Origin of the sequence: Granulicella sp. dw_53 (genome assembly GCF_018449545.1) — a bacterium.
In the GTDB taxonomy this organism is placed as follows: domain Bacteria; phylum Acidobacteriota; class Terriglobia; order Terriglobales; family Acidobacteriaceae; genus Edaphobacter.
In genome coordinates, this window is the sequence record NZ_JAAVUR010000010.1 from 57,672 (window position 1) to 115,342 (window position 57,671).

42 protein-coding genes and 1 other RNA gene (2 of these 43 cut by a window edge) are annotated in these 57,671 nt (G+C 59.2%); 22 read left to right on the forward strand and 21 right to left on the reverse strand.

What is annotated here, in order from left to right:
- The 6 genes from HB393_RS16190 to ilvC form a co-directional block, all read left to right on the forward strand.
- Positions 1-318, forward strand: partial view of a hypothetical protein gene (locus HB393_RS16190; RefSeq protein WP_213806234.1) — the 3' portion only. It extends 240 nt beyond the left edge of the window; the window shows 318 of its 558 coding nt (coding positions 241-558); the start codon falls outside the window, past its left edge; its stop codon occupies positions 316-318.
- Positions 315-2,030: a dihydroxy-acid dehydratase gene (gene ilvD / locus HB393_RS16195; RefSeq protein ID WP_213806235.1), complete on the forward strand. Its 1,716-nt coding sequence runs from the start codon at positions 315-317 to the stop codon at positions 2,028-2,030. The genes HB393_RS16190 and ilvD overlap by 4 nt, the downstream gene beginning before the upstream one ends.
- A 74-nt stretch (positions 2,031-2,104) precedes the next feature.
- Positions 2,105-2,467, forward strand: a complete 363-nt coding sequence (locus HB393_RS16200; protein WP_213806236.1) for a hypothetical protein — start codon at positions 2,105-2,107, stop codon at positions 2,465-2,467.
- Positions 2,468-2,555: 88 nt separating this feature from the next.
- The gene (locus HB393_RS16205) at positions 2,556-4,439 is read left to right on the forward strand and encodes a thiamine pyrophosphate-dependent enzyme (protein WP_213806237.1); all 1,884 of its coding nucleotides are present in this window, start codon (positions 2,556-2,558) and stop codon (positions 4,437-4,439) included.
- A gap of 279 nt (positions 4,440-4,718) precedes the next feature.
- Positions 4,719-5,342 (forward strand): acetolactate synthase small subunit, encoded by a 624-nt coding sequence (gene ilvN, locus HB393_RS16210; RefSeq protein ID WP_213806238.1) that lies wholly within the window; start codon positions 4,719-4,721, stop codon positions 5,340-5,342.
- A gap of 546 nt (positions 5,343-5,888) precedes the next feature.
- Positions 5,889-6,914, forward strand: a complete 1,026-nt coding sequence (ilvC, locus tag HB393_RS16215; RefSeq protein WP_213806239.1) for a ketol-acid reductoisomerase — start codon at positions 5,889-5,891, stop codon at positions 6,912-6,914.
- Positions 6,915-7,157: 243 nt separating this feature from the next.
- On the opposite strand, the gene HB393_RS16220 is transcribed toward ilvC, so the two are convergent.
- Entirely contained in the window at positions 7,158-8,588 is a 1,431-nt protein-coding gene (locus HB393_RS16220; protein WP_213806240.1) for an MFS transporter, read from the reverse strand.
- A 492-nt stretch (positions 8,589-9,080) separates the two neighbouring features.
- On the opposite strand from HB393_RS16220, the gene HB393_RS16225 reads away from it, so the two are divergent.
- A complete protein-coding gene (locus HB393_RS16225; protein ID WP_213806241.1) occupies positions 9,081-10,601 on the forward strand; it encodes an ATP-binding protein in 1,521 nt (506 codons plus the stop codon).
- Between the two features lie 76 nt (positions 10,602-10,677).
- Here HB393_RS16225 and HB393_RS16230 read toward each other — a convergent pair whose 3' ends face one another.
- The 4 genes from HB393_RS16230 to HB393_RS16245 all read right to left on the reverse strand — a co-directional run bounded on the left by HB393_RS16230 (position 10,678) and on the right by HB393_RS16245 (position 16,060).
- Positions 10,678-10,962, reverse strand: a complete 285-nt coding sequence (locus HB393_RS16230) for a DUF427 domain-containing protein (RefSeq protein ID WP_213806242.1) — start codon at positions 10,960-10,962, stop codon at positions 10,678-10,680.
- A gap of 221 nt (positions 10,963-11,183) precedes the next feature.
- Positions 11,184-14,099 (reverse strand): type I DNA topoisomerase, encoded by a 2,916-nt coding sequence (gene topA / locus HB393_RS16235; protein WP_213806243.1) that lies wholly within the window; start codon positions 14,097-14,099, stop codon positions 11,184-11,186.
- A gap of 305 nt (positions 14,100-14,404) precedes the next feature.
- A complete protein-coding gene (gene dprA, locus HB393_RS16240; protein ID WP_213806244.1) occupies positions 14,405-15,625 on the reverse strand; it encodes a DNA-processing protein DprA in 1,221 nt (406 codons plus the stop codon).
- Between the two features lie 234 nt (positions 15,626-15,859).
- Complete coding sequence (locus HB393_RS16245) at positions 15,860-16,060, reverse strand: DUF3565 domain-containing protein (protein ID WP_213806245.1); 201 nt, start codon at positions 16,058-16,060, stop codon at positions 15,860-15,862.
- A 36-nt stretch (positions 16,061-16,096) separates the two neighbouring features.
- Here HB393_RS16245 and HB393_RS16250 point away from each other — a divergent pair, with 36 nt between their 5' ends.
- The gene (locus HB393_RS16250; RefSeq protein ID WP_255551221.1) at positions 16,097-16,960 is read left to right on the forward strand and encodes a menaquinone biosynthesis protein; all 864 of its coding nucleotides are present in this window, start codon (positions 16,097-16,099) and stop codon (positions 16,958-16,960) included.
- Positions 16,961-17,020: 60 nt separating this feature from the next.
- On the forward strand, positions 17,021-17,740 hold the full coding sequence (locus HB393_RS16255) for a VTT domain-containing protein (RefSeq protein ID WP_213806246.1): 720 nt from the start codon (positions 17,021-17,023) through the stop codon (positions 17,738-17,740).
- A gap of 146 nt (positions 17,741-17,886) precedes the next feature.
- Here the strand turns inward: HB393_RS16255 and HB393_RS16260 are convergent, their stop codons facing one another.
- Both HB393_RS16260 and ffs read right to left on the reverse strand, forming a co-directional pair.
- Positions 17,887-18,930 (reverse strand): beta-ketoacyl-ACP synthase III, encoded by a 1,044-nt coding sequence (locus tag HB393_RS16260; RefSeq protein WP_213806247.1) that lies wholly within the window; start codon positions 18,928-18,930, stop codon positions 17,887-17,889.
- A gap of 228 nt (positions 18,931-19,158) precedes the next feature.
- Positions 19,159-19,256: signal recognition particle sRNA small type (ffs, locus tag HB393_RS16265), an RNA gene on the reverse strand.
- 74 nt (positions 19,257-19,330) lie between these two features.
- On the opposite strand from ffs, the gene HB393_RS16270 reads away from it, so the two are divergent.
- The 7 genes from HB393_RS16270 to rimO all read left to right on the forward strand — a co-directional run bounded on the left by HB393_RS16270 (position 19,331) and on the right by rimO (position 26,847).
- A complete protein-coding gene (locus HB393_RS16270) occupies positions 19,331-21,127 on the forward strand; it encodes a hypothetical protein (RefSeq protein WP_213806248.1) in 1,797 nt (598 codons plus the stop codon).
- Positions 21,128-21,179: 52 nt separating this feature from the next.
- Entirely contained in the window at positions 21,180-22,214 is a 1,035-nt protein-coding gene (locus HB393_RS16275; protein ID WP_213806249.1) for a pectinesterase family protein, read from the forward strand.
- Between the two features lie 81 nt (positions 22,215-22,295).
- Positions 22,296-23,069, forward strand: a complete 774-nt coding sequence (locus HB393_RS16280) for a hypothetical protein (protein ID WP_213806250.1) — start codon at positions 22,296-22,298, stop codon at positions 23,067-23,069.
- Positions 23,070-23,142: 73 nt separating this feature from the next.
- Positions 23,143-24,525, forward strand: coding sequence for an acetylxylan esterase (locus HB393_RS16285; RefSeq protein WP_213806251.1), 1,383 nt, complete (start codon positions 23,143-23,145; stop codon positions 24,523-24,525).
- 151 nt (positions 24,526-24,676) lie between these two features.
- Entirely contained in the window at positions 24,677-24,958 is a 282-nt protein-coding gene (locus HB393_RS16290) for a type II toxin-antitoxin system Phd/YefM family antitoxin (RefSeq protein WP_213806252.1), read from the forward strand.
- Positions 24,948-25,247 (forward strand): type II toxin-antitoxin system RelE/ParE family toxin, encoded by a 300-nt coding sequence (locus tag HB393_RS16295; protein WP_213806253.1) that lies wholly within the window; start codon positions 24,948-24,950, stop codon positions 25,245-25,247. The genes HB393_RS16290 and HB393_RS16295 overlap by 11 nt, the downstream gene beginning before the upstream one ends.
- Positions 25,248-25,278: 31 nt before the next feature.
- The gene (gene rimO, locus HB393_RS16300; RefSeq protein WP_345945245.1) at positions 25,279-26,847 is read left to right on the forward strand and encodes a 30S ribosomal protein S12 methylthiotransferase RimO; all 1,569 of its coding nucleotides are present in this window, start codon (positions 25,279-25,281) and stop codon (positions 26,845-26,847) included.
- 47 nt (positions 26,848-26,894) lie between these two features.
- Here the strand turns inward: rimO and HB393_RS16305 are convergent, their stop codons facing one another.
- From HB393_RS16305 to HB393_RS16315, 3 genes are all read right to left on the reverse strand, one after another.
- The gene (locus tag HB393_RS16305) at positions 26,895-28,256 is read right to left on the reverse strand and encodes a cytochrome P450 (RefSeq protein ID WP_213806254.1); all 1,362 of its coding nucleotides are present in this window, start codon (positions 28,254-28,256) and stop codon (positions 26,895-26,897) included.
- 173 nt (positions 28,257-28,429) lie between these two features.
- Positions 28,430-29,989: an acido-empty-quinoprotein group A gene (locus HB393_RS16310; RefSeq protein ID WP_213806255.1), complete on the reverse strand. Its 1,560-nt coding sequence runs from the start codon at positions 29,987-29,989 to the stop codon at positions 28,430-28,432.
- A 46-nt stretch (positions 29,990-30,035) separates the two neighbouring features.
- On the reverse strand, positions 30,036-30,878 hold the full coding sequence (locus HB393_RS16315) for a cytochrome c (RefSeq protein ID WP_213806256.1): 843 nt from the start codon (positions 30,876-30,878) through the stop codon (positions 30,036-30,038).
- A gap of 661 nt (positions 30,879-31,539) precedes the next feature.
- Here HB393_RS16315 and HB393_RS16320 point away from each other — a divergent pair.
- The 3 genes from HB393_RS16320 (at position 31,540) to HB393_RS16330 (ending at position 35,154) form a co-directional block, all read left to right on the forward strand.
- A complete protein-coding gene (locus tag HB393_RS16320; protein WP_213806257.1) occupies positions 31,540-32,571 on the forward strand; it encodes a ThuA domain-containing protein in 1,032 nt (343 codons plus the stop codon).
- Positions 32,572-32,697: 126 nt separating this feature from the next.
- Complete coding sequence (locus tag HB393_RS16325; RefSeq protein WP_213806258.1) at positions 32,698-33,756, forward strand: sugar phosphate isomerase/epimerase; 1,059 nt, start codon at positions 32,698-32,700, stop codon at positions 33,754-33,756.
- A gap of 15 nt (positions 33,757-33,771) precedes the next feature.
- Entirely contained in the window at positions 33,772-35,154 is a 1,383-nt protein-coding gene (locus HB393_RS16330) for an NAD(P)/FAD-dependent oxidoreductase (protein WP_213806259.1), read from the forward strand.
- 4 nt (positions 35,155-35,158) lie between these two features.
- Here HB393_RS16330 and HB393_RS16335 read toward each other — a convergent pair whose 3' ends face one another.
- On the reverse strand, positions 35,159-36,991 hold the full coding sequence (locus tag HB393_RS16335; RefSeq protein WP_213806260.1) for an amidase: 1,833 nt from the start codon (positions 36,989-36,991) through the stop codon (positions 35,159-35,161).
- Entirely contained in the window at positions 36,951-40,838 is a 3,888-nt protein-coding gene (locus tag HB393_RS16340) for an alpha-amylase family glycosyl hydrolase (RefSeq protein WP_213806261.1), read from the reverse strand. The genes HB393_RS16335 and HB393_RS16340 overlap by 41 nt, the downstream gene beginning before the upstream one ends.
- Positions 40,839-41,201: 363 nt before the next feature.
- Between HB393_RS16340 and HB393_RS16345 the strand changes: the two genes are divergently transcribed.
- Positions 41,202-42,134, forward strand: a complete 933-nt coding sequence (locus HB393_RS16345) for a universal stress protein (protein ID WP_213806262.1) — start codon at positions 41,202-41,204, stop codon at positions 42,132-42,134.
- Between the two features lie 35 nt (positions 42,135-42,169).
- On the opposite strand, the gene HB393_RS16350 is transcribed toward HB393_RS16345, so the two are convergent.
- Positions 42,170-43,054, reverse strand: coding sequence for a universal stress protein (locus tag HB393_RS16350; RefSeq protein ID WP_213806263.1), 885 nt, complete (start codon positions 43,052-43,054; stop codon positions 42,170-42,172).
- Between the two features lie 231 nt (positions 43,055-43,285).
- Between HB393_RS16350 and HB393_RS16355 the strand changes: the two genes are divergently transcribed.
- Both HB393_RS16355 and HB393_RS16360 read left to right on the forward strand, forming a co-directional pair.
- Positions 43,286-43,894, forward strand: coding sequence for a hypothetical protein (locus HB393_RS16355; RefSeq protein ID WP_213806264.1), 609 nt, complete (start codon positions 43,286-43,288; stop codon positions 43,892-43,894).
- Positions 43,895-43,970: 76 nt separating this feature from the next.
- Complete coding sequence (locus HB393_RS16360; RefSeq protein WP_213806265.1) at positions 43,971-44,963, forward strand: zinc-binding alcohol dehydrogenase family protein; 993 nt, start codon at positions 43,971-43,973, stop codon at positions 44,961-44,963.
- A gap of 6 nt (positions 44,964-44,969) precedes the next feature.
- Here the strand turns inward: HB393_RS16360 and HB393_RS16365 are convergent, their stop codons facing one another.
- The 8 genes from HB393_RS16365 to HB393_RS16400 all read right to left on the reverse strand — a co-directional run.
- Complete coding sequence (locus tag HB393_RS16365) at positions 44,970-46,574, reverse strand: oleate hydratase (RefSeq protein WP_213806266.1); 1,605 nt, start codon at positions 46,572-46,574, stop codon at positions 44,970-44,972.
- A 220-nt stretch (positions 46,575-46,794) separates the two neighbouring features.
- On the reverse strand, positions 46,795-47,718 hold the full coding sequence (locus HB393_RS16370) for a sugar phosphate isomerase/epimerase family protein (protein WP_213806267.1): 924 nt from the start codon (positions 47,716-47,718) through the stop codon (positions 46,795-46,797).
- Positions 47,719-47,784: 66 nt separating this feature from the next.
- The gene (locus HB393_RS16375; protein ID WP_213806268.1) at positions 47,785-49,047 is read right to left on the reverse strand and encodes a nucleoside permease; all 1,263 of its coding nucleotides are present in this window, start codon (positions 49,045-49,047) and stop codon (positions 47,785-47,787) included.
- 133 nt (positions 49,048-49,180) lie between these two features.
- The gene (locus tag HB393_RS16380; protein ID WP_218623999.1) at positions 49,181-50,362 is read right to left on the reverse strand and encodes a Gfo/Idh/MocA family oxidoreductase; all 1,182 of its coding nucleotides are present in this window, start codon (positions 50,360-50,362) and stop codon (positions 49,181-49,183) included.
- Between the two features lie 327 nt (positions 50,363-50,689).
- Positions 50,690-51,676 (reverse strand): TIM barrel protein, encoded by a 987-nt coding sequence (locus tag HB393_RS16385; protein ID WP_213806270.1) that lies wholly within the window; start codon positions 51,674-51,676, stop codon positions 50,690-50,692.
- 34 nt (positions 51,677-51,710) lie between these two features.
- A complete protein-coding gene (locus tag HB393_RS16390) occupies positions 51,711-53,369 on the reverse strand; it encodes an acido-empty-quinoprotein group A (protein ID WP_213806271.1) in 1,659 nt (552 codons plus the stop codon).
- Positions 53,366-54,238: a c-type cytochrome gene (locus tag HB393_RS16395; RefSeq protein ID WP_345945250.1), complete on the reverse strand. Its 873-nt coding sequence runs from the start codon at positions 54,236-54,238 to the stop codon at positions 53,366-53,368. Before HB393_RS16395 ends, HB393_RS16390 begins: the two co-directional genes overlap by 4 nt.
- Positions 54,239-54,376: 138 nt before the next feature.
- Positions 54,377-57,671, reverse strand: partial view of a carboxypeptidase regulatory-like domain-containing protein gene (locus HB393_RS16400; protein WP_213806272.1) — the 3' portion only. It continues 38 nt past the right edge of the window; the window shows 3,295 of its 3,333 coding nt (coding positions 39-3,333); its start codon lies beyond the right edge, outside the window; it ends in the stop codon at positions 54,377-54,379.

Consider the following 57,671-nt stretch of genomic DNA (forward strand, 5'->3'; position numbering starts at 1 on the left):
AACGGCAAGCATCTCCAGCTGACCGCCCGTCCCGCCGATGCGGAGCTTTCTTTGGAACTTACGACCGCTCAAGGCAGCAAGACGACTCTCACAACGCATCAAGCGGTGCTGCAACTAAATATTCGTGACATCAAGACGCAGAACTTGATCTGGTCGTTCACTGAACCTGTGGACTCCATCGCCAATCCGCTGCCGAGCGACTTTGCCGCAGCGGCCACAAAGCTCGTTGCCGACTTCAACATCCTCCAAACCGGCAAACTCCTCAACGAACCGCCCGCCCCAAAGACCCGCTTCTCACAGGAAAGCCATCAACAATGATTAACCCGAAGAAATACTCGATCCCCCTCACCGAAGGCCCCAGCCGCGCTGCTGCCCGCTCCTACCTCCGTGGCGTAGGCTTCAGCAAAGAAGACCTGCACAAGCCCATCATCGGCGTCGCCAACACCTGGACCGAGATCGGACCCTGCAACTTCCACCTCCGCGACGTAGCCGCCGCCGTCAAGCAAGGCATCCGCGACGCCGGAGGCACCCCCATGGAGTTCAACACTGTCACCATCTCCGACGGAATCACCATGGGCACCGAGGGCATGAAGGCCTCGCTCATCTCCCGCGAAGTCATCGCCGACTCCATCGAGCTCGTCGCCCGCGGCAACCTCTTCGACGGCATCGTCTGCATCGCCGGCTGCGACAAGAACATGCCCGGCACCATCATGGGCATGGCCCGCCTCGACATCCCCGGCATCATGCTCTACGGCGGCTCCATCGCCCCCGGCATCCTCAAGCAGCCCGACGGCTCCTCCAAAGAGATCACCATCCTTCAGGTCTTCGAAGGCATGGGCTCCCACTCCGCCGGCAAGATCAACGACGAGCAGCTCGAAGCCCTCGAAGCCGCCGCCTGTCCCGGCCCCGGAGCCTGCGGAGGCCAGTTCACCGCCAACACCATGGCCATGGCCGGCGAGTTCCTCGGCATCTCGCCCTTCAACCTCACCGGCGTGCCCGCCATGTCCTCAGAAAAAGCCGAGGCCAGCCGCGAAGCCGGCCGCATGATCATGGACCTCTGCAGACGCGACGTCCGCCCCTCCAAGATCCTCACCAAGCAGGCCCTCGAGAACGCCATCGTCGCCGTCTGCGCCTCCGGCGGCAGCACCAACGCCGTCCTCCACCTCATCGCCATCGCCAGCGAGCTCGGCATCAAGCTCAACCCCGACAGCCACGGCCCCGCCTCCGAGATGGACATCTTCGACCAGATCAGCAACCGCACCCCCTTCATCTGCGACCTCTCCCCCGGCGGCAAGTACGCCGCCAAGGACTACCAGGAGGCCGGCGGCTCCCGCGTCCTCGCCAAGCGCCTCATCGACGCCAACCTCATCGACGGCTCCCAGATCACCGTCTCCGGCCGCACCATCGCCGAAGAGGCCGCCCTCGCCGTCGAGACCCCCAACCAGCCCGTCATCCACACCCTCGACAAGCCCCTCAAGGCCACCGGCGGCCTCGTCATCCTCAAGGGCAACCTCGCCCCCGAGGGCTGCGTCATCAAGGTCGCCGGCCACGAGCGCCTCTTCCACCAGGGCCCCGCTCGCGTCTTCGACTCCGAAGACGCCTGCCACGCCGCCGTCGAAGCCGGCCAGATCAACCCCTCCGACGTCCTCGTCATCCGCTACGAAGGCCCCCGCGGAGGTCCCGGCATGCGCGAGATGCTCGCCGTCACCGCCGCCATCAAGGGCATCCCCGAACTCTCCGAAACCGTCGCCCTCCTAACCGACGGCCGCTTCTCCGGAGCCACCCGTGGCCTCATGGCCGGCCACGTCGCCCCCGAAGCCCAGCTCGGAGGCCCCATCGCCGCCGTCCGTGAAGGCGACACCATCACCTTCGACATCCCCAACCGCGAACTCCGCCTCGAACTCCCCGACGAAGAGATCGCCGACCGCCTCGAATCCTGGCTAGCCCCCGCCCCCCGCTACAAACGCGGAGTCTTCGCCAAATACGCCGCCACCGTAAGCAGCGCCAGCGAAGGAGCAGTAACCACCTAGCTTTCGTCACGGCACGGTTCTTGTCATGCCGCAACCGCTACCAGTACGACAGGGCTTTAGCCCTTGAGGCTCTAATGGGAATCTTCGACAAACTCTTCGGCAAAGGCGAGCCATCTGACTCTCTTCGAGTACAGCCGAAACAAGCTGTCCTCGTTCATCTCAACGGCTCTGATCTCGACCAATCCATCTACGACGAGAATGACTTGTCGACGATCGAAGATCTTCTCATTGCCAAATTAGATGGTACTGGTCTTGGTGAGTTCGACGGCAATGAGGTAGGAAATTACGAAGCAATACTTTATCTCTATGGCGATGACGCAGAAAAACTATTCGACCGGGTTGAACCCGTCCTGCGCGGTTACCCTCTTTGTCAAAAAGCAAAAGTAATCATCCGGCAAGGAGAGCCTGGAGCAGTTCAGCGCGAAGTAACCCTGTAAACAAAGCAATCCGCCTTTATCGGTCTAATCCGTTTTATCGGTGTTAAGCAGTCAGCAAGAAGCAGCAAGCGCCCCCAAGGAGCACCCTATGTCGAACCAAACCAACACGAACCCCACCCTCACCGGCGCAGAGATCCTCTGGGCCACCCTCGTAGGCGAGGGCGTAGAGACAGTCTTCGGCTACCCCGGCGGAGCCATCCTCCCCATCTACGACGCCCTGCCCAAGTTCCCCGTCCACCACATCCTCGTCCGTCACGAGCAGGGTGCCGCCCACATGGCTGACGGCTTCGCCCGCGCCTCCGGCAAGGTCGGCGTCTGCATGGCCACCTCCGGCCCCGGCGCCACCAACCTCGTCACCGGCATCGCCACCGCCATGCTCGACTCCATCCCCATGATCGCCATCACCGCCCAGGTCTCCTCCAAGGTCCTCGGCTCCGATGCCTTCCAGGAGGTCGACATCACCGGCATCACCCTGCCCATCACCAAGCACAACTTCCTCGTCACCCGCGCCGAAGACATCGCCCCCACCGTCCGCCTCGCCTTCCAGATCGCCCTCTCCGGACGCCCCGGACCCGTCCTCGTCGACATCACCAAGGATGCGCAACAAGCCTCGGCCCCCTTCAACTTCGAGGCCGCCGCTCCCCCCGCCTTCCGCCCGCACCCCATGCTGCGCGCCGAGTCCTCCTCCATCCAGCAGGCCATCGAGCTCCTCCGCCAGTCCAAAAAGCCGCTCATCCTCGCCGGCCACGGCGTCATCCAGTCCGGAGCCGAGCGCGAGGTCATCGCCTTCGCCGAGCACAACCAGATCCCCATCGCCAGCACCCTCCTCGGTCTCGGCGCCATCCCCACCCAGCACCCCCTCTCCCTCGGCATGATGGGCATGCACGGCGAGTCCTGGGTGAACCACGCCATCCAGCAGGCCGACCTCCTCCTCGCCTTCGGCATGCGCTTCGACGACCGCGTCACCGGCAACCTCGCCAGCTACGCCCAGAACGCCAAAAAGATCCACATCGAGATCGATCCCTCCGAGATCAACAAGAACGTCAAGGTCGACGTAGCCCTCATCGGCGACCTCAAAGAGGTCCTCACCCTCCTCCTGCCCTCCCTGCAGGAAAAAGCCTCAGAACGCTTGCAGCCTCTCGTCCCTGTGTCGCAGCCCTTCGATTCCTCCTCGCAGCCAGGAAATCTCTCATCGCAATCATTTGATCTGTCATCTCGCAGCGAAGCCGAGAGATCCGCTTTACCCACCTCCACCCCCTGGCTCCGCGAGATCAGCGCCATGAAGGGCGACGCCACCGTCCACGACATCATCAACCTCCCCGACAACGGCCACCTCTACGCCGCCCACGTCATCCACGACATCTGGCGCGAAGCCGTCGCCGCCGGTCGCGAAAAAGAGACCATCATCGTTACAGATGTAGGCCAGCACCAGATGTGGGAGGCTCAGTACTACAAGCACGACGTCTCCCGCTCCCTCGTCACCTCCGGCGGCCTCGGCACCATGGGCTTCGCCCTGCCCGCCGCCATCGGAGCGCAGGTCGCGTGCCCCGACAAAGACGTCTGGGTCATCGCCGGCGACGGCGGCTTCCAGATGACCGCCGCTGAACTCTCTACCATCGTCCAGGAGAAGCTCCCCATCAACATCGCCGTCATCAACAACGGCTACCTCGGGATGGTCCGCCAATGGCAGGAGAACCTCTACGACAAGAACTACTCCGCCTCCCCCATCCTCTCTCCCAACTTCGTCAAACTAGCCGACGCTCATGACATCAACGGAGCCCACGTCAACCTCCGCTCCGAGGTCACCCCCACCGTCACCCGCGCCCGCACCAGCCGTCAACCCTTCCTCATCGAGTTCCACGTCGAAAAGGAAGACTTCGTCTACCCCATGATCCCCCCAGGAGCCGGCCTCCACGAAATGATCCGCCGCCCCACCAAAGACCCCCTCCTCGAAACCGCAGAGGACGAGTAAACATGCTCACATCGGCCACTTAACAGAAAAGCAAAGGAAAAAGCAAAAAGAACGGACAGAGAGAACGCAGAAGAGCAAAAAAACGGACAAAGAAAAAATTGTCATCCTGAGCGATGGCGCAAAGCGCCGAGTCGAAGGACCTGCGGTTGCTTTTGTCGTTGCAGTAGCTTTTGCCTTTGTCGTTGCGTTTGCACTACCGGATTAGCCTGGGGCTTTAGCCCCACGAACAACAACGGCACGCTAATCCCTAACCCCTAATCCCTAACCCCTGAGGCACTCATGCTCCACACCTTCGTAGCCCTGGTCCAAGACAAGCCCGGCGTCCTCACCAGAGTCGCCTCCCTCTTCCGCCGTCTCAGCATCAACATCGTCTCCCTCACCGTAGGCGAGTCCGAGCGCGCCGACACCTCCCGCATGACCATCGTCTGCGAGGCCCCCGAGCACTCCGCCCACCGCATCCGCGCCTCCCTCTACAAACTCGAGATCACCGTAGACGTAGACGAAGTAGGCCGCAGCGAAGCCGTCATCCGCGAGCTCTGCCTCATCAAGGTCTCCGCCGGCCCCCAGGAGCCCAACGGCCTCAGCTCCCGCTCCCAGATCTTCGAGCTCGCCAACGTCTTCCGCGCCCGCGTCGTCGACCTCGCCCCCGAGTCCATCATGCTCGAGATGACCGGCAGCTCCAGCAAGATCGAAGGCCTCATCCAGGTCCTCCGCGAGTCCAACTACACCATCCTCGAAGTCTCCCGCACCGGCCGCATGGCCATGCGCCGCGGCCACCACACCAGCCGAGTCCTGAAAGCCCTCGGCAACCCAAACGCCACCCCAACCCCCTCCAACCTCGCCAAACCCACCACCGACCTCATCCCCAACGAATTCGAAGACGTCCACGAAGAAGAGGAATAACCCTACCGATTCATCTCCCCGCTCGATGTTGCTTTTGCTTTACGCCATTGCTTTTGCAGTTGCAGTTGTTTTTGCTGTTGTCGCTGTTTGTTTTACGCCGTCATCCTGAGTGAAGCGAAGGACCCCTGTATTTGCCGTTGTTTGTTTTTAAGTTTTTGTCCTTTCCTTACGCCGTCATCTCACCTAACCAAAAGGATCAATTAAGCCAAAAATAAAACACCTCAAATTCCCCAACAAAAACGCATGTCAAGCCCCAAAAAGCCTCTGACATAGCCAAACCCCAACAACCACGCCACAATTTCACTCTTTCGCAACTGGCACTTTAGTTTTGATCGACAACGTAGAATTTAACCAGACAGGAAAAAGAAGCTCCGGACAAAACACCGCCCGCTAACTCCAGCTCCTGCACGAATTTGGAAGCAACCCATTTAGAATGAGCGGCTTGAGGGAGCAAGCTCCACCCAACCCACTCATTCCAAACGGGATACACGCAGGCAAGGGGGGGTACCCCCCTCACATAACCGATAGAAAAGGATCAACCGAACCATGGCAAAGACCTACCACGACGCAGATGCAGATCTCTCCCTCATCCAGGCAAAGAAAGTCGCCATCATCGGATACGGCTCTCAAGGCCACGCCCACGCCCTCAACCTCAAGGACTCCGGCGTTGACGTCCGCGTAGGCCTCCGCGAGAACTCTCCCTCTGCCGCCAAAGCCAAGCTCGCCGGACTCGAGGTCCTCACCGTCGCCGAAGCCACCAAATGGGCCGACGTCATCATGAATCTCACCCCCGACCAGACCGCCGCCAAGGTCTACCACGCCGACATCGAGCCCAACCTCGCCCCCGGCAAGACCCTCATGTTCGCCCACGGCTTCAACATCCGCTTCCGCACCATCACCCCGCCCGCCGGCGTCGACGTCTCCCTCGTCGCCCCCAAGGCCCCCGGCCACCGCGTCCGTGAGGTCTTCACCGAAGGCGGCGGCGTACCCGCCCTCGTAGCCGTCGAGCAGGACGCCTCCGGCACCGCCCTCGCTCTCGCCCTCAGCTACGCCAAGGGCATCGGCACCACGCGCGCCGGAGTTCTTCAGACCACCTTCACCGAAGAGACTGAAACTGACCTCTTCGGCGAGCAGGCCGTCCTCTGCGGCGGAACCTCCGCTCTGGTCAAGGCAGGCTTCGAAGTCCTCACTGAAGCCGGTTACCAGCCCGAACTCGCCTACTTCGAGGTCCTCCACGAGCTCAAGCTCATCGTCGACCTCATGTACCGCGGCGGCCTCGAGTACATGCGTCACTCCATCTCCGACACCGCCGAGTGGGGCGACTACGTCGCTGGCCCCCGCATCGTCACCCCCGACGTCAAGAAGGCCATGCAGAATCTCCTCAAGGAGATCCAGGACGGCAGCTTCGCCAAGAAGTTCATCGAGGAGAACGAGACCGGCCGCCACGAGTTCGCCCGCATCCGCAAAGCCGAAGCCGCTCACCCCATCGAAAAGGTCGGCGCCGAGCTCCGCAAGGCAATGCCCTTCCTCGATCCCGTCAAGGTAGAGAACGGCAACGTAGTCAAAGCCTAGAACGTAGTCAAAGCCAGAAGAGACGAGGCCCTTCGCACAACGAAGGGCCTCACTCTTTGCCAGCAGATTCGTCTCCTGCCTCTAGAGTCAAAAGAGTCTTAGGGTCACAAGAGTCGTTCTGTCTTTCTGTCTTGTTAAGGGCACGGCTTCAGCCGTGCCATAACCGCCCCACCTGCCTCCAGGCTTTAGCCGCTGAGGTACATTTTCAAGCTGCCTCAGAATCCGAGCCAAGCCCCAACCGACTCAAGCCGGATTCACCTCAGGAGCAGGCTGAGGCTGATGTCCACTCGTAGCCGCACCGGCATCATGCGCCAAACCAAGCGCATCGATCACCGGAGCCAAAGCGAGCACAGCCATACACAGGATAGCGATGTGAAAATCCTGCAATAACGGCGCTGAAGAAGCATGCCCGTTAGCATGAGCGACCATGCGCAGCGTACCCGCTCCAATCGCGACGCCCATGCCCATACTGAGCTGCATAACCGCGGACAGGAAACCGTTAGCCCGCGACATGCGCTCCGCCGGAATCTCCGTGTAGGCCAGGGTGGTCATGCAGGTGAACTCCAGCGAACGGCAGCCGCCGTGAAAGAACAGCACGGCCGCAATCAGCGCAGGCGGAGTCGCCGGGCTCAGCAGCGCACAAACCGCCATCGAACCGGCAGTCACCACGCCGTTGACGATAAGAATGCGCCGGAAGCCGAACCGCCGCAGCACCGGAATGACGATGGACTTCATCGAGAGATCGCCGCCAAACAGGGCAAGCAGATAAAGCCCCGAGGTGAAGGCGTTAAGCCCAAAGGCCTCCTGGAACATCAGCGGCAGCAGAAAGGGCAGAACCGAGACAGCGATCCGGAAGCCGCTCGCTCCGTAGACCGAAAGCGAGAAGCTCCGCAGCCGCAGCGATTCCAGGTCGATGAAGGACGTCCCAGGAGAACGGCGGGCCGCCGCAATGGCCAGCGCTCCGCTCAAAAGGCTCAGCGCGAGGATGGTAACCGGCGGACGCCAGTGTTCAGCTCCGGAGCCAAGCTTCTCCATCGCCACGACGATTCCGGTCGAAGCGAGACCAGCCAGAATGAAGGTCGTCCAATCGAAGGGATGATGGCCTTCGGGACGCGTGTTCTCGATCCACAGCAGCGTCAGGATCAGGGCAATGATCCCGATGGGCAGATTCAGGAAGAAGATCCAATGCCAACTGGCATAGGTCGTAATGAAGCCACCGATCGGTGGACCGACCACCAGCGCGGTCAATCCTGGCCAGGTAATGTAAGCGATCGCCTTGGTAAGGTCTTCCTTAGGTGTGCTGCGCAGCACGATAAGACGCCCTACAGGCACCATCATGGCTCCGCCGATGCCCTGCAGGATACGCATGAAGGTAAACTGCTCCAGCGTCTGGGAGAAGCCGCAGAGCAGCGAGGCGACGGTAAAGGCGGCAATAGCCGACGCAAAGACCGATCGAGCCCCGAAACGGTCTGCAAACCATCCGCTGATCGGAATAAAGACGGCCAGGGTGATCAGGTAGGCAGTCATGCCCAGGTTGAGGTTGACGGCTCCGACGTGGAAGCTCTTCGCCATCTGCGGAAGCGCAGTGGCAATAATTGTGCCGTCGAGGTTTTCCATGAAGAACGCACCAGCGATCAGAGAGGTGACGTAGATCGAGGAACGAGTTTTCTGCATAGTCTTATTTTATGAGACAGCGACACACGAGGGAATAAACTCTTGTGTCGAAGGAATGATCTAACCTCAGTTGGTGGAAGGCCTTACAGTCAAGATTCCATGTAAGCCGCTTCAAATGAGCACTTTGAATCAGGGATTGCAGGGATGGAAGCGCAATGCGTCGCTGGGTACCAGCCGAATTACATGGAATCCTGACGGCGAATCAGGCATCCAAAGAAAACTAATTAAAATCTAATTTCTTTTCCGCGCCATGAACGTCGATACCATGGGCATGGAACAAAATTAGGTCCGAATTCGTAAACAGAATTCCATAACCTCATTTCACCGCAACCCTCCCTGCCCCTCGTGCGGTGAAATACTCCTTCATTGCTCTCCTTCTAAGGGAAGAGCTGAAGTATCCTTTAGATTCGACTTCTTGCCGAACCACGGCAACAGCAAGTCCTTGGACGTCACAGAACTAGTGACCTGTAAAGCTCCACCCGAGGGAAACGCATGGCCACCACACCTCAAGCCGACCTCCAGAACGATATCGAACAAAACACACTCGATACATCTCCTTATCTCGCCTCCACGGTTCCCGCGACGCCGACTCCGCTTCCCGAGATCATCAACTCCCTTCGCGCCATCTCCACCCTCGAAGGACTCACCGAAGACGAATACGTCTGGATCGCGACCAACGGAACCGAACGCGTAGCCGAAGACAGCGCCCTGCTCTTCCGCGAAGGGGAACCTTCCACCCACATGGTCTTCATCCTCCGCGGAGAGATCCACGTTCGCCGCCGCCACACTGGCCCAATGGCCTACTTCATCGGCCGCGCCGGCCAGATCACCGGCAAGCTTCCCTTCTCCCGCATGAAGGGCTACGGAGGCGATGGATACACCATCGGCCCAAGCTGGGTTCTGGATATCCACGAGAACCTCTTTCCCGCGATGCTTCAGGCGATCCCTTCGATGGGACAGCGCTGCGTCGGCATCCTGCTGGATCGCGTCCGCGAGGTCACACGCATGGAGCAGCAGGCCGAGAAGCTCTCCGCCCTCGGCAAGCTTGCGGCCAATCTCGCCCACGAGCTCAACAACCCTGCGTCTGCGGCTCAGCGCTCCGCAGCCAGCCTCTTCGGCGAGCTTGGCGAGTACGGTGAGCAGAAGTACCGCCTCGGCAACCTCAACCTCTCCGAGCAGGAGTCCATGGACTACCGCTGTTGGGTCAAACGCGCCCGCGAACGCATGGCCGCTTACTCCAGCCGCAACCATGCTCCGCAGAGTCCCCTCGCCGGGAACGACCGCGAAGACGCCGTCCTGAACTGGCTCGAGGAGCATAAGGTCCCGAAAGCCTGGAACATCGCCCCGGCTCTGGCCGAGACTCGCCTACCCCTGGACCAGCTCGACGAGCTCGCCTCAATCCTGCGTCCGGAGATCGTCGCCGTCGCCGTCGCGACCATCGCCAGCGCCCTGCGCGTCGAGCGTATGGCCGAGACCGTCGTCGACTCCACCGTGCGCATCTTCGACCTCATCAGCGCCATCAAGGACTACTCCTACATGGATCAGGCGCCGGTCCAGGACATCGAGCTTGCCCAGTCCCTCGAGAGCACCCTCTCCATGTTCTCCTCGCGCCTCCAGGGCTACACCGTCGAGCGGGACTTCGATCCCGCGCTTCCGCCCATCAGCGCCTACGGCAGCGAGCTCAACCAAGTCTGGACCGCGCTCATCGAAAACGCCATCGACGCCATGGATCGCGGCACCATCCCCGGAGTCCTTCGCCTCTCGGCCCACGTCGTAGGCGATATGGCCTCTATCGAAGTCTGGGACAACGGACCTGGCGTGGACCACGCCATCACGTCCCGCATCTTCGAACCGTTTTTCACCACCAAGGCAGTCGGAAGCGGGCTAGGCCTGGGCCTGGATGTAGCCCAGCGAATCGTCTCCCGCCACTCCGGCTTCCTGACGGTCGATTCCAGCGCCGGCGCAACCTGTTTCCAGGTCCGTCTGCCCTTCGATCAGGCGGAGGCGTACTAAGGCTTGCCGCAAAAGGGCTCGGTTGGTTCAGCGATATTTTGGTGTTTGAGATTACGGGCGAACGGAGGTCGCGAAGTTACTTCGTGACTTCCACGCCGCGCCAGAACGCCACATGATGTTTGACATTCCGCGCCGCAGGCTTCGGATCGGGGTAGTACCACGCCGCATCCGGGTTTTCCTGGCCATCGACCACGATCGTGTAGTACCGGGCCTGTCCCTTCCACGGACAACTGGACGTCGTCGAACTGGCCTTCAAAAATTCGCGCTTTACCGATTCGTCGGGAAAGTAAATATTCCCCTCAACTGTCTCAAACTGTTCGCTCTCGGCCAGGGTCTGGCCGTTCCACACTGCCTTCGCCATAGATACGATTCGCAATCTTTTCAATAAGTTACGGCACTAAAACCCCTTAAATGGGTCGTCACCGGAGACTCTGGATGCCTAGAGCCTACAGGCATTTGTAACAGAGACGTACTAGAATGCAAAACCTCTCTGAGGCTGAATTGAAGCAAAGCCCATTCTCTGACGGCTATCGACGCCGTCGAGAATGGGCTTTGCTCCGGTTTACCTATCCAAGCGTGGTACTACGCAACGCTCACAATCGGTCGAGTCGCCTCTGGGTCAGGCAGTCCAGGCAGCGCAATCACCTCCGCTGGTTTCGCATCTCCGATGCGCCGTTCGTACGTGCACAAAGGAGTTGTCGGCTCCTCCACAGGAGCGCCCTTCTTCGGCCGGCGCTTCGGCAGGAACTCCCGGTTGTTGGGGCATACAAGATACGTCCCTTCCTTATTGCCGTACTCGAGCAGATACGCACTGTCGCACTTCGGGCATGTCTCGTTCACCAGCTTCAGGTTCGACGCAAAGTCGCACTTCGGATAGTTCACGCAGCCATAGAATGTATCCCCACGCTTGGTCTTCCGTACGGCGATATCGCCGCCATCCTTCGGGCACGGGACGTCCAATATCTCCTGTTTGACGTACTTGCACTTCGGATATCCGCTGCACGCGATGAACTCGCCATACTGTCCATCCCGCTGCAGGAGCGGCTTGCCGCACTTCGGGCAAGGCTCTTCGAGGACCACAGGAGGCTTCGACTGCACCTTCTGGGTCAGCTTCCGAATGGTCTTGCACGGCGGATCCTCGCTATACCCTGGGCAGCTCATGAACGGCCCCCACGGCCCATTCTTCAGCACCATCCCCCGTCCGCAGTTATCGCAGAACTCTTCCTCAGGGACCTCATCTGCGCCAGGCGCACTCAGGTCTGGCTTGGCTGCAAAGTTCTCCTTCGTGAAGTCGCAGCTGTACTGCTCCACGGTAATCTTCTTGCCTTTGCCCGCAGCCTCTCCGATGGCTACTGCGAGTTCCTTGGTGCTGACCACATCCTTTTCAAAGTCGGTTACATCTTCGCTCACCGCCTTCACTACCATTGGAAACTTAAAGGCATCGAGGATCTTCTTGGTGACAGCCTTCTGATCTTTCTTCCACGGCCCTGCGGCCACCGTCATGGGCTTCGCCTTGGTGAAGTTCGAGCAGGAGTAGAAGCTCCCGAATTTGCCCCACTTCAGAATCAGCGGACTTCCGCACTTGTCGCAGACCTCATTGGTGGCCTGCTCCATCCGCTTGATGTCCTCCATGTTGTCGCCCGCGACCAGAAGCTCTTTCTCGAAGTGGTCGTAGAAGCCGGTCAACAGATCGGTCCACTTCTCCTCTCCGTCTTCTACCGCATCGAGCTCGCCTTCGAGCTTGGCCGTGTACTGCGGATCGAAGATGTAGGGGAAGTTCTTCACCAGTAGTCCGGTCACGACTGTGCCGATCTCCGTCGGAACAAACTTCGCTCCGATCTTCTTCACGTAGTCGCGATCCTGGATCGTGTTAATGATGGAGGCATAGGTCGATGGCCGTCCGATCCCACGCTCTTCGAGAGTCTTCACCAGACTCGCTTCGTTGTAACGCGGCGGCGGTTCGGTCGCCTTCTGCTGCGAATCGATCCGCTCGAGTCCAAGCGCCTGCCCCTGGTTGAGCTCGGGCAATCTACTGTCCGCAGTCGTCTCATCCTGTGCTTCGCCGCCCTGTTGCACCACCTGCGCAGCCAGCTTGTCGGCACGGTCCTGCTCTTCTTTGCTGGCCTTCGCCTTGGCCGCCAAGCGTGCCCGCTTCTCTTCCTCCTCGAACTTCAGGAAGCCTTCGAAGCGCAGCACACTGCCACTCACGCGAAAGTCATAGGTCTGTTTCGCCTTCGCCGCGATGTCGACCGTGGTCTGGTCGAAGACGGCGGGCGTCATCTGGCTGGAGACGAACTTCTGCCAGATCAGCTTGTACAGCTTGTACTGCTCTTCGCTCAAGCTCGCGCGGATCGAGTCCGGCGTGTATGCCACATGCGTCGGACGGATTGCCTCGTGCGCATCCTGCGCCTGAGCCTGCTTCTTCCCGGCAAACTCATTCGCCTTCGCCGGCAGATACTGCGCACCCAGTTTGCCGATAAATTCGCGCGCCTCCGCAATCGCATCGGGCGAGACACGCGTCGAGTCGGTACGCATGTAGGTAATCAAACCTACCGTACCTTCCTTGCCGATCTCGACACCTTCGTACAAACGCTGCGCCACACCCATGGTCCGGCGAACGTTGAAGCCCAATCTTCCTGCGGCATCCTGTTGCAACTTGCTGGTCGTATAGGGAGCGGTAGGATTGCGCTTGCGTTCCTTCTTCTCGACTCCTCGCACCGACCACGCGGCAGACTTCAAGCCATCGAGCACCTCATCGACAGCCTCCTTGTCCGGCAATGCATTCGCGAGAAATTGCTCCTTGCCGTCGGCGTCCACACCGTTCGAGACACGGATCGCCTTGCCTTCGATTCCGACCATGCGCGCCACAAACTCCTGCGCACCAGCCTTCGGAGTAAGGAATGCATCGATCGTCCAGTACTCTACTGGGTTGAAGCTGTTGATCTCCTCTTCGCGCTCCACGATGAGGCGCAACGCTACGGTCTGCACACGGCCAGCACTCAACCCTCGACGCACCTTGTCCCACAGCAGCGGAGAGATCTGATATCCGACCAGGCGGTCTAAGACGCGACGCGTCTGCTGCGCGTCCACAAGATTCGCATTCACATCGCGAGCCTGACCGAACGCCGCTTGCACTGCCTTCTTCGTAATCTCGTTGAAGGTCACGCGCTGAAGCGTCGCCTTAGGCCGGAGCATAGGCCGGAGCTGCATCTCAAGATGCGCCGCGATGGCCTCGCCTTCGCGGTCAGGGTCTGGGGCCAGATAGACAAAGTCTGCCTTGGCTGCCAGCTTCTTCAGCCGGTCCACGATCTTTTCTTTTCCGGGCGAGACGATCAGCGTCGGTTCAAACGTTCGCCGCGCAATCTCCACTCCGATGTCGTTCTTGGGCAGATCCATGATGTGGCCCAGCGAGGCCTCTACTATATAGTCGCTGCCGAGATATTTATTGATCGTCTTTGCCTTCGCGGGCGACTCAACGATCACAAGTGATTTAGCCATTCTTTCCCTTCGAACCCAGGGTCACGGCGCCGCAGCATTCCGTTCCCTTTCTTCCACGTTTCCAATGCGAACCTACCACGGCTTGGCAAAACATGCGAACCCGCAGTCTCTGCAAAACTGACAAACTCATACAAAACACACGCCGCCAAGATCTACATCGATAGACTGAAAGTCTCCCATTTCGTATCTCTCGTACCGCAGAAATCCGATTCCGACCTTCGAAACCATCGACTGAGCGATCCGCCAAAAAACTCTAATCCTGCACCAAACACACCTCCATACGGAGTGCGGCGGACCGAAGTTCATCAAAAACAGCGGACGTAGTTCTTTCCTGGCAACTGTTTTACCTTCCCCGAAAGTTCCAGTTCGAACAGTGCTGCAAATATTTCGGCAGACCCCAACTCCGCCTCCAGTCCCTCGATGAGCTCGTCCAGTTGAAGCGGCTCATCATGCCTAAGCCGTTGGTATACCATCCGCTCGTGCTCTGGCATCGGCTTGCCGTCCCCATCGAATCCGCTGCCGGAGAATAGAGATGCACTTCCTTGGGACTTCGATTCATTGTTCCCCGCCCTGCTGCCCGCAACTGCCATCTCTTCTTCCAGTTGCACCAGAATCTCCGAGGGGAGGTCCTCCCAGACATCTTCCCAGGTCGCCGTCAGCTTGGCTCCCTGCTTGATCAATGTGTTCGGCCCCCATGCATTTTTGTTCGTCACATTTCCCGGCACAGCAAATACATCGCGGTTCTGCTCCATGGCGCACCGCGCCGTAATTCGTGTCCCGCTATACTCGCCCGCCTCGATCACCAGCACTCCGACACTCATTCCACTCAGAATTCTGTTCCGAATTGGAAAGTTCTGCGGGGCAGGGAACGTTCCTAGCGGATACTCGCTCACGATCGTCCCGCCGGCCGCCACGATGCTCTCTGCCAGACGCTTGTTCTCCTTCGGATACACCACATCGATCCCCGTGCCCCACACCGCGACCGTCTTTCCTCCTGCATCGAGCGCGCCCTTATGCGCTGCCGTATCCACGCCTCGAGCCATGCCGCTTAGGATCGTAATTCGCCGGTTCGCCAGATCCCTCGCCAACAACTCCGCCATGCCTGCTCCATAGGGCGAAGGCTGCCTCGTGCCTACGACCGCAATGCCAGGGCGAGCCAACAGGTCCACGTTTCCTCGAATCCACAGCACCGCAGGTGGATCGTAGATCTCTCGCAACCTCTCTGGATATGCCTCATCTTCAAACGCCAGGACCGAACCGCCCGCCGCCGTGACCCTTTGTATCTCTTCTTCGGCAGCAGCTCGTGCTCGTCCGTCCGCCACGAACTGCGCCGACCGCGCCGGCATTCCCACTCCTTCCAACTCCGTCAGCGAGGCTTCGAACAACCGCTCCGCGAGTTCCAATCTCTCCATCGATCTTTTGATCCGCAGGGCTCCCATCCCCGGCGTCATCATCAATGCCATCCACGCTAACCGCGCAACCTCTCGTGCCGGCTCTGTCATCCTGCTCTGCTGAACCAGATTCATACTCCGTTGTCCTCTTTCCTGACCCTTTATCTATTTATCACCACCGGTCGCGCTTCGGAGAGGGATCGTCTATCTCTGCTTCTTCCTGAAACAACCTGATGGGAGCCGTCTAAACCTTCGGCAGAGGAAGCGAGCCATCTTTCTGATGAAGTAATCGATAACGCTCTCTCCGTTAATATCGACGGGCGGAGCGTTGTCAGTACACGGAGGTTTGAGAACGGATAGAGGCCATTCTCAAGATGCGTCTCGCTCCTCGTCGCACCGCTTGCACTCCATCGACGACCCCAGACGCACCTCCCTTCCTGCTTTCGTCGTCACCCATTCGCGGATCATCCAGGGCGGATCATGTCGTACATGCACCCCGTGGCCGCACTCCAGTTCCGCCACCCAATGATCTTGTTGATCGAGGAAAAACCCAACGACAGCTCTCTGCATCTTGGTTCTCCCAGCCACATCCCATAAACTAGACTCTTGCCTGCTGAAGCCTCAAATCTCGTCCGGGTTGCCGCCATCGACTTCCTCAACCCCGCTCCGCTCATGTGGGACTTCGAACACCCGCCTTTGGCCTCTGCCCTCGCCGAACGTTATCAGCTTCACTACACCCTTCCCTCTCGCTGTGCCGACGAGCTTCTCGCCGGGCGCGCCGACCTCGGCCTTATCCCCATCGCCGCCCTCACGCCGGATCTTGCCATCGTTCCTGGTTGTACCATCGCCTCGCTCAACGAGGTGCGCTCGATCCAGCTCATCGTAAAAAAATCGCACTCCCTAAGCACCGTAAAGACGGTCGCAGCCGACACCGCCTCGCGCAGCTCACTCGCGTACACCGAGATCCTCTTCCGCAAGTTCTTTGGCATAGACCCCACCTTCGTCCAGCATGCGGCCGATACCCTCGCGATGCTCCGTCAGCACGACGCCGCACTCCTCATAGGCGATCACGCCCTCCTCGCACTGGAAGCACGAGCGATCATCGAAGAGCAGGTCGGCCCCTGCAACTGGTACGACCTCGCCCACGAGTGGACGACACGCACCCGGCTCCCATGGGTCGCCGCCGTCTGGGCTGTGCGCCCCGAAGCTCTTCCTGCCTGCGGAATCAGTCCACAGGAGCTCATCGAAGACCTCAACCAGTCCCGCATCCACGGTCTGGCCAATGTCGACACTCTGGTTCGCGAATGGAGCGCACGCATCGCTATTCCTGCGGCCACCATCCACCATTACCTCACCGCGAACATTTACTACAGCCTCGATGAAGACTGCATCCAAAGCATTCGCCTCTTCCGCCAGTATGCAGCGGAGATCGAGGCGCTTCCTGCCTTCCCGGACCTTCGATTCCTATAGAATTGCACCAATCTCAGGTCCAACCGCGACTTCCCCTCTCCAACGGACGTCTTATCCAATATGACTAGCGCTGCAGCCGCCGCTTTTATCAGTAATTCGACCGTGTTTACGGCGGCTGACATCTTAGCGGGGTCTGGTACTCACTCGAATTCGCTGCTGCACTTCCTCTTTCAATTTGGCCTTTTAGGCATCTTTCTCGTCTCCATCGTCGACTCTTCGTTCGTTCCTCTGCCTCTCCCTGGCATCACCGACGTCATGATTATCGTGATGGCTGCGCAACATGCCAACTTGTTTCTCCTGGTAGCTCTCTCCACGCTCGGCTCTGGCCTTGGAGGTTATTTCAGCTATCAGGTAGGGCACTCGGGCGGTATGGCGTTTTTGGAGAAGCGCGTTCCGCCGCGCATCTTCAAGCGCGTGACCCGCTGGATGGAGGAGCATGCGATCCTCTCCGTCGCTCTCCCTGCGATCCTTCCACCGCCGATGCCGCTCAGCCCATTTGTTCTGGCTGCTGGCGCACTCAACATGTCGCGCAACAAATTTCTCTGCGCCTTTACTGCGAGCCGCGCCCTCCGCCACTCCATCGCCGCATGGCTTGGCGTCTACTATGGCCGCCACATCCTTCGTCTTTGGAATCTCTTCTCCGCCAAGTGGGCCGCGCCTGTCCTGATCGTTCTCTGGTCTGGCATCCTCATTAGCTGCGCCTTCGCCTTCTGGCAGCTCTACAAGACCTCGCGGAGCTTCTCCCGTCCGAAGCTCTCCCCGCCCAAAGCTGCCGCCTGAAGGTACTCTGGATCCTCGCGAGCTTCACCTTTGGTGCAAACTTTCGCTTGCAATAGGCCTTCGTCAGCGCGATCGCGGAGACCAGGCCAAATCCAAAAAGAAAAACGGCGAGCCGTAGCTCGCCGCTTATACTTATTTCCTTCCTACTAGAACTCCCACTGCAACAGCGTCGCCCCTACGGTGAAGCCCGCGCCGACGCTGGCGAGCAGCACCAAGTCCCCCTTTTTCAGCCGGCCATCATCCAAAGCCGTCTGCATCGCCATCGGAATCGTCGCCGCCGTTGTATTTCCATAGCGGTCAATATTGATCACCACGGCACTCTCCGGCATTCCGAGACGCTCCGCAGTCGATAGGATGATCCGTTTGTTCGCCTGATGTGGAATGAAGCATCCCAGGTCCGCCCCTGTCACTCCATTCCGGGTCAACACCGTATCCGCGGCCTCAGCCATCTTCCGCACTGCGAACTTGTAGACCGCCTGCCCATCCTGGTGGACGTAGTGCATCTTCGACGCAATCGTCTCAGCCGTAGCTGGATGCAGACTTCCACCGCCCGGCATATTCAACGCCACCGCTCCCGATCCATCCACCTCATGGAAGTAGTCGATCAGTCCTATCTCCTCGCCCTCGCAGGGCTCCAGCAGTACCGCTCCTGCACCGTCGCCGAAGATCACGCAGGTCGTCCGGTCGGTGTAGTCGATCACTGAGCTCATCACGTCTGCCCCGATCACCAGCACCTTCTTGTGCACTCCGCTCTCTACCAGCTTTGCTCCTACCTGCAGTGCGTACGGAAATCCGGAGCACGCCGCCGACAGGTCGAATCCCCAGGCGCCCTTCGCTCCCAGCTTGTCCTGCACCAGGCAGGCCGTAGCTGGAAAGAACATATCCGGCGTCACCGTCGCCACGATGATCACCTCGATCTCGCTTGGCTCGATCCCCCGCTTTGCCAGGCACGCCCGAGCAGCCTCAACGGCAAGATCGCTCGTGGCAACTCCAGGCTCCACAATGTGTCGCTCATGGATGCCGGTCCGCTCCATGATCCATTGGTCACTCGTCGCGACCATCTTCTCCAGATCTGCATTGGTCAACAGCTTAGGTGGAACATAGGCCCCAACGGAACTGATCTTTGCCCTCACCTGCACCTGCGGCTTCAACGTCAAACTCAAAATACTCACCTCATCACTATCAAGCATACAAAACTATTACAAATGAATCTCTATTCATGGCGTATATAGCTTTTCCATTGCACTCGTTCGCCGGCTAAGTTCAACGCCGACAGCTTATTGCTGAACGATGAAAAGTATTGCGCAATTCAATTGTTTGGGGAATCAGCGTCTCGTGCACGATGCCTGGAGCGCCGCTGAAGGCGGGAGATACCTCACAGCACAACCATTGCGCGGCTGAATCGGAGGCAGGTTTTAGTGCACCGGGCGACCTACTGCGCCCGCAATGACCCGTTACCGTTGCTTCCTTCCGGACCTGGCGGGATTGGCGGGATTACGTCGCGTAGGACCCGGCACTAGAGTAGTTTACCATCCAAACCGCCCCACGATCCTCTCCCCTATTCCACCGCGTATTCTGGCTGCAGCCCGCATGTCCAACCCTTCTGATCATTACCGAACGCGTCTCTATGCGACCGCCGCCGAACAGCGCATCGCCGCCCGGCGCTCCTCGGCTCTGCTGCTTCTTCTTGTGATTGCGATTCTGCTGACTGTCTTTCTCACTCTCCAGACCTTCTGGGGTTCCCTTCCGGCCTATCCCGCGTTCATCTCGGTCGTCCTGTGTGTCACTGTTCTCCCGTACCTGCTCAAGGTGCGGTACACCCACGCCTACCGTCTTACCCGCCTGCAGGATCATCTCGAAGCCGGCCTTACTCGCTCTACCGGCGAAGCTCCGCTCGCTCCCCACACAGGCGAAGAGTTCCGTGAGGCCACCCACCTCTACGACCGCGACCTCGATATCCTCGGCCCCAACTCTCTCTTCAGCCTCCTTGCTACCGTGCGCACCCATTTGGCTGAGCGTCACTTGGCCCGGGCTCTTCTTCACTTGCCTGGCCGGGACCAGAGCCTCGCCCGCCAGCAGACCATCCAGTTCTTGACCTCGCGCACCGACCTCCGCGAGAGCATCTCGCTGCTTGGCGACACCCCTGTTCACCAGATCTCTGCGACCCTCTTCGAAGCGTGGCTCGACGAGCCTGCGATCCATGCCCATCCTGTCATCCGCCCCCTGCTCCACGCCACGATGGCGCTGCTTCTCTTGGGAGTCGCCGCTGGGAGTTTTCATCTTGTCTTATGGACGACGCTCTATCCCAATTTTGCCGCCATTCTGGCCGTCCAGGCCGCGGTCGCACTCCATCTCCGCAGCCGCATTCTGCCCGTCATGGAGCGAGCCAACCGCCTCGCTGGACCCGGGGCGCTCCTGCGTCAGGGCATCGCGCTTATGCAGGCGGAGGCCTTCTCCGACCCTATACTTAGCGGACTTCAATCGAAGATCGCAGACGCTCACGCTCCCCTCTCGAAGCTCCAGACACAACTCACCCTGCTCGAACAACGCACCAAGGAGTGGTTCTATCTTCCCAGCCTCCTCTTCTGCATCGGCACTAAGGCGACCCTCGCCCTTGAGACCTGGAAGCGCGAGCACGGTCCGGCCCTCCGCCGCTGGCTGCACGCATGGGGGGAGTTTGAGACACTCAATGCGCTTGCAGCCTATGCCTATGAACACACAGCTTCCGAGGGCTATAGCTATCCTGAGATCCTGCCTCCCACGGATCCTGCCACCTTCGAGGCCACCGACCTCGCTCATCCTTTGCTTCCCGCCTCCGCCGTCCGCAACTCGATCGAGCTCGGTCCAGTACAGCGCTTCTATCTCATCAGCGGCTCCAACATGGCGGGCAAGTCGACCCTTCTGCGAACGCTCGGTCTGAACGCTGTTCTGGCTGCCCTCGGAGCACCCGTCCGCGCTACCTTCGCCCGCATCTCGCCCCTTCGGATCGGCGCTTCGCTCGCTCTCACCGACTCGCTAGCCGATGGCAAGTCCAAGTTCCTCGCTGAGGTCGAACGCCTCAGCCATATCCTCGCTCTCACTCGGGAGGGACTGCCGGTTCTCTTTCTGATCGACGAGATCTTCAGCGGCACCAACTCGCTCGACCGCCGCACCGCCGCAGGTGCCATCCTCGCCCAGCTCGTTCGCAACAGCGCCATCGGAGCCCTCTCCACTCACGATCTCACCCTCACCGAACTCGCTGACCTGGCCGACCTCCACGGCATCAATCTCCACATGGCCAGCCCCGATCCCGAGAATCCCCTGGCCTTCGATTACCTTCTCAAACCTGGCATCAACCAGACCTCGAACGCTCTGGCCATCCTGCGCATGATGGGGCTCGAAGCCTGAGACAGCCTTACCCCTTGCCGGTTCCTGCCAAAAGCCGCAAACTCACAACATCATGCGCGTTCTCGTCATTGCCTTCTTCGCTGCCGCATCCCTTACCACTCTCGCCTGGGCTACCGACGTCCACGTTCGGGTCTCACCCGATATCAAGACGGGCACCGAGGCCGTCTCCGAGTTCCCCACCATCCAGATGGCCCTCGACCACCATCCCAACGCGACCCCCAACCGCGACGGCTCTCCCGGACGCGTCTTCCTCCACATCGCTCCTGGCATCTATCACGAGCGCATCGTCATCACCCAGAATCACCCCAACATCACCCTCATCGGGACCGGATCCCGTCCGCAGGACGTTGTGATCACCAATAGTTTCAATGCCAAGCAAGCGGGCGGAACCTTTCTCACCGCTACTGTCACCGTCGAAAGCCCGGGCTTCGAGGCTGCAAACCTCACGTTTGAGAACTCCGCCGGCAATACGGGCCAGGCCGTCGCGATCGCCGTCCGCTCCGACCGCGCCATCTTCAAGCACTGCCGCTTCCTGGGCGACCAGGACACCCTCTTCGCCGACTTCGGCCGTCAGTACTATCTCGACTCCTACATCACCGGCGGAGTCGACTTCATCTTCGGCAACGCAACCGCCGTCTTCGACCGCACTGAGATCCACGAGATTCGCCCTGCCTATCTCACTGCCCAATCCCGCACCGCTCCCGACCAGACCACTGGCTACGTCATCCTGAACTCCCGCGTCACCTCAGCCTTTGTCTCAACCGACACCCCATCCGCCCGTCAAACCTTCTTCCTTGGCCGTCCCTGGCGTCCCTACTCTCGCGTCGTCGTCATGAACACCGAGCTTCCTGCCAACCTCGATCCGGCCGGATGGTCGCTCTGGTCTAAAACCGACACCGCTACCCCAGCCTTCTACGCCGAGTTCAAGAACACCGGACCCGGCGCTGCTATCTCGGCGCGGGTTCCCTGGTCCCACCAACTCACTCCACGGGAGGCGGCAGCTTACCTTCCGGCCAGCTTCCTTAACCCACGGAACCCAAAACAGGAGTTCTGGGATGCAGAGACCGAAGCAGCCAAACTTCCTTAATCGGGATGAATCTCTTAGGAAAATTAAGAAAATGCCGCCCGCATCGCCGGTCCTCGGCTATTCTCCTTTTCAGAGGTGATTATGCTGCCCACGCGACTCTCCCTCACCGCTGCTCTCATTCCTTGCCTGTTCTCTCCGTTCTGCCTCGGCCAGAGGCAGACACCTCGCGATTACCCCGGAGTTCGAGCCAACATCCCTGGAATCTTCGTCACGCCGGTCCCGAACCAGCCCTTTTCGGCGAAGCTGGACATCGTCTCCCACGAAAAACTTCCGGATGGTTCTGATGTCGTCCGCACCAGCACTGCGCATATCGCCCGCACGTCCTCAGGACGCATCTACAACGAGCGCCGCGCCCTCGTCCCCGCCAGCTTCAAGGAAGAGCCAGTCCTGCTCTCTGCCCTCATCTACGATCCCTCTTCCCGCCTTAGCATCTCTCTGGCTCCCTTCACCCGGCTGGCTCGCGAGACCATCCTCAATCAGACTCCGACTCCTCCGCCCAATACCGTTCCCGCTAAAGCCGCTCCCGCAAATCGTTTCTATAAGGAAGAGAACATCGGCACTCAGCCCCTGGGTGCCCTGACTCTGCGCGGTATTCGTAAATCCCGCACCATCCCTGCAGAGATGAGTGGAACGGGCCAAGAGGTTGTCGTCGTCGACGAATACTGGTACTCCCCCGACCTCACCATCTACATGATCATCAAGCACAACGATCCTCGCACCGGCGAGCAGATCGTCGCTGTCTCCGATGTAAATCGCCACGAGCCCGACGCTGCTCTCTTCACCGTTCCGGCAAACTACAAGATAGTGGACGAGACTCCGACTCCACCCATGGCATTGACTCCAGCCACCCCTTGATCATCTGCAGTTCTCCCGGTACTCTGGCAGCCGCACCGTTTGCCAGGTATTCACGGCTCTGGAGAACTCAAGCATGTCTCGTTTCCAAAACCTGCCCTTGTCCCTTTTGCTCGTCGCCGCTGTCTCGGCGCAGTCTTCTATTGCTCAGACCGCCGCCGCTCCCGTCCAGTTGACCGCAGAGCAGGACCATCAGCGCCTCATGGATACTCTCCACATCACCACCCTTCGCGCTGGAGCCGACGCCCACAATCCTGCGGCCCCCAACGCCGTGAACTATGACGAGTCCAAGGCTAACCCCTACGTCTCGCTCCCCGATCCTCTAACCCTCAACGATGGCAAGAAGGTCACCTCCGCCCGAGTCTGGTGGTCTCAACGCCATCCGGAGCTGGTCGAGCTCTTCGACCGCGAGGTGATCGGCCGCGTCCCTGCCCATACTCCGAAGGTGACTTGGCAGGTCGTGAGCACCTCCCACGACACCCAGGACGGCATCCCCACCCTCACCAAACACCTCCTCGGCCACGTCGATAACTCCGCCTACCCGGCCATCACCGTCGACATCCGGATGACCCTTACCACGCCAGCAAACGCGACTCACGTTCCTGTCATCCTCGAGTTCACCTTCGAGAACTACCCCCGCCGCACCCCCGCGCCCAGCACTGCAACTCCGCCACCACCGCCTCCACCCGTTCCGGCGGGCCCTAGTTGGAAGCAGCAGCTCCTGGCCAAAGGCTGGGGATATGCTCTCCTCGAACCCACCACCATTCAGGCCGACAACGGAGCAGGCCTCACCCAGGGCATCATCGGTCTCTGCAATCATGGCCAGCCCCGTAAGCCCGATGACTGGGGTGCTCTCCGCGCCTGGGCCTGGGGTGGCAGCCGTGCGCTGGATTACTTTGCCACCGATAAAGACGTGGATGCGAAGCACGTCGGTGTCGAAGGCCACTCCCGCTTCGGCAAGACCGCCCTCGTCGCCATGGCCTATGAGCCGCGCTTCGTCGTCGCTTACGTCAGCTCGTCCGGGGCCGGCGGAGCGACCCTCGCCCGCCGTCACTTCGGCGAACAGCTTGAAAACGTAGCCGCTGCCAACGAATACCACTGGATGGCCGGCAACTACATCAAATACGCCGCTACCCTTACCCCTCAGGACATGCCCGTAGACATGCACGAACTCATCGCCCTCTGCGCTCCCCGCCCCGTCTTCATCGGCGGAGGAGCCACGGAAGGCGACGGCTGGGCTGACGCTCACGGTACCTTTATCGCCGAGGTTGCGGCGGGCCCTGTCTATCGTCTGCTCGGCAAACGGGATCTCGGCACTACCGTCTATCCCACTATCGAAACCCCGCTTATCGCCGGCGACCTCGCCTTCCGGCAGCACAGCGGCGGTCACACCCCTGCCCCCAACTGGCCGACCTTCATCACCTTCGCCACTCCCTACCTCAAGTCACCGTCTTATTAGCTCACCCAAGTTCCAAACTGAAACTGACACAGAAGGACTCAGACTCCCGATTCGGGAGTCTGAGTCCTTTGTTAGGTCTTATTCGGTATCGCAAGCCACGTATACGCATGAAATTCCATGCGTATACTATGCTAAGCAGCCGGAGTTGACCATGATTGACCTTAGAGAAGTGCGTTCCGTTACCGACTTTCAACGCCACGCCAAGGAATACGTCGGCAAGCTCAAAGATTCGAAGACGCCTCTTGTTCTTACCGTCAACGGTCGGGCCGAACTCGTCGTTCAGGACGCCGCTTCTTACCAGCAGCTTCTCAACCGCCTCGAAGAACTTGAAACCATTGCAGCCATCCGTGTCGGGATCAATCAGGCGCACCAAGGCAAAACAAAACCTGCCCGTGTTGCCCTCAAGCAGTTGGGTTCGAAACTTGGTCTTTGAAGTCGTAATTACTGATGCAGCTCTTGCCGATGCCGAAGATTATGTTACCTTTATCCGGACGGAGCAAGAAGAGCCTTCGGCTGCGGAACGTTGGTGGAACGGTCTGCTCGAAGCTATCTTTTCGTTGGAGCAGATGCCCGAACGCTGCGCACTAATTCCTGAGCGCAGTCATTTTTCCGAAGATCTGCGCCATCTCATCTACTTTTCCCACCGAATCATCTTCTCCGTCACCTCGAATGAGGTCGTAATCCTCCGCATCTACCACGTCTCACGTCAGCCAATCCGATAATTTACCCAGAAAATTGCTAGAATAGAAGGCTGTGACTCCCCCCGCTACTCTCGATCAGCCAACTGTCGTCCCCGCAATCGCGACCCGCCCCAAGATTGGCTTCGTCTCTCTCGGCTGCCCCAAGAACCTCGTCGACTCGGAGGTCATGATGGGTCTCCTCCACCAGGCTGGCGGCGAGCTCACCCCCAACGCCGAAGACGCCGAGATCATCGTCATCAACACCTGCAGCTTCATCGATTCTGCTAAGCAGGAGTCCGTCAACACCATTCTCGAGATGGTCCAGCACAAGCAACAGAACGGCGGCAAGGCCCAGCGCATCGTCGTCGCCGGCTGTCTCGTGGAGCGGTACCGCGACGAGATCCAGAAGAACATCCCAGAAGTAGACGCCGTGGTCGGAACCGGAGAGCTCGAGGCCATCCTCACCGCCGCCGGTCTCACCCCGCAGGTCGCTGCCCCGTCGAACTCTCCCTTCAACATCCTGGTCTCCCGCGCCCCCAGCGCCGTGCACCAGCACTCCCATCCCACCGAAGTAGGCGCGCAGCTAGCCCCCACGACCAGCCGTCCCGAAGGCGACGCCCGCGAGCAGCAGGGCCGTTTCTCCCGCGCCGCATGGGATGGAGCTACCGCCGCCCTGCCTGAGTACCTCTACTCCGACGAGACCCCACGCATCCTCTCCGGTCCTCGCGCCTCGGCCTACATCAAGATCGCCGAAGGCTGCGATCATCCCTGCAGCTTTTGCATCATCCCCCAGCTTCGCGGCAAGTTCCGCTCCCGCCGTATCGGCTCTATCGTCGCCGAGGCCCAGAACCTCATCGCCCAGGGCGTCCGCGAGATCACTCTCATCGGCCAGGACACCACCTGCTACGGCGAGGACCTCGGCCTTAAGGACGGCCTCGCCGACCTCCTGGATGCCCTTGCACCTCTTCCCGGCCTCCGCTGGCTCCGCTTCCTCTACGCCTACCCCAACAAGGTCACCACGCGCCTCCTGGAGACCATCGCGAAGCACGACACCATCGCCAAGTACCTCGACGTTCCCCTCCAGCACGCCAGCCCCAGCGTTCTGAAGCGCATGAAACGTGGCGGTACCCCCGATCTCTTCCTCAAGCTCATCGAAAAGGCTCGCGCCATCGTTCCTGGCATCGTCTTGCGCACCAGCTTCATCGTTGGCTTCCCGGGCGAGACCGAATCTGACTTCGAGGCGCTCTGCGGCTTCATCACCGCCGCCCAGATCGACTGGCTCGGCGTCTTCACCTACTCCGACGAAGAGGGCGCTGCCGCCTTCAACCTCGAGGCCGAACTCAAGGTACCAAAGCGGACCATCGAGGCTCGTCGCCGCAAGTTGATGAAGCTCCAACAGAAGATCAGCACCCGCACCAAGAAGCGCTGGATTGGCCGCGAGATCGATCTCCTGGTCGAAGGCGAATCCGAAGAGACGGAACTCCTCTGGCAGGGACGCACTCCCCTCCACGCCCCCGAGATCGACGGCAAGGTACTCATCAACGACTTCGGACCCCACGAGACCCTCGTCCCTGGTACCTTCTACCGCGCCCTCATCACCGAGTCCCACGACTACGACGTAGTGGCTCGCATCCTCGAGTAGCTGATTGGGGCGGGAGTTTGCATCTGCTCAACTCCCGAATCAAGCTCCTAACGAGCCTCCACGACCACCGGTACTCCGTTCTTCGGACGTAACGTCAGCCAGGCATCCGTCTCTATCTTTGCTCCGGGTGCGAGCCTGAAGCGGAAGCGTGAGAGCATCACGGCGAGTCCCAGCACCAGCTCCGCCATTGCGAAGTGCTGAGCGACACAGCTTCGGGATCCACCCCCAAACGGGAAATAGCTGAACTTCGGCCTGCGCGATCCATCACTCCAACGATGTGGCTGGAAGGAGTCTGGGTCAGAAAACCAGCGCGGATCCCGATGGATCCTCTGAACACAGATCCAAATTTTGGTTCCCGCATCGACGGGCACGTCACCCACCATCGTGTCGTGGATCGTATCGCGGCCCAGGCTCCACAGAGGGGGATACAGCCTGACCGTCTCCTGAACCACCGCATTGAGGAACTTCAGGCGCGGATAGTCTTCCGGCGTTACCTCACGTCCGTTCGTCACTGCAGCGATCTCTGCCGCAGCCTCCTCCTGGAACTCAGGATGCTGTGCCAGCAGCGCCACCGCCCAGGAGAGCGCCACCGCAGACGTCTCCTGGCCCGCCACAAACATGGTGATCACTTCGTCGTGAACGTACTGATCCGACATTACCTCACCGTGCTCGTCCTTCGTACCCAGCAATACGCCCATCAGGTCTTCGCTGTCACCGCCTTGCAGTCGACGCTCGGCGATCATGCTGTACACCGAGGTCGTGATGTCCTTTACCGCCCGGTTCCAGCGCCTGCTGCGCGGGAGCGGGAGCTTGCGCCACAACGAAAGATAAAGCACCTCTGGGCCGAGGTTTTCATAGACGATCGGAACCGAATTCGCAATCACCTTTGCATTCGCGCCCTTATCTTCTCCGAACGTCACCTCGCAGATAACGTCTGTGGCAAATCCGAGCATCTCCTTGAAGACGTCGAAGGACTCTTTTGGCCGCCACCGTCCGGTCCTTTCCCTCATGCGCTCCACCATCGTCCAGGAGTACCGCATGACGCGATCGTGGTGGAACGCCGGCTGCATCACCCGCCTTTGACTTCGCCAGCGCTCACCCTCGCTCGAATAGAGACCGTCGCCAAAGACCGCCCGCAGACTCTTCACCTCCGCCGAGCGACCAAAATGCTCGGCGTTATGAATGAGGACTGCCTCAACATCGCTGGGGTTTGTAAGCAAAAGGACGCGCTTCCTTAAAACACGAAGCTCGACGATATCCCCATATCGCTTTACTGTATCGGCGAAGAACTCGATGGGGCTTTTGTGCAACTGTAAGGCAACCCCGATTCCTGGAAGGCCGCGAAGCACTGGTATCGGCTTGGCTGACTCAGTCTCTGCGTAGACTGGTGCTGCATGTAATCTTTCCATGGAGATCAAACTCTACAGATCTCTTTTTATTCCCACCCTGCGAGGGCAATCATGTTGAAAATTTGTTCGGCTTCCATTGGAAGCAACAGCCGTCTATTAACGTGCTATGGACGAGCGCTAGGACGAGCATAGATATGGGAAAGCCTGGCTTAGAAACGAGAAGAAGCAGCTCTTTATTGAGAGACGCTTGGCAGCCGCCACGCAAACAGAACTCCGCCGCTACTCGTCAGCACGACCTGATGGCCATCCAATTCGTAGGTAATAGACGGGCTTTGGATATGCGAACCTGAACCCGCATGCCAGAGGGTCTTTCCAGTGCTTGTATCCAGCGCGAGAAAGTTCCCAGCCGCATCGCCAGTGAAGGTGAGTCCGGAGTCGGTCGTCATCACTCCGGCACCCGAACGGCCGTCACCCAGCTCATGGCTCCACCGAATCTTTCCGGTCTGGTAATCGATCGCCTCGAGAACGCCTTTGCTCCACAGACTATAGTCCGCCCCAGCCCAGCCATAAGTCCCATCAGCAGGCTTCGCAAAGTAGAGGCTATAGCTAGGCGCGGCGCTCACGATAAAGAGTCCCGTCTTCGGATCGAAGCTTGGAGATCGATAGTTGGTAAGCCCTCCCTCATCGGGAGCAATCAACCGCCCATCCGGCGCGGGCTCCTTCGCGGGATTCGGAATCGGACGTCCCTCTTTATCGATGCCCAGGGTCCAGTTCACAGGTCCAAAAGTAGTCGTTAGAAGATTTTTACCATCCGTTCGATCAAGCACAAAGAAGTGACCGTTCCGCGACGCTTGCATCAGCATCTTGCGCGGCTTGCCATGGAAGTCTCCATCCACCAGCACAGGGACCTCGACGGCATCCCAGTCATGCGTGTCATGTGGCGAAGGCTGGAACGCCCAGACCAGCTTTCCGGTCTCGGGATTCAAAGCCACGATGCTGCAGGTATAGAGATTGTCTCCCGGCCTCGGTTTGCCGTTCAGGACCGGCGTCGGATTCCCCGTTCCCCAATACACCAAGTTCAGGTCAGGATCGTAGGTTCCAGTCATCCAGACGTTTCCACCAGTAGTTTTGTTGGGTGTACCCACGGGTAAAGTAGCGTCCCACTGCCACTGGGTCGCTCCCGTCTCAGGATTAATCGACCGGACGAAGCCTTGCAGATTATCGAAGTCGCCCGAGGCCCCTACCAACACATGATCGCCAACGATAAGGGGAGCCATCGTCGACCATTGCCCCTTCGATGAGTCCGCAACCACGACGTCCCATCTCACCTTGCCATCCTTCGGATTGATCGACAGCAGGTGTGCATCCGAAGACATGTAGTAGAGCCATCCTTTATAGATGCTCACGCCTCGTTGGCCGATATGAAAGGCCTTGTTAGGAGGCGCCGTATAACGCCAGATCTGATGGCCTGTCCGCGCATCGATGGCCCAGATATTATCCGGAACGGTGAAATATAGGATTCCATCGATCAGAATCGGTGTCGCTTTGATAATGGCGGCTTGCTCCGTCTGGAAAGCCCACGCCAGCGTAAGGTCCTTCACATTCTTTGGAGTGATCTCCACGAGCGGGCTATGGCGCCTTCCTGAATAGTCTCCGTGGTATGCGGGCCAGCTATCCTTCGGCGGACGCGTGAGCATCGCGCGATCCACATTCTGCGCCTCAAGTGCTTGCGGGAGCCGGACTGCAAGCAGCGCAATCGCGCTAAGTAGAAGAGCACCCTTCAACAATCTCATATCGACGTGGACCTTTCGGGGCGGTTGAATCAGCTTGCCTGAGCGCCTAGTGCAGTGTCTGTATATATGCCATCAGGTTGTGAATGTCGTCATCGGTGTACTTATCGAAGAGCTCAATATGAGCCTTTGCCGGAGCGTCCACCTTGTATTTCACCTTGACGATAGGCCACGACCGGTAAACCCCCGTCGAGTCAATCAATGCGACGGTGAACTCGTCCAGGTACGCCAATTGGCCCGTCAGCTCCGGTCCAGCAGATGGAGTTACCGTCACCTTGGACTTCGCGTCCCTTGGGTATAACATCTGCTGCTCAAGCTTCAGCCCCTGGTAACGCGTGGCCACTCCAGCGAGATCGCCGGTAGGCGAGTGGCAGGTAGCGCAGCCCCCAGCTCCATTGAAGTACTTCTTCCCGGCCTCGAGATCCCCGGTTTGGAGATCGGAGACATCCACGCCTTTCCGGGTTCCCGTCTGGGCCATGGCCTTGTCCTGCTGAGAGTGCACGAAGGCCACTAGGCTGGTGATCTCCTGATCGGAGAGCCCGAAGCGAGGCATTCCCTTGTCCGGTCGCCCGTTTCGTATCACTTCGCCGATCTTCTCGCCCTTCATATCTGTACTCACGAGCTTGGAGCGGGTAAGGTCTGGACCACTCTCACCACCGCCTGCGTCTTTACCGTGACAAAACGCACAATTTTGCTGGAAGAGCGATCCCCCAGCTTCAATCACCAGGGGCGTATAGGTCTCATGCACCGGCATTGGACCTTGAGAGCCGACCGTCGATGGAGCTCTTCGCGGAGCCGCCGGGTCTTGCCCACAAGCAAGCGAAACACTTGCAGCCCACACCGCCGCGCTCAACATAACCTTCCCAGGTAAATCCCATTGACCGAACTTCATCGGATGCCATTACCCCACAAAATCGAATTGGTGGTCTTTTTTCTCGGAACCACCACACTACCTCTAGAAGCGCAGAGTTACAAGCATCTCTGCCGCTCTCAAAACATTAATGAGCGTTCGAACCATACGCCTGGCAGACTCAAGGCGAAAGGAACGATGCAACTTTACAAAAAGTTGCGGAGACCGAGGCACAACGCGATTCGCACACAGCACGGCATCCACTCTTTATTATTCGTCGCAAACTATAACGGGTGCGCGGAAACAGTGTCAACATGTGGACCGAAGCAGGAAGATACTACGATCCGCTTTTCTTGCAATCCACGCGCCTCGAAGCTGGAAGGATCGAATAGAATGCCCAGTCTTTTCGCAGACTATGTTCCCCCGTCGAAATAAATAGGAGTATTTACATTCCTGCGTATTGACAGTGAATCCAGCCGACGTGTAAAACCGTCTTCCGATATCTTAGCGACCATTGCTCCATTTGTACCGGTGTGTCCGTAACTCTGCGGCAAGTGTAAGTACGCCTCCAAGAGCGCAAGGAAGATAGAAGCAAATATCCCCCAAGTCCTCTCTTCAGAGCTCCTGCACAACCTCGACTCACGGCTAAGACGTATCGAAATAAAAGCTCTATCTGAAGAACCTATCTCGGAGCAGCAACCTCATGAAGAAGTTTCTCTGCCGCACTATCCTCGGCATCCTTTGCCTTCTCGGCCTTCCATCCTTTGCAGCTACTCCTATCCACGTCATGATCCTCGACGGCGAGAGTGCCGCCTCGTATCACAAATGGAAGGTGGTCACGCCAATCCTGAAGAAGGAACTCGACGAGGTTGGGCTCTTTGATGTGGACGTTGTGACTGCACCTCCCGCAGGCGGTGACTTCAGCGCCTTCCATCCGGATTGGGGCAAATATAAAGTAATCGTCTTCAACTACGACGCTCCAGAAGATCGCTGGCCTGCGGAACTGAAAGCCTCCTTTGAAAAGTACATAAAAGATGGCGGCGGTCTCGTTAGCGTACACGCCTCGGACAATGCCTTCGGCGGCTGGCAGGAGTTCAACGAGATGATCGGCGTCGGCGGCTGGCGTGGACGAAACGAAAAGTCCGGACCCCATTGGTTCTACAAGGACGGCAAACTCACATCGGACGACAGCCCGGGCCGTGCCGGAAGCCACGGCCCTCGCCTGCCTTTCAAGGTGACGGTTCAAGACTCAGAACACCCGATCACCAAAGGACTGCCTAAAACCTGGATGCACCAGGGCGACGAGCTCTATTCCAACCTGCGCGGCCCCGGCAAAAATATGACGGTCCTGGCAACCGCTTACTCCGATCCGGCAAACCATGGCACTGGCCTCGATGAGCCGCAACTCATGGTCCTCTCCTACGGCAAAGGACGCATCTTCCACACCGCCTATGGCCACGACGGACTCGCCCTCAGCTCTGTAGATGCAATCGTCACCTTTCAGCGTGGTGTGGAGTGGGCTGCGACCGGAAAGGTCACCCAGCGCGTTCCAACCTCCTTCCCTACCGCCGATACCGTCAGCTATCGAACCGACATCGCAGCCATGGACCCCAACTACGCCAAAGGGATGAACCCCATGGATCTACCCGTTCCGCCCCCACCCGCACGAGGCGGGCTCTCCACCCCGGCAGGAACACCCCCCGCTTCTGCTCCAGCCCCTACTCCACAACACTGAGTTACCGAGAACAATCCGGGCATCCATTACTCCGCCAGTCCATGGCTTGCGTAGGAAATTGTGCGCATTTCAACAAGCGGAAGAGATGGTAGAGAATAGAAAGAACTTGTAGTACGGAGATCAGGCATGAAGACAATGAAGGGACCCGCTCTGTTTCTGGCCCAGTTTGCTGGTGACGTCGCACCGTTTAATAATCTTGATTCAATCGCCGAATGGGCTGCGGGACTAGGCTACAAGGGCGTCCAGATTCCTACCTGGGACTCTCGTTTCTTCGATCTGAAACTCGCCGCCGAAAGTCAAAGCTACTGCGATGACCTGCTCGGCACCCTCGCCAAACAAGGCGTCGAACTCACCGAGCTGTCGACCCACCTCCAGGGCCAACTCGTCGCCGTTCACCCCGCATACGACTCGCTCTTCGATAGCTTTGCCCCCGAGGCCGTCCGAAACAATCCTCCCGCCCGCCAGGCCTGGGCCGTAGAACAACTACACTTCGCAGCCAAGGCGTCAAAGAACCTCGGATTGAAGTGTCATGCGACCTTCTCCGGTGCACTGGCGTGGCCCTATCTGTATCCCTGGCCGCAGCGTCCCAATGGGCTGGTAGAGGCCGCCTTCCAGGAGCTCGCGGATCGCTGGAAGCCGATCCTCGACGTCTTCGACGAGCACGGCGTGGACGCCTGCTTCGAGGTCCACCCCGGCGAAGATATTCATGATGGCGCCTCCTTCGAGATGTTTCTCGATCTCCTGAATGGCCATCCCCGCTGCAACCTTCTCTACGATCCCAGCCACTTCGTCCTGCAGCAACTCGACTACCTCGCCTACATCGATCTCTATCATGCGCGGATCAAGATGTTCCACGTCAAAGACGCCGAGTTCAATCCCACTGGCCGTCAGGGCGTCTACGGGGGCTTTCAATCCTGGGTCAATCGTGCCGGCCGCTTCCGCTCCCTGGGAGACGGTCAGGTGGACTTCGGCGGCATCTTCTCCAAGCTTACCCAATACGGCTACGAAGGCTGGGCCGTCATGGAGTGGGAGTGCTGCATCAAGAGCTCCGACCAGGGCGCAAAGGAAGGCGCTCCTTTCATCGCCAGCCACATCATCCAGGCCGCCGGGCGCGCCTTCGACGACTTCGCCGACGCCAAGACCGACTCCGCCGCAATCCGCAAACTACTCGGCCTCGAGGTCTAAAGCTCGTAGAGCTTCATGCCTACCGCGACCATCATCGGCTCTGGACCAAACGGCCTTGCGGCGGCCATCACCATGGCTGCCGCCGGTGTCTCTACCAAGGTCTTCGAGCGTAACCCACAGATCGGCGGCGGATGCTCGACCGCCGAGATCACACTACCCGGCTTCCGCCACGACCTCGGCTCCTCTGTCTATCCCATGGGGGTCGCAAGCCCCTTCTTCCGATCCCTCCCCATCGAGATCCCCTGGATCGAGCCGCCCGCCGCCTGCGCTCATCCCCTTGATGATGGCACCGCCATCCTGCTCGAGCACTCCATCGCCGACACCCTCACCAACCTCGACGCCGCCGACCGACAGACCTACAGGTCCCTCATGCAACCCCTCGTCGACCACCTTTCTGAACTTCTCGAAGAGGTACTCGGCCCAATCCTGCACCTCCCCCGCCATCCTCTCCTCCTCGCCCGCTTTGGAGTCTCGGCACTTCTACCCGCCGCATTTCTGGCCCGGACCCGCTTCCGAGGGCCACGCGCTAGAGCCCTCTTCGCTGGCGTGGCAGCCCATTCCGTCCTTCCTCTCGAAGCTCCCACCTCGGCAGCAGTCGGCCTTCTGCTCATGGCAGCCGGACACGCCAGCGGCTGGCCCATCCTGAGAGGCGGTGCCCAGACCCTCACAGACGCCCTCGCCCGCCACCTCGAATCCCTGGGTGGGCACGTCCAGGCCGATCACGAGGTCACTACCCTCCCCACATCCGACGTCATCCTCGCCGACATCACCCCCCGCCAGCTTCTCAGCATCGCCGGCACCGATCTTCCATCCGCCTACCGCAAGCAGCTCGAGCGCTTCCGCCACGGCGCTGGCTCCTTCAAGATCGACTATGCCCTCAGCTCCCCCATCCCCTGGACCGCCTCAGAATGCCTCCGCACCGCCACCGTCCACCTCGGCGGTACGCTCGAAGAGATCGCCTCCTCGGAGCGCACCTTCACCTCCGGCAGACCCTTCGTCCTGCTAACTCAACCCAGCCTCTTTGATTCCACCCGCGCTCCCACCGGACAACACACAGCCTGGGCCTACTGCCACGTACCCAACGGCAGCACGCTCGACCACACCGACCTCATCGAACGCCAGATCGAGCGCTTCGCGCCCGGCTTCCGCGACTGCATCCTGGCCCGCGTCATTTCGCCCCCCGCCGCTCTCGAACGCTGGAATCCAAACTTCATAGGGGGAGACCTCTCAGGCGGCGCCATGAGCCCCTCTCAAATCCTCTTCCGGCCCACGCCGTCTCTCTACAGCACCCCACGGAAAGGTCTCTTCCTCTGCAGCGCTTCCACGCCCCCCGGAGGCGGTGTCCACGGCATGGCGGGCTTCCACGCAGCCCGAGCCGCCCTAAAGTATCTGCTCTAGACACCTACACCGCTGACCCGAAGCCCTCCGGCACCTTCGCACTCACTGCAAACTCACGCTCCATCGCAAGCCCCACCCGCCCGATCGTCCCCTCGTCGAAAAACCTCCCGATCAGCGTAACGCCATGCGGCACCGTCCGTGGAGGATCGAACTTCGGCAAAGGATGCGCCGGATCGGGAGCCCAATCGCTCCGAGCCTGAGCTACCTGCACAAACCCCGCCCGCAACGTCAACGACGGATGCCCCGTAAAGTTGGAGATCGTCAGCATCTCATCCCGCAGACCAGGCACCAGCAGTAGGTCGACCTCCCCCATTACCCGAGCCATCTCCTGAGCCACCTTGCGGCGGAGACGATCGGCTTGCACCATATCGACGGCGGACAGAAACCGAGCCTGTCGAAACGTATTCGGCCACGCATCAGGAACCTGCGCCTTCAACTGGTCCACCCGATGATCGAGCGTCTGCTCCTCAAAGGCCGCAGCCGCCTCCGCAAACAAAATGATATTCATCGAGCCATAGGGCCAATCCGGAAGCGAGACCGGCACCGCCTTCATCCCCAGCTTATCCACTGCAGCAAGCGCGCGTCGATCCACCTCCGTCGCCGGAGCCTCCTTCATCCAACCAGGGAAATAACCCACCTTCAGCCCCTGAATGGAAGCCTTCGCGTCAAACTCCAAAGGTCTCGCCACACTCGCCAGGTCACCCGCATCCGGTCCGGAGATCGCCTTCAACACCAGCATCGCGTCCTCCACCGACCGCGTCATCGGGCCAAGCTTATCGAGCGACCAGCACAACGTCATCGCGCCACTGCGAGGCACGCGGCCAAAGGTCGGACGCAGACCCGTCAACCCACACCGCATCGAAGGACTCACGATAGAACCCTCCGTCTCCGAGCCAATCGAGAACCCCACCAACCCCGCCGCCGTAGCCGCACCCGGACCTGCCGATGAACCACTCGAACCCTCTTCCAACAGCCACGGATTCATCGTCTGTCCGCCAAACCAGACGTCATTCAACGCCAGCGCGCCTAGCGAGAGCTTCGCGACCATCACCGCTCCCGCCGTATGCAGCCGAGCCACCACCGCCGCATCCCGGCTCGGAATCCGGTCCCGATAGAACTCAGCCCCATACGTCGTCCGAATGCCCGCGGTATCCAGCAGATCCTTCCCACCCCACGGAATGCCATGCAGCGCACCACGATACTTCCCGGCAGCAATCTCTTGATCCGCCTGCCGCGCCTGCTTGATGGCGATCTCCGGAGTCACCGTGATCACGCAGCGCAGCGTCCCGTTGTACTTGGCGATCCGGTCGAGGTAGATCCGCGTCAAACGCTCCGAGGTAATCTGCTTTCGCTCAATCCACCTGGAGAGCTTCGTCACTGGCGCAAAGGCAATCTCCGCATCCGTCCCCGGCAGCGGACCCGGATCGTTCGCGGTCCTGACAAACAAATCGCGGTCCAACTCCCGGCCCTGGCCTGGCAACACAGGATTCCAGGTAGAGTACGGAACCGCGCCATCCTCCAGCGCCACCTTCCGAGGTCCGGTTCTGCGCTCATAGACCGAAGCCATCGACCGCCTCCAACTGGCTGCGGCCATCGCACGGTCCGCTGCGGTCAGCGGAGCTTGCACCAGTTTCTCAGCCTCGGCAAACGTAGCCTCGGAGACCTCCGGCCCCACCTCTGGGGAGGTTCCGAAGGCCGGAGGAGCGCCGGGAGTCGGAGTCTGCGATGCGACCAGGGCTGGGGTCTGCGCTCCAGCCTGGGCCAGTACGGTCGCACCTGCGAGAGAGAGCGAAGCCTCAGCGAGAAACTGTCTTCTTGTCCTGCGTTGGAGCTTCATCCATTCGTCCTGTCTTCAGCGCCTCAATTGGCTTTGGTGTATTCCAGCCATTTAGATAGATATCTAAATCATATCCGGCAGCCTGCACCGCAGCACACTCAGCCGCCATTAGAATCTCCATCGCCCGTACCAATTCGGCACGATCCGAATCGTCTGAGGCAATCTCCAGCAACGCAGGCAGCTGCAGCCATACCAGCAACTCTTCGAACGACTCCTTGTTCAGGTAGGTTCTGTCCCCCGACACGTTGACGCCCGTGAGCCAACGGACGTCCGGATCATTCCAGAACTCCTTGTCATGCAGCGGCGGCTTCGTCGAATCGATCGGCTGTGCAAGCAATACCCGTACCTTTGCCGCCGCTCTCCAAGTGCCCTCTCCCTCGAACCCGAAGGACGTGAACACCTCTGCCAACGCCGACCGCAACTGCAGCCGGTCGAAGATCGCCACTCGATCCACCTGCTTCGGAATGCTGTCCAGCGCAATCCAGGCAATCGCCGGAGCCCATGTGCTCTCCTGCCGAATACTGGGCTCGTAGCCAGGCAAAACATACGAGACGGATGCCGGCCACGCCGTCGAGAAATCCTTCGACAGCTCAGTAATCCGAACGGCCGCGGCGGTCAATTCTTCACATCGCTCCGCGTAGAGCCTCTTAGGATCGGCAACCACTGCAGGTTCCACCTTCGCAATCGGTTTCGGCGGCGAACTCACTAACGCCTCCGCCTTCGGGGCTACCAGCGTCTTCCGTCCCTTTACCGGCAAGCTCAAGGCAGAAAGATCAACTCCCGCCTCGCGGACATCTTCGGCAAAGCTATCGACCAGCGTCTCGAAGAAGTGTCTGCTCTGATCCACAAACGACTGCAGCCGGCTATCCAGAGCTAGCGGAACGGTCACTGAATCCAACTCCGCAGACTCCTTCACCGTCGCCTCACTCTCGGCTGGGGCCGGCTCTTCCAGCACAGACACCTCCTTCGCCTCGATAACCTCCGGCGAAGAAGCAGCCTCCACAGAGACCTCTCCTTCCGCAAACTTCTGTGCGACTTCCGCGAAAGCCTCGATATTGCCCGCACTCATCGCCTCGCGAAGCGCCCCATGCAACGGCCGCAGCCGAAGCTTCGAGAGAGCCTCCTCGACACTGTAAACACCCGCCCCGTTGAGCGCATCGCAAAGCCTGTCCCACGGCTGGAGCGTCGTAGATCGAAGCTCACGCCAGTTCAGCAACACCACATACTGATAGCCCCGTAGCTCCAGGCTCAGCCCATGCTGGTGAAACTCCGTAGCCCGCCGCAGATACTCCAGCCCTCGAGCCGTATCGCGGTACGCAACCACCATCGACTCCTCACCCGCAAGCGCGAGCGCATCCGCCAAACCCTTCTGCCGCAGCTCCCCGCTGCCTTTATCCATGTAGGCCGCGGAGCCATGAATCGTCCCGCGCGTGCCTCCATAGCTGTTGTTGTAGACAATCACCGCCCGCTCATTGCCCAGACGATTGGAGTAGGCGAAGACGTTCTCGTCCACCGCCCCGCCCTCCGTCCAAAAGTCGTACATCGCGAAGTGATGGCTCTCCGCAAACAACTTGCGATTCTTCAGCAGGGGCGCAATCTCATGCTGATGCCGCGCAACCAGTCCCTCGTTCGGATACTCGTCCATCCGCGCCCGCTTGAACTCCATGCCGTAGCGCTCGGTGTAACCCTCGACCTGCCCATGCCCAAACATCGGCAGACCTGGCAGCGTCGCCAGCAGAGTTGAAACTCCAAAATATTTGTCTCCCGAGCCGAACTGATCGATCGCCGTCCGCTCATCCGGGTTACTCATGAAGCTCACATACCGCTTCAAGATGTCCGGGTCGAACTCGATCGTCTTCTTCAGGTAAGACCGGTACTTCGCATTCTCCTCGTCCCGCAGCATGTTCATGAACGCGCTGTTGTACACGCGGTGCATGCCCAGCGTTCTTACGAAATACCCCTCCAGCAGCCAGAACGCCTCAGCCAGCAGCAGAGTCCCCGGAACCTCCACCGCCACGCGATCGACCACCTCGCGCCAGAACTCATTCGGCATCAGCGCATCGAACTCCTCCTGCGTCATGGCATTCTCGGCGCGTGACGGAATGGAGCCTCCGGCACCCGGCAATGGAAACCAAAGCCGCTGCACATGCCGCTTCGCCAGCACCATCGCCGCGTCGAAACGAATGATCGGGAACATCCGCGCCACATGCAGAATGGTCTGGATAATATGCTCCCGCACATCGGCCTTCGAGTAGTCGAGCTGCGCCGTATCGTTCCACGCAAACGTCGTCCCATCGTTGCCGTGATACACGTACCGCGTCGTCTGCTCCCGATGATGCCTTAGACGAAATACGACAGCGGCGTCCGTCTGGTCGTAGTAGTGGTCCTCGATCTTGATCTCGACCCGGCTATCCGTCGACAGATCCGGCCCTTCAAAGCGGTACACCGGAAAGGGGCACTCCCAGCGGGAAAGAAACCAGTCGGGATGCTCGATCACCCATGTAGCGTCGATGCCGACGTGGTTCGGCACCATATCGCTGGCCAGCCGGATTCCACACGCCGCAGCCCGGTCCCGTAGATGCTCATACGCGCCATAGCCGCCCAGATCCTCCGCGATGTCGTAGTCCTTCAGCGAATACGCAGACGCCACCGCATCGTTGTCGCCACGCAGACGCTTGATCGTCCTCGATGCGGTGCTTCTCTCCCATAGCCCGATCAGCCACAGGCCCGTCATCCCCCGGCTCGCCAGCAGCTTCAGCTCCTCGTCCGGAATCTGGTCCAGTCGATGAATATGCCGCTGATACTTCTTCGACAACTGCTCCAGCCAGACATAGGTGCTCTTCGCGATCAGCACCACATTCGGCATCCACGCCTGATCCTGCGTGAAAGCCTCATACTCATTCAGCGGAGCCTGATAATCGGCAGCATAGCGCCGATGCCTTACCCCATCCGGCCCAATAAAAAACTCGCCCTCACCCTCCCGGGCGAAGTCCTCATCGAAGCCAACAAACTCATCCCCAACAAACCCCTCGCCACCCCAACCCGGAGCCCCATGCCGATGCCAGTCCGGCCCCGGCGGATGAAAGCGCATCCAGATAGCAAGGTCTTCCTCACGTAGAACATCCACGGCCAGCAGCACCCTCCGCAGATCCTGCCCCAGGAGCTTCGTCCACTGCACTCGAATGTAGTCCAGCTGCCCGGTCAAAGAATCTGGTGAAGCCAAAAACGGCGCTCGCAGCGCATCCAGCAGACTCCCCACCTCCGGATCGACCGGAGGCCGCGTCGCAAAATAATCCGGCAGCGCCGAGGTAACAGTCTGGTAGATCGTCTCCTTCTGCAGTCCAGTATCTTCAAACAGCTCCCGGAAAGGAGCGAACGCCGGATTGCTGTTCGCCAGCCAAAGCAGCATCAGCTCTTCAAGAGCCGCCTCCCGGTTGGGTAGCCCATCCGTCACGCCCTTCAGCCACTCCGCCGCGCTTACCTCCCCGCGATAGACCGCCACGTTAGGAAACTGCTCGGTAAAGGTCAGCAGCAGCCGTTCCATCTTCGCCGGTTCGCTCTGCCGCTCAAACCAACGAACCGCCTCCGTCAGCACCGAAGGGTCGATATCCCTGCGATAGCGAGCCACCAGGGCATGGTTCAATTCGTCGATGAGGCCAACAGCAAACAGGGCCCCGGCATTAACCACCTTCGTCGGATCAGCTCCCGCCGGACGAGCGTCATTCATCTTCTGGGCGAGTTTACGGCTGGCAGCGACATTGCCGAAGACAACGTTCCCGGTATAGCTGAACAGAAGATCGTCGACATCCAATTTCTGTCGCAGGGCCCGCGAGATATGAAGTTCCATGCAAACTACTCCTATTTTCGTCCGGTGATGCCTCTGCGCAGCCCGGCAAGGGCCGGACGACGAGCTCTGTGCATACTCAAATGTAGCTGATTCAAACGACATACCGGCTTCGCCCGCGGATTCAAATCCGCGTGGTCAGCCCACAGATTCCCAGCCCTCACACAAGAGCCTATTCCGTCGGAAGCCAAGTGGCATGAAATGGATGCCTCAGAGTCACATACCGCCCTTTGTATGCACGAAAGAAAGAGCCCTCCGAAGAACCGCCATCATCTTGTGATATAGGTCACAGCAGCCTTGAGGGGATAAGTCTAATATTCTTCAAGAAACAACAATTCCTCACGGCGATCCACAGGAGGTCCAATCATGGTCCCTGCCATTGAACCCGACCGCTCTTCCTCCGGTCGACCCGCCTATCTGGCCACAAAAAACATTCAATTTAATCGCATCCTGGTTGCAACCGACTTCTCCGCCCCAGCCGCGCAAGCATTAAAGACCGCGATCGCCATCGCCCGTACCTTCGACTCTGAGATCCTCCTCGTCCACGCCGCTCCACCTCAGGCCTACGGCACCGGAGCCGAGCCGCTTCCTCCGGACCTCCTTGCCGTCAACCTCGATCGCCTGAAGACTAAGTTGAACGAATGGATCGCCAACGAGGCGGAGCCCGGTGGTCTGTCGCTCAAGACCATCGTCGCCTACGGAATCGCTGTCGCTCTCGTCGAGCGCATCGCGAACGAGCAGAAAGCCGACCTGATCGTCGTCGGCTCGCACGGTGCGTCCGGAATCGAGCGGCTGACCCTCGGATCGGTCGCCGAAAATATCCTCCGCAAGATGTCCTGCCCCGTCCTCGTCATCGGACCGAACTGCAACACCCAAGACCACCCGTTAAGCTCCATCCTCTTCGCCACCGACCTCGAGACCACCGGCCTTCGTCCCGCACAATTCGCCTCCGCGCTGGCCGAGAGCGTGAACGGCCGGCTCACCCTCCTGCACGTCATCGAACCTCGCGACATCATTCCTCACGAAGATCTCCGTCCGGTCGAAAAGCAGATTAAACAGCAGCTCCTCAGCCTCGTTCCAGCCGACGCTGCCCTCTTCTGCTCTCCCAAAGTCCGTGTCGAATACGGCTCGCCCTCCAAGACCATCCCGGAGATCGCCCGGGCAGAGTCGGCCAACCTCATCGTCGTAGGCCTGCGCCACCGGTCTTCCCTGGCCAGCCATGCTCTCTGGTCGACCCTGTCACGGCTGATTCGCGAGTCAAGCTGCGGAGTCCTCGTCCTCCATGCTTACCTAGACTGACCTTTCAGTACAGAAATCTTAGGTGGCATAGCGAGTCAGGAGACCGTCAAAATAGGACAGGTCGCCTCCGCCAGTAGATCCAGAGTCAACCCTCGCTTGATGTGCGTCAGCCAGAAAGACGCCTTGCGAGCGCCCATCACAATCAGGTCTGCCTGAGTCCGCTCCGCGAGCCCAAGAATCGCCTCGGCCGCATCCCCTTGCTCAACCACACATTCGGGATTGCACCAGTCATAGGACCTCTCCGGAATCATCCGCTTCAAATCGGATTCAAACCTCTCATACAGGCTCTGATTCGCGTCAGGATGAGCCGAGACACCACGCACATGGCAGAAGTAAATCTTGGCGCCGCTGTCCTCCGCGAAGGAAAGAGCATAGATCGCCGCCTTTGCAGCCTGCGGCGAGAAATCGGTCGCAAAGAGAATCGTCTGAAAGCAAAGAGGATCAGCTTTGGGTGGCCTGGCATTCGGTCCGATCGTCAGGACCGGACACTGCGCATTCCGAATCAGCCGCTCCGCGGTCGATCCCAGAACCATCCGCTCCACCTCTGGCTTGGAGTGCATTCCCGCGACGATCAAATCGACCTTGTTCTCGTTCGCAACCTCCAACAGTCTTACGGAAGGCCGGTGTCCCTCCGGCAGGGTGGCGCGTGCAGTGACCCCAACGGAGAAGAAATCGCCTCGCAGACGCTCCAACCTCTCCGCACTCATGCGCCGCCGCTCATTTAAAGGCAGGCCAATGATCGCCTCTTCGTATGTACTGACTACAGAGGGATCAAAGACATGCACGATCTCGACAGTCGAAGCGAAGCGGTGAGCCAATGCCCGGGCATAGGCCGCAGCCTTCTCCGACGACACCGAGAAGTCTGTTGCAAACAGAATCTTCTCCACGGCAAGAGCAAGATAATCTCCGATTACGGGCATACCGCACCTCAGCCTTCGTGATGGAAGCGTCTCTTTGCTCCGTATCGCAACGATCCGCTCCTGCAAGAGTTGTACATCCACCCGTCGATCATGAAAGTGATGACCGTCACATCGTTCGCTCCGGCGCTGATCTTTCATGGTAAGAATGATAAGAAACTTGAGGTACGTTCTCGATACAGCTCCACGCTTCAGCCAGAAAAAGAGCAAGATATTGCCAGGAGAGGAGCGCACATGGAATCGTACGCAGAGTATTGGGTAACCAACCTGATACGTGGTTTTCTCGCGATTGTAGCCGGAGCGGGGGTCCTCTTCATCCCGGAGATGGCCTCGACCATCCTGCTTCTTCCTTTCGCCATCATTATCTCCATCCTGTGTCTGGCGGTATACGGAACCATCGACAGCGCCCTGATCCTCATCACCAGCTTCATGATCCCGTATGGACGCCCCGGCCGCGTCGCCCTCCGTCTCCAGGGCATCGGCGGAGCCATCATTGGCATCCTCCTATTCGTCTTGGTCTACGACCACTTCGACTTCCGCTGGTTCCTGTATCTGGCCGCCGCTCAAGCCGCAGGCACGGCCTTAGCGGAGTTCATCGTTGCCAGAGGCACCTCCGTGTATCACTCCTCGCCCTGGTGCTACGCCGCTGCCGCCATCGCCGCTGTCTCCGCGATCGTCCTGCCCTTCGGACGAGATCTAGCTCCCCACGAACTCGCCTGGCTCCTCTACGGCTACCTCGGACTCTTTGGCTTCAACCTCTTCGCCTTGTCCGCGAGAATGCTCTTCACAGAACGAAAGCGCCTCCAGGCACAAGCAAGCCTCGCATCAGGCAAAAGCATCTAAACCGCGTGGAGAAAAACATCGCTTCTCCAGAATGACTCACGGCGAATGACCCTCCCCGAAGGAGTAAGGAGACCCTGTGCGAGCTGCCCTTCTAAGAAAGCCCCGTCCCCTCACAGAAGATCCTTTGACGATCGAAGGCGTCCCCATGCCCGTCCCCGCTCCCGGCGAAGCCCTCCTCAAGGTCCGGGCCTGCGGCGTCTGTAGAACCGACCTGCACATCGCCGTAGGCGAGCTCCCCCAAAAACAAGAAACCTTGATCCCCGGGCATCAGATCGTCGCCGAGGTCGTCGAATCCCCCTCCGCAGACCTCCCCATCGGCACCCGCGTCGGCGTCTCCTGGATCGGCGGAACCGACGGCACCTGTCCCTACTGCCGCACCAACCGCGAAAACCTCTGCGACGCCCCAACCTTCACCGGCTACACCCACAACGGTGGCTTCGCCGAGTACACCACCGCCCGAACCGACTTCCTGCTTCCCCTCCCACCCGGTCTAAACGATGTCCTCGCCGCCCCGCTACTGTGCGCTGGCATCATTGGCTTTCGCAGCCTACGTGTCGCGGAGGTGCGCCCCGGTCAGCGAGTGGGACTCTTCGGCTTCGGCTCCTCCGCCCAACTCATGATCCGCGTCCTGCAAGCCTGGGACTGCCGCGTCTACGTCAGCACCCGCGGCGCATCCCACCAGAAGATCGCTCGCGACCTCGGAGCCGAATGGGTAGGCGAGGCAACCGACGTCCCTCCCGACCAGCTCGACTCCGCCATCACCTTCGCACCCGCCGGCGACGTCGTCATCGCCGCTCTTCGCTCCATCGCCAAGGGCGGCATCGTGGCGATCAACGCCATCCACCTCGATCGCATTCCGGAGTTCGACTACGACACCCTCCTCTGGGAGGAGCGCCAGCTTCGCAGCGTCGCCAACATGACCCGCCAGGACGGCCGTGACTTTCTCAGTGTCGCAGCAGAGATCAACCTGACGCCCGCCGTCCAGACCTTCCGCCTTGATCAGGTCAACCAGGCCATGCAAGCCATCGCCGCCGACAAAACCGACAGCTCCGCCGTCGTCCTTCCCTGACCGAAGTTACGTCGCCGCAGCTCCTATATCGTGAAGCGCCAGAAAGGACTTCAGCAGAATCCGTGGATTGTGATGCCCCTTATAGACTGCCGGAGCCTTACGCTTTAGCTCCAGCAGCGAGTACACCGCCATCTGCGCGGAGCGAACCGAATACTCCACCGTAAAAACCACATCGTCCGGCACCTCGCAGTATTGACCCACAAAGGCAAGATTCTTGGAACGCTCCGGGATCACCTCCGGGCGGTCCCCCTTCCCACGCCGCAAAAACTGGCTGGTGATAAAGGGCATCATGCAAGGAATGCAGGTGCAACTCGCAAGAATCCCCTCCGTCTCAGCCACGAACCCAAGGTGGCCCAGAATCTCCGTCATAATCTCCCGCCCCGTACACGCAGACATTGGTTTCCTCACGAAGTCTCCCGGCGTATCGACAGCCAGCCCATACCCCCAAAACACCTCGACATCCCCCGGCTGCCCGATAAAGTGCGGTTGATGTGGCAGCACAATGGACGCCAGCCAGCTCGACTCCGGAAACGTAATCAGCCCTCCCTCTCCCGGCACATTCCCCGTCAGACTTCGAATGAGGTCAAAGAAAGCACGGTCGTGCAACGTGGTGGTAAAAGATATCCACTTCGAATCCTCGATGTGATCCGCAAAGGTCCCCGGCTGACCGAACTGCGGTTGCCCAACCGCAATCTTCTCCCACAACGTCCACGCCCCACCATCCGCCTTGCCTTTCATCGCCGGCACGGAGTCCATCGATCCCAGACTCGAAGCCTCCGTCATCGACCCCAGCGTCACAATCACCTTGTCCTTGCGTCCTACATGGATGGAGTCAGGGCCTCCTGCTCGCTCCACCTCGATACGATCCACCGCGTAGCCCTCAAGATCATGGTTGAGATGCAAATCCGTCACCTTCGTCTCGTATTCGAACCTCACACCCCGCTCCTGCAACCATCGCTGCAGTGGCCGCACCATCGAATCGTACTGGTTATACAAGGTGCGCATAATCCCATGTAGCGTATTGAAGCCCGAAACCATATGCGTAAATCGCACCAGATAGCGCTTGAATTCCACCGCGCTGTGCCAGGGCTGAAACGCAAAGGTGGTGCACCACATGTACCAGAAGTCCGTCTTGAAGAACCCGGCATCGAACTGCTCCGCGATGCTGCTTCTTCCCAGCAACCCCTCCGGCTCGAGCATCAGCCGCTCGATCGTCAGGATGTGCACTTCGCTCAACCCCAGAGCCGGAGCTACAACCGGCCGCCCACCCCGTACCAGCCGCGCCTTGGACGAGGTCTTCATCGTCTCGTTCCACTCGAAGATCTCTTCCTTTACCGTCTTGCTTCCATCAAGAGTGGGGATCGACGAAAAAAGATCATACGTACAGAGATACTTACTCTCCAACATGCGCCCGCCCCGCATCACGTATCCGCCCTCCGGCGTCCCCGCGGCGTCCAAACTCCCGCCAAGCGTGCCAGACTCTTCAAGGACAGTAATGTTGGAGCCTGCAAGATTTCCATCGCGAATTAAGAAAGCAGCGGCCGCCAGCGAAGCGATTCCCCCGCCTACCAGGTACACCTTCGTATCGTTCTCAGCTCTCATCTCAGTCATCGGAATCTCTCTCTTCCACGCGGCGTTCTTGGCTCCTCGCCTCATGCAGGGATCACAGAACGCCTATCACCAAGGTAGCCCCTTCCAAACAGCGATGCCGTGACACAGATCACAAATCGAATGCATCTCCAATTGGAGAATATTCGCGGGTCACGCCTGAAATAGAACAGCCCGGCAAACCAGCCGGGCCGTTCCAATTCGATACACTCTCATCATGGGACTAAGAAGAAGCCTGCAGGAACGCATAAGCTGCCTTGGCCGATGCCATCTGCGACACCGGGAAAGGATCTTCCTGCTCCGAGAAGGCATGTTCGATCCCGGCCTTCTTTCCAGCGATAAAGATCGGCTTGTAGTCGATAAAACCCTGCCCCAGATTCATCCCCTTGGGCCGGTCGCTCAAGCTGACCGTCGCATGGTCCATCTTCTCGAACTCCTTCACATGAATCATCTTGAATCGGCCCGGATACTTCTTGAAGTACACAATCGGGTCCGCGCCTCCCGCACACATCCATCCACAGTCGATCTCGAACTTCACCAGCTCGTGATCCGTCTTGTTCACCAGGATGTCGTAGCCGTAGCTTCCGTCCGGCATCTTCTCGAACTCGTAGTTGTGGTTGTGATACGCGTACTGCAGCCCTGCCGCCTTCGCCTTCGCGCCGATCTCATTCATCTGCGCAGCCAGCTTGGTGAATCCCTCGAGTCCCAGCGGTGCCATCTCTGGCCGTGGTCCCGTCGCTCCCGCTGGCCGCCGTGGCATGTTCCCCGTAGCCAGACTGGAGCTCGTCGCATAGTGCGCTCCCAGCGTATGCGCCTGCTCGAAGACAGGTCCGAGATCTGGTGCATTCAGATTGAGGTGAGCACTCGGCACCTTCAGCCCGGCATCATCTAGAAGCTGCCGGAACTCCTTCACGCTGTACTTCCCAAAGCCCGCTGTCTCCACCTCGCGAAACCCGATGTCGTGGAGCTGCTTCAAGGTCCCTGGCGTGTCCTTCGGCAGGTCCTCGCGCACGGTGTACAACTGAATCCCCGGCGGGAGACCCATTGCCTCCCCCCATGCCATGCGAGGCAGTAAAGCACTGGTTGCGGCTGCTAAGCCGAGTTTGCTGGAATTAAGTAGAAATTCTCTACGGGTACGAAATCGCATGCCATTGCCCTCGTCCCAAAAATTCAGCGCTTGAATTAACCTGCTGCGCTTTGGGACGACAGTCTATCACTGCGGCAATGCGTTGGACCCGAGCGGCGCGTCGACCTCCGAGGCAGACAGACGAACCCGCCGCTCCTTCTCCGAAAATGTGAACAGGAAGAAGAGGAGCACCGCGGCGGAGACGATCGCTGAGAAGAGCCAGATCGATCTCCAGTCGTACGTCACTGCGCCCTGTGCGACCTTAAGCGTGTAGCGTTCGACCACAAACCCCGAGAGCCACGAGCCGACGAACATACCCAGCCCATAAGTAATGAAGGTGATCAGACCTTGCGCCGCTGCGCGAAGTCCCACATCCGCCTTCTGGTCGATATAGATCTGACCCGTTACAAAGAAGAAGTCATAGCAGATGCCGTGCAGCAGAATCCCGCCCCACAACATCCACATACCATCCGTGACGCCGCCAAAGGCGAAGAAAACATAGCGAAGCACCCACGCAGCCATGCCCGCGACCAGCATGTACTTCACACCCAGCCTGCGGAAGAACCACGGGATCAGCACCATGCACAGCAGCTCCGACATCTGCCCACCGGTCATCTTGCCGGCCGCATTCTGCACTCCCACCTGGTTCAGAAAGAGATTCGTAAAGGCGTAATAGAACTGCAGTGGAATGCAGATGAAGAACGAGGCAATCACAAAGATGAGCATGGACCGCTCCTTCAACAGAGCGATCGCCTCGCGCGGAAAGATGTTGCTCATCGAGAGACGATCGGTCCGGCTGCCCAGCGGCGGAGTCGGCGGCAGCGTAAGGCAGTAGATTGCCATCACCAGCGACGAGAGAGCCGCCAACTGCATCGGCTTCGAAGTAGCTTCAAGCTTCAGCGTCCCGATCAGCAGGCCCGCAATAATCCAGCCCAGCGACCCGAGCACCCGGATCGATCCAAACTCCGCCTTCGTATCCTGCATCTGCCGGAACGACAGTGAATTGGTAAGAGCCAGCGTCGGCATAAAGCAGAGACAGTACACCAGGATCAACGCGTAGAAGACGCCGAACGAAACCTGCGAGGAGGCAAAGAACAGCAGAGCGGCCCCCAGAAGATGAAGCAGGGCAAGCACCTTCTGCGTAGCGAACAGCCTGTCAGCGATGAGACCCACAAAGAACGGTGCAATGATCGCTCCCACCGACGTAGCTCCCGCCGCCAGGCCGATCTCCTGCCCCGTGAAGTGCAGCGGACCCGAGAGCCACGTACCCAGCGTCACATACCACGCTCCCCAGATGAAATACTCCAGGAACATCATCGCGCTGAGCCGTGTCCTCATCTGCAACTTCATCGAAGCCTCTTTCCCTACTGCACCGTCTGTTTACTGTTGCGTTGTTCTTTCCATCGCCACTACTGCCACAGGAAACGAGAGGTCAACCCTCACCTCTCGCTTCATTCAAAGCTTCAGACCCACCACAGGAAAACTACTTCCCGTAGATGGCTTCCTGCCGATTCGCCACTTGTTCAGAGCCCGAAGACACGTTCACCTCTTGCCAGACACCCCCAGCAGCATGGCTCTTCAGCATCGCCTCGATGATCACGCACGTCCGGTAAGCATCGGAAAAAGTGCAGACAGTAGCCGGCTTCTCCCCCGTCCGCACCCACTCGTACACATCCCCGATAACGTTCCGGAAGGCGTCGGCCCAGCTCTCCTGGTGCCCCGCTGGCAGGTGCGCATACTGCGTCGCACCTGGCAGCATCAGCGTCGGATCCTTCCCCATCACGGCGTTCGGCTGGTCGTGACGGCCGATCCACAGCTCGTTCTGGCGCTCCTGGTTCCAACGCACCGAACCCGTCCTTCCATTCAGCTCAATCTCCAAGCCGTTCTTATGCCCCGGCAGCACCTGCCCGACCGACAGACATCCCTTCGCGCCGTTATCGAACCGCACCAGAACGCTGGCAAGATCCTCGCTGCTCACCTCCACCGGAGTCCGCGCAACCGTCGTGTCCTTGCTAAAGGCCTCGGCCGAGCCGCCCGCCGAATACCGCGTCTTAACCACCGTAGTCAGATCCGCCAGCACCGCCGTAATCCTTGCACTGGAGATATGCTCCGCAAGATCGCACCAATGCGACCCAATGTCAGCCAGCGCCGAACTAACCCCGCCCTTCGTCGGATCGGAACGCCACGAGTACACCGTGTCGTCCGTCATCCAGTCCTGCAGATAGTGGCCATGAATAAAGAAGACCTTGCCGATCTCCTCTCTCTCCGTCATCAACCGCGCCTGCTGGACCAGCGGATTCCCACGGTAATTAAACGTGACCGCATTCACCACACCCGCCGCAGCCGCCGCATCGCGCAGCCGCTCGCCCTCCTTGGCCGTAATCGCCAGGGGCTTGTCGGAGATAACGTGCTTGCCTGCTTCGAGGATCGCCAGACTCACCGAAAGATGAAGATAGCTGGGCGTCGTATTGTGAATCACGCTGATATCAGGGTCCGCAATCAGCTCCTGATAGCTCCCGTAAGAGCGCGCCACGTTGAACAGCTTCGCCTTCTGCGCCGCTGAGGCGCTGCTGGAACCAGCGATCGCCACGACATCCACATATCCAAGCCTGCGCACCGCGTCGATATGATGCGGTGCAATAAAACCCGGACCTATGAGCCCCATCCCTATTCTCTTCACTTGCTGGCTCCTTCCAATCTCTCTCGCTGGCCTGCCAGCGCTACCCTCTTGCACTTGTGCGAAATCGCTTTCCGCTTGCAACGGCACTCACCCGAGGCTCACTCCCGAAATCTCAGAGAAAGCATCGTTTGAAACATTTCTAACTGTTTGTTAAACGCAAAAAGGAGGTCCGCATTCCATCCGTGAGCAACCTCCTTGTCCTTCAGAATCGAAGTATTTATAACATGCCAGCCAACAAATTGATGAGATAGAACCATCGGCGCGGAACAGAACCTCCGTTTGACTCACCTTCTGAGTAAAAAGGTTAAGAACCTAAGCCAAAGCCGTCTTCGCATAAGCCAGACACTTCAATATCTCCTTCTCGCTATCGGACCCCTCCGGCGGGGCATACTCCAGCTCAATCGTCGCCGGAAACTTGTAGCCTTCCTTCTTCATCAGCTGCAACGCCTCTTTAATAGGAGTATCCCCCTGCCCCCACGGCATATTGGCGCCGCCATTCTCCGGAAACTTGCGATCCTTCAAATGCATGCTGGTGATCCTGGCATGGTTCTTCTTGATGAACGCCAGCGCATCGTGGTTCCCTGCAGCCGTGTAGTGCCCGATATCCAGGTTGATGCCGTTATAAGGAGACTGCGACATCGCCTCATCCCAGGTCGTCGGCAGAGCCTGCGTATGCGCATGGTACCCGACCATAATCTTGTGCTTCTCCGCAAACTTCCCGATCTTGCCCGTCAACGCCGGCATATCGTCCGGCATCTCCATCGTTAGTTGATTCGCCCCCAGCGCCTTGGTCACGTTGAAGGCATAGTCATACTCCGCATCCGACGAGTCCATCGTCAGCTGCAGCTTGAACCCATAGATACTGATGCCTACGCCCTTGTACCACCTGCCAAACTCCTCAAACTTAGCCATCGGAGCAGACAGCCGCCACTTCGTCATCTCCTCGGCCCGTGCCTTCTGCGCCGCAATCTGCTCTGGCGTCGGCTTCGGACGCGGTCCCGCCGGACGCGGCCCACCACCAAACGGCGGAGTCTTTGGAGCCCCAGCCCACTCCTCCACCGGAGGCGCCTGAATCTCCGTAGCGTTGATCCCATCCCGCACCATGAACTCCAGCAGCGACTTCGCATCGTTCGGCATGCCGTGATAGCTGTAAGGCGTAATCACCCCAACCTGCACTCCGCCAAACTTAGAGTTCGGCTTCTCCGCCGCAAACAGCAGCCGAGGGTTGGAAAGCGCCGCTGCCGCAAGCGGAAGACTCGTCGCCGCGAGCCTCCCGAACTGCCGTCGTGAATAAGTCATGAAGCTCTCCTGAAGTTAGAAGGAATCGCCGAAATCAATTCAACCGGAAGGCGTACACCGAATCCCCGCCTCCCACCAGCACATACTGATGGCCATCCAGCATGTACGTCTCCGGCGCGTTCGTCACCCCTATCCGCGAGTGCCAGATAGGCGTACCAGTAGCCGCGTCATAGGCAATCAGATTGCCCCCCGGATCGCCTCCAAACAGCAACTTACCCGCCGTCGTCAACAACCCAGGCTGAACCCCATAGTTCGCCACCCCCGGAAAACGATGCTGCCAAGCCACCTTACCCGTCTTGTAGTCGATGGCGGTGACATAGCTCCCCATACTCCCCAGGCTCTGCTCATCCTTACCGCCCAAACCCATCGAACCACGCGGATCCGTCGTCGTAAGGTAGTACATCGCATAGCTGTCCGTCGTGGGAACATACATCAGACCCGTATCCGGACTATAAGCAGGCGGCATCCAGTTCGTAATCCCCTGGTTGCCCGGAGACACCAGCGCCCCGCCAAGATCGAAGTCCTTCGCCGGAATCCGCACCGGCGCACCGTTCTTGTCGTACGTATCCGCCGCCCAATTCACCGTCTTCGACATCTTGCCCGTAACCAGGCGCTCCCCCGTCAACCGATCCAGCGTAAAGAAGTACCCATTCCTCGCCCCCGAAAGCACCAGCTTCCGCGGCTTCCTGTTGAACACCCCATCCATCAAAATCGGAGTCTGCGCCGAGTCATAGTCATGCGTATCATGTGGAGAGTTCTGGTAGTACCACACCATCTTGCCCGTATCCACATTCACCGCCACAATCGAGCACGTATACAGATTCGCGCCCTGCCCGCGCTTCTGCGACGTATACGCCGCGCTCGGATTTCCCGTTCCGAAGATATAGAGATGCGTCTCCGGATCGTAAGACCCCGGCACCCAGACGTTCCCTCCGCCATGCGAAGCAGCGTCCAGATTCAGCCACGTATCCAGCCCTGGATCGCCCGCCTTCATCGGAACCGTATAGAAGCGCCACTGCACCTCACCCGTATCCGGGTCCATCGACTGCAGATACCCCGGCTCATCCAGGTCGTCGCCCGTCCCTACCAGCAGATGATTCCCCACCAAAATCGGAGCCATCGTCGAGAAGTACTGCTCCGCGAAGCTCGCAATCTCCTTGTGCCACTTCTCCTTGCCCGTCTTGGCATCCAGGCAGATCAGATAGTTATCCGGCGTCTCCATGTAGACCCAGGTCTTCCACATCGCCATCCCACGATTGCCGATGTGCGTGCCGCCCTTGGTCCTCCAGTAGTAGTGCCATATCTCGTGGCCATCGCGTGCATCCAGCGCCCACGCATTGTCCGGCGTCGAGACATACAGCACTCCATCGACCTGTAATATCGCTCCCTTGATATTCGCCGCCGTATTGAACTCCGCCTTGCCCTCTCCAGCCACGATCACCGGAGGAGTCCCCGGAGGCCCCTGCGGCCCCGCTTGCAGACGCGACACAAACGCCAGCGAAAGATCCTTCACTGTCTTCTGGTTGATCTGCGTCAACGTGCTATACCTGCGGCCCGAGTAATCCCCTGAGTAAGTCGGCCACGAGTCCGTGCTCGGCTTCAACAGTTCCGCCGGATCGAGGCTCTGGCCCATCGCAAATCCTGGTGCCAGTCCTAGAAGAGCTGCAACAAAGTACTTCAAAGTTCGCGTCATTTGAGAGTCACCAGATAGGCCGTTACGTCGTGAATGTCTTTGTCCTGGTACTTACCCAGGAGCTCCCTATGCGGCGCCAGCGGATCGTGGATCTCAACCTTAGGCACATCGCCCATCCGGCTGAACCCGCGAACCGTTCCATCCGCCTGCGTAAGCCCCACGAAGAAGTCGTCGATCCGGCCCATCACGCCGTTTACCTTCTCCCCTGTCGGCAGCGTCACAGTCACCGTCACCGGAGGCACATGCAATCCAGGCAACTGCGCTGCGGCGAAGCCACCCGGCCCACGGCCACCTCCCCCACCCGGCAGCAGCCACGTCTGCTGCAGCGTCTTCGGAGTCGGCATCTTCGCCGCAAAGCCCTTCAGATCCCCCGTCACCGAATGGCACGAAGCGCAGGTCTTCTGGAAGTAAGCCTCCCCGGCCTTGGCATCGCCCCTCACGATATTGATATTGTTCTCATTCGGATCAGTCCGGCTCGCCACCTTGAGGCTATGCAGCCACGACGAAACATCCGAGATCTGCGCATCTGTAAGCTCGATGCGCGGCATCCCCTTATCGACCCGCGACCCATGCACGATAGGGGCGATCAACTCACCCGCCGCATCCTGAAGCACCACACTCGATCGCAACAGATTGGGTCCCACCTCACCACCCGCCGCATCCGACCCATGACAGAACGCGCAGCTTACCCCATAGGTAGCCTTACCCCGGTCCAATATCTCCTGCGGAGCCTTGGGCCGATCCGGATAAGCCTGCTGCCGCTGTCCTCGCGGCGCAGCCGGATTTTGGGCCTGGGCGACGGAGCGCAACTGCAGCGCGCACCACACCCCCAGGATAAGAAACACAGCGGCTACGATTCCGCGCTTCACGTGGTTTGCCTCCAGAAAACTTTTATGGATGTCTCATTTAAAAGACAGGGCGAACTGAGAAATCAGTCCGCCCCATCCTACTCCGGCGCAGTGGAGACGAGTCAAGTGCACCACCGGACTCGTAGCTTGAACAGAGAGTTAAAACTCGAACCGCAACGCAAACTGAACCAGCCGGGGGTTATAGTTCACGTTCGTCGAGGTCAGTGCGCCGAACGTAGAGGTCGACGTAATCGCCGTCACAGGCGCGGCGTAGTTCGTCTGGTTTGCGACATTGAACATCTCCGCCCGGAACTGCAGCTTCGTCTCGCGGATCAAGTTGAAGTCCTTGAAGACCGAGAGGTCCAGATGTCGGTAGTTCGGTCCCCGGAAGGCATTGCGCCGTTCATTTCCGATCGTCCCGAACATCTGCGACTGGAACGCATTGAAGTTGAAGTACTGAAGCGCATTCAGGCCCGGATGTGGCGTGATATTGCTGTAGGGGTTGCTCACCACATTCAGACGGTCAGCCGCGCCCCCCGGGCTCGTATTGGATACATTCGAGCCATTCAGCACCGTAAACGGCAACCCATTGGACCATACGTTGATGAGATTGGCGTGCCACCCTCTCACTAGGAAGCCCTTCACCCCCGTAAAGGAATTGCCATACGGCAGCGCATAATTCGCGAACACGACGAAGCGGTTACGAATATCCAGATCGCCGTTGCCATGATCGTCCTGGCTCTGGGTCGCAATCACCTGCCCATTGCCACCACTTCCTCCGCTGATCGCCGCCAGCGTATTGTCCATCGAGTGCGACCATGTGTAGTTCACGTTGAAGCCCAGCCCATGCGTGAACCGCCGCTCAAACGACGTCTGCAAAGCGTGATAGCTGGAAGCTCCGTTACTGAATAGCCCCTGGATCGTCGTCACATTCGGCAACTGAGCATGAAAGCGGCGGTTCGCATTCGTGCTCGCCGCACTCGCCGGTGTGCGGTTGATATCCACCAGTTGGCTGATGATGTGCCTTCCCAGCGCACCCACATAAGCGACCGTCAGGACGTTCCCAGAGAAATCCTGCTGCACGGCAAGATTGAACTGCTCCAGATAACTCGAGCGGAAGTTCAAATCCTCATAAGCCGGAATCGCTCCCGAAGGATTGTTAGGATCGTTGGCCGTCGGAAGCGGAAGTCCCTTGCGCAGCAAGTTAAATCCACCCGGGCAAGTCAGCGAAGAACACGTTCCAAACGTAGCGACATTCGGCTGGTTTTTAAGGTTCGCCGGAGAGGCAATGTTCGCCGGAAAGAAGCTCAGCCCGAATCCGCCCCGCACAACGGTTCCCCGCCGCGCCGTATACGAAAACCCAACACGCGGAGCCAGATCCCGATAGTCCGTCTTGATGCCCGCCGTCCGCGAGACCCCATTCACATTCGCCTGGATGATCTTGCCTTGATCCGGATCGAAGTTGGAGATGTGATCATGTACCTCCGTAAACGGCGTGAAGACGTCGTACCGCACCCCAAGATTCAGAGTAAGGTTCTGCGCGACATGCCAGTCATCCTGGAAGTAAACGCTCGGCTCCCAGGTCTGATAGTGAGGAGGAAATAGATTGTTATTGCGCGAAGCCGAAGAGAAGACACCAGACAGCAACCCAGGAAGACCAGTCTTAAAAGTAAAGTTTCCTTCGCCGCTATTATCCTGCAGGTTGTAATCGATGCGGCGGATCAAAGCCGAACCCGTCTTGAACGAGTGCTTGCCCCGGCTATAGATCACCGATCCCGCAACCTGGTACGTATTGTCTTTGTCACGCAACGGAATGAACCCACCGCCTCCGCCCAGCGCCTGCTGCCCCGTCGGCGTCACAGGTCCCAGCCCCGAGGTATCAGGGCTGAAGTTGATATTCGGCTGTCCGAACTTAGTATTCGGATTCAAGCCATAGTTCACCGGCAGCGAAGTATTGCTGATAAACGTATACGCCGCGCTCAAATTCATCAAAAGCTGCGGAGTAAAGATACGCGTATAGGTCACAGCCGCATTGCGGGCAAACTGCGGCGCAGTCCCAAACGCATTGCCGCTCTGCGGATCGATCGGATAACCCAGCGCATTCGAGATCGGCAACACCGGAGGAGCGATCGTATAAACATCGTTCACCGTATACCGCGCGAACATAGAATTCCTATCGTTGATCTTGTGATCCACTCGAATGTCATACACCGTCGAGTACTGCTCCTTGTTGCGGCTCCCCACAAACTGATTTGTGCCGCTGTTAGGCGCCGGATAAAGCTTGAAGTACTGCACCCCCACCGGGTCGAGAAACGCCGCGGGCACCACATTTCCCGGCAGAGGAGATCGCTGATATCCAGCATGAGTCGGATCAGGATCGTAGACGCAGCCCGTAGTTTGGTTCTGCGTTGGATCCGCCACCGAAGCCGCTACCGTAGCGCAGCCCCCAGCGGGAATTGCATCCGAAAAATCCCCCGGATGCTGCTCCTCATATAGCGTAGGAACAGTAATCACCGAAGGCAACGACCCCTGAATCACCCGGAAAAACTCCACATCGCCAAAGAAGAACGTGCGGTCCTTCCAGATAGGCCCACCCAGGCTTCCGCCAAACTGGTGCTGCCTTAGCTCCGGCTTCTTGTTATGTGCACCGAACTGATACGGATACGCATTCAAAGCATCGTTGCGGAAGAACTCATACAAAGACCCATGGAAGGCATTCGTTCCACTCTTCGTAATGATGTTGATGATCGCTCCGGCCGCCCGCCCCGAATCAGCCGAGAAGCTGTTCGTCAAAATCCGTACCTCGGCAATCGCATCGATCGAAGGACGAACGCCAATTGAACCAATAATGCGCTCATTATTATCCAGACCATCCACCAGTTGATCGTTGATCACATCCGACTGTCCATTGATCGAGACCGACGAGGTCTGCCGCCGGTCATCCGGGCGGTTCCCACTAGCCAGTCCGCCCGGAGTCCCCTCATTCGCCCCCGGAATGATCTGCGTAAGGTTGATATAGTTGCGCCCATTCAGTGGAAGATCCTGCACCGCCTGCTCCGTGACCGAAGCGCCAATGGACGAGCTATCCGTCTGCAGGATCGGAGCCGACGTACTCACCTCGATCGTCTGCGTCGATCCCCCAATCGTCAATGCCGCATCGGCACGATAACGATCGCCCGCGGCAACAGTGATATTGGCCATGCTCACATTCTGAAAGCCACCGTTCTTGATCGTCAGGTTGTAATGCCCCGGAATCAGGTTGGAAAACGTAAACGCACCACTATCGTTCGTCTGCACATTGCGCGTATCGCTGGTCTCGACGCTCACCAGCGTGATAGTCGCCCCTCCAACTACGGCGCCCGTAGGATCGGTAATAGTTCCCAGAATAGTGGCCGTAGAATCCTGCCCCATCGCCGATCCCGCCGAAAACAAGATCGTAACGGCAAGAGCAACA

Coding starts and splice junctions, on each gene's coding strand:
- ilvD (WP_213806235.1), top strand. CDS start 315: ATGATTAACCCGAAGAAATACTCGATCCCCCTCACCGAAGGCCCCAGC.
- HB393_RS16200 (WP_213806236.1), top strand. CDS start 2,105: ATGGGAATCTTCGACAAACTCTTCGGCAAAGGCGAGCCATCTGACTCT.
- HB393_RS16205 (WP_213806237.1), top strand. CDS start 2,556: ATGTCGAACCAAACCAACACGAACCCCACCCTCACCGGCGCAGAGATC.
- ilvN (WP_213806238.1), top strand. CDS start 4,719: ATGCTCCACACCTTCGTAGCCCTGGTCCAAGACAAGCCCGGCGTCCTC.
- ilvC (WP_213806239.1), top strand. CDS start 5,889: ATGGCAAAGACCTACCACGACGCAGATGCAGATCTCTCCCTCATCCAG.
- HB393_RS16220 (WP_213806240.1), bottom strand. CDS start 8,588: ATGCAGAAAACTCGTTCCTCGATCTACGTCACCTCTCTGATCGCTGGT.
- HB393_RS16225 (WP_213806241.1), top strand. CDS start 9,081: ATGGCCACCACACCTCAAGCCGACCTCCAGAACGATATCGAACAAAAC.
- HB393_RS16230 (WP_213806242.1), bottom strand. CDS start 10,962: ATGGCGAAGGCAGTGTGGAACGGCCAGACCCTGGCCGAGAGCGAACAG.
- topA (WP_213806243.1), bottom strand. CDS start 14,099: ATGGCTAAATCACTTGTGATCGTTGAGTCGCCCGCGAAGGCAAAGACG.
- dprA (WP_213806244.1), bottom strand. CDS start 15,625: ATGAATCTGGTTCAGCAGAGCAGGATGACAGAGCCGGCACGAGAGGTT.
- HB393_RS16245 (WP_213806245.1), bottom strand. CDS start 16,060: ATGCAGAGAGCTGTCGTTGGGTTTTTCCTCGATCAACAAGATCATTGG.
- HB393_RS16255 (WP_213806246.1), top strand. CDS start 17,021: ATGACTAGCGCTGCAGCCGCCGCTTTTATCAGTAATTCGACCGTGTTT.
- HB393_RS16260 (WP_213806247.1), bottom strand. CDS start 18,930: ATGCTTGATAGTGATGAGGTGAGTATTTTGAGTTTGACGTTGAAGCCG.
- HB393_RS16270 (WP_213806248.1), top strand. CDS start 19,331: ATGTCCAACCCTTCTGATCATTACCGAACGCGTCTCTATGCGACCGCC.
- HB393_RS16275 (WP_213806249.1), top strand. CDS start 21,180: ATGCGCGTTCTCGTCATTGCCTTCTTCGCTGCCGCATCCCTTACCACT.
- HB393_RS16280 (WP_213806250.1), top strand. CDS start 22,296: ATGCTGCCCACGCGACTCTCCCTCACCGCTGCTCTCATTCCTTGCCTG.
- HB393_RS16285 (WP_213806251.1), top strand. CDS start 23,143: ATGTCTCGTTTCCAAAACCTGCCCTTGTCCCTTTTGCTCGTCGCCGCT.
- HB393_RS16290 (WP_213806252.1), top strand. CDS start 24,677: ATGATTGACCTTAGAGAAGTGCGTTCCGTTACCGACTTTCAACGCCAC.
- HB393_RS16305 (WP_213806254.1), bottom strand. CDS start 28,256: ATGGAAAGATTACATGCAGCACCAGTCTACGCAGAGACTGAGTCAGCC.
- HB393_RS16310 (WP_213806255.1), bottom strand. CDS start 29,989: ATGAGATTGTTGAAGGGTGCTCTTCTACTTAGCGCGATTGCGCTGCTT.
- HB393_RS16315 (WP_213806256.1), bottom strand. CDS start 30,878: ATGAAGTTCGGTCAATGGGATTTACCTGGGAAGGTTATGTTGAGCGCG.
- HB393_RS16320 (WP_213806257.1), top strand. CDS start 31,540: ATGAAGAAGTTTCTCTGCCGCACTATCCTCGGCATCCTTTGCCTTCTC.
- HB393_RS16325 (WP_213806258.1), top strand. CDS start 32,698: ATGAAGACAATGAAGGGACCCGCTCTGTTTCTGGCCCAGTTTGCTGGT.
- HB393_RS16330 (WP_213806259.1), top strand. CDS start 33,772: ATGCCTACCGCGACCATCATCGGCTCTGGACCAAACGGCCTTGCGGCG.
- HB393_RS16335 (WP_213806260.1), bottom strand. CDS start 36,991: ATGAAGCTCCAACGCAGGACAAGAAGACAGTTTCTCGCTGAGGCTTCG.
- HB393_RS16340 (WP_213806261.1), bottom strand. CDS start 40,838: ATGGAACTTCATATCTCGCGGGCCCTGCGACAGAAATTGGATGTCGAC.
- HB393_RS16345 (WP_213806262.1), top strand. CDS start 41,202: ATGGTCCCTGCCATTGAACCCGACCGCTCTTCCTCCGGTCGACCCGCC.
- HB393_RS16350 (WP_213806263.1), bottom strand. CDS start 43,054: ATGCCCGTAATCGGAGATTATCTTGCTCTTGCCGTGGAGAAGATTCTG.
- HB393_RS16355 (WP_213806264.1), top strand. CDS start 43,286: ATGGAATCGTACGCAGAGTATTGGGTAACCAACCTGATACGTGGTTTT.
- HB393_RS16365 (WP_213806266.1), bottom strand. CDS start 46,574: ATGACTGAGATGAGAGCTGAGAACGATACGAAGGTGTACCTGGTAGGC.
- HB393_RS16370 (WP_213806267.1), bottom strand. CDS start 47,718: ATGCGATTTCGTACCCGTAGAGAATTTCTACTTAATTCCAGCAAACTC.
- HB393_RS16375 (WP_213806268.1), bottom strand. CDS start 49,047: ATGAAGTTGCAGATGAGGACACGGCTCAGCGCGATGATGTTCCTGGAG.
- HB393_RS16380 (WP_218623999.1), bottom strand. CDS start 50,362: ATGGGGCTCATAGGTCCGGGTTTTATTGCACCGCATCATATCGACGCG.
- HB393_RS16385 (WP_213806270.1), bottom strand. CDS start 51,676: ATGACTTATTCACGACGGCAGTTCGGGAGGCTCGCGGCGACGAGTCTT.
- HB393_RS16390 (WP_213806271.1), bottom strand. CDS start 53,369: ATGACGCGAACTTTGAAGTACTTTGTTGCAGCTCTTCTAGGACTGGCA.